This is a genomic window from Vibrio sp. 10N.222.55.B11, from assembly GCF_041473705.1.
Lineage (GTDB): Bacteria > Pseudomonadota > Gammaproteobacteria > Enterobacterales > Vibrionaceae > Vibrio > Vibrio crassostreae_C.
Genome location: NZ_JBFRST010000037.1, coordinates 173,015 through 230,685 on the forward strand (window position 1 = coordinate 173,015; position 57,671 = coordinate 230,685).

At 44.4% G+C, this 57,671-nt stretch carries 51 protein-coding genes and 5 pseudogenes (2 of these 56 running past the window's edge); 23 read left to right on the forward strand and 33 right to left on the reverse strand.

The genetic code is table 11. From position 1 onward, the window contains the following. From cyoA to AB4503_RS13540, 3 genes are all read right to left on the reverse strand, one after another. On the reverse strand, positions 1-264 hold the start of the coding sequence (gene cyoA / locus AB4503_RS13530; protein ID WP_372115059.1) for a ubiquinol oxidase subunit II. The gene continues 633 nt to the left of window position 1, outside the view; only the first 264 of its 897 coding nucleotides appear in the window; the start codon lies at positions 262-264; its stop codon lies beyond the left edge, outside the window. A gap of 749 nt (positions 265-1,013) precedes the next feature. Then, the gene (locus AB4503_RS13535; protein WP_372115062.1) at positions 1,014-4,112 is read right to left on the reverse strand and encodes an efflux RND transporter permease subunit; all 3,099 of its coding nucleotides are present in this window, start codon (positions 4,110-4,112) and stop codon (positions 1,014-1,016) included. An 8-nt stretch (positions 4,113-4,120) separates the two neighbouring features. Further along, a complete protein-coding gene (locus tag AB4503_RS13540) occupies positions 4,121-5,242 on the reverse strand; it encodes an efflux RND transporter periplasmic adaptor subunit (RefSeq protein ID WP_372099794.1) in 1,122 nt (373 codons plus the stop codon). Positions 5,243-5,478: 236 nt separating this feature from the next. On the opposite strand from AB4503_RS13540, the gene AB4503_RS13545 reads away from it, so the two are divergent. Then, complete coding sequence (locus tag AB4503_RS13545) at positions 5,479-6,093, forward strand: TetR/AcrR family transcriptional regulator (protein ID WP_372115065.1); 615 nt, start codon at positions 5,479-5,481, stop codon at positions 6,091-6,093. A 94-nt stretch (positions 6,094-6,187) separates the two neighbouring features. On the opposite strand, the gene AB4503_RS13550 is transcribed toward AB4503_RS13545, so the two are convergent. Further along, positions 6,188-6,706 (reverse strand): lipocalin family protein, encoded by a 519-nt coding sequence (locus tag AB4503_RS13550; protein ID WP_017060193.1) that lies wholly within the window; start codon positions 6,704-6,706, stop codon positions 6,188-6,190. 320 nt (positions 6,707-7,026) lie between these two features. Here AB4503_RS13550 and AB4503_RS13555 point away from each other — a divergent pair, with 320 nt between their 5' ends. Next, positions 7,027-8,775: an amidohydrolase gene (locus AB4503_RS13555; protein ID WP_372115068.1), complete on the forward strand. Its 1,749-nt coding sequence runs from the start codon at positions 7,027-7,029 to the stop codon at positions 8,773-8,775. A gap of 99 nt (positions 8,776-8,874) precedes the next feature. On the opposite strand, the gene AB4503_RS13560 is transcribed toward AB4503_RS13555, so the two are convergent. Then, a complete protein-coding gene (locus tag AB4503_RS13560) occupies positions 8,875-9,363 on the reverse strand; it encodes a hypothetical protein (RefSeq protein ID WP_372115071.1) in 489 nt (162 codons plus the stop codon). Positions 9,364-9,630: 267 nt separating this feature from the next. Between AB4503_RS13560 and AB4503_RS13565 the strand changes: the two are divergent. Further along, a pseudogene (locus AB4503_RS13565) lies at positions 9,631-10,894 on the forward strand (amidohydrolase family protein). A 157-nt stretch (positions 10,895-11,051) separates the two neighbouring features. Continuing rightward, positions 11,052-12,301, forward strand: a pseudogene (locus tag AB4503_RS13570) (lipase family alpha/beta hydrolase). A gap of 516 nt (positions 12,302-12,817) precedes the next feature. Here AB4503_RS13570 and AB4503_RS13575 read toward each other — a convergent pair. The 3 genes from AB4503_RS13575 to AB4503_RS13585 all read right to left on the reverse strand — a co-directional run bounded on the left by AB4503_RS13575 (position 12,818) and on the right by AB4503_RS13585 (position 14,581). Further along, on the reverse strand, positions 12,818-13,384 hold the full coding sequence (locus AB4503_RS13575; RefSeq protein ID WP_005495314.1) for a hypothetical protein: 567 nt from the start codon (positions 13,382-13,384) through the stop codon (positions 12,818-12,820). 356 nt (positions 13,385-13,740) lie between these two features. After that, on the reverse strand, positions 13,741-13,956 hold the full coding sequence (locus AB4503_RS13580) for a hypothetical protein (protein WP_372115075.1): 216 nt from the start codon (positions 13,954-13,956) through the stop codon (positions 13,741-13,743). Positions 13,957-14,029: 73 nt separating this feature from the next. Beyond that, on the reverse strand, positions 14,030-14,581 hold the full coding sequence (locus AB4503_RS13585; protein WP_372115078.1) for an outer membrane protein: 552 nt from the start codon (positions 14,579-14,581) through the stop codon (positions 14,030-14,032). Positions 14,582-15,127: 546 nt separating this feature from the next. On the opposite strand from AB4503_RS13585, the gene AB4503_RS13590 reads away from it, so the two are divergent. From AB4503_RS13590 to AB4503_RS13610, 5 genes are all read left to right on the forward strand, one after another. After that, positions 15,128-15,937 (forward strand): winged helix-turn-helix domain-containing protein, encoded by an 810-nt coding sequence (locus AB4503_RS13590; RefSeq protein WP_005495319.1) that lies wholly within the window; start codon positions 15,128-15,130, stop codon positions 15,935-15,937. After that, positions 15,934-16,422, forward strand: a complete 489-nt coding sequence (locus AB4503_RS13595) for a hypothetical protein (protein WP_372115081.1) — start codon at positions 15,934-15,936, stop codon at positions 16,420-16,422. The genes AB4503_RS13590 and AB4503_RS13595 overlap by 4 nt, the downstream gene beginning before the upstream one ends. A 356-nt stretch (positions 16,423-16,778) precedes the next feature. Next, positions 16,779-17,030, forward strand: a complete 252-nt coding sequence (locus tag AB4503_RS13600) for a hypothetical protein (RefSeq protein WP_372115084.1) — start codon at positions 16,779-16,781, stop codon at positions 17,028-17,030. Between the two features lie 790 nt (positions 17,031-17,820). Then, complete coding sequence (locus AB4503_RS13605) at positions 17,821-20,472, forward strand: DUF2235 domain-containing protein (protein WP_372115087.1); 2,652 nt, start codon at positions 17,821-17,823, stop codon at positions 20,470-20,472. Continuing rightward, positions 20,465-21,043 carry a hypothetical protein gene (locus AB4503_RS13610; protein WP_372115088.1) on the forward strand — a complete coding sequence of 193 codons (579 nt, stop codon included), beginning with the start codon at positions 20,465-20,467 and terminating at the stop codon, positions 21,041-21,043. Before AB4503_RS13605 ends, AB4503_RS13610 begins: the two co-directional genes overlap by 8 nt. A 210-nt stretch (positions 21,044-21,253) precedes the next feature. On the opposite strand, the gene AB4503_RS13615 is transcribed toward AB4503_RS13610, so the two are convergent. From AB4503_RS13615 to AB4503_RS13630, 4 genes are all read right to left on the reverse strand, one after another. Further along, on the reverse strand, positions 21,254-22,267 hold the full coding sequence (locus AB4503_RS13615) for a manganese-dependent inorganic pyrophosphatase (RefSeq protein WP_372115090.1): 1,014 nt from the start codon (positions 22,265-22,267) through the stop codon (positions 21,254-21,256). Between the two features lie 478 nt (positions 22,268-22,745). Continuing rightward, on the reverse strand, positions 22,746-23,198 hold the full coding sequence (locus AB4503_RS13620) for a septal ring lytic transglycosylase RlpA family protein (RefSeq protein ID WP_372115092.1): 453 nt from the start codon (positions 23,196-23,198) through the stop codon (positions 22,746-22,748). A 337-nt stretch (positions 23,199-23,535) separates the two neighbouring features. Continuing rightward, a complete protein-coding gene (locus AB4503_RS13625) occupies positions 23,536-24,912 on the reverse strand; it encodes a uracil-xanthine permease family protein (RefSeq protein ID WP_372115094.1) in 1,377 nt (458 codons plus the stop codon). Between the two features lie 303 nt (positions 24,913-25,215). Beyond that, positions 25,216-25,707, reverse strand: coding sequence for a VOC family protein (locus AB4503_RS13630; protein WP_010439712.1), 492 nt, complete (start codon positions 25,705-25,707; stop codon positions 25,216-25,218). Positions 25,708-26,185: 478 nt separating this feature from the next. Here AB4503_RS13630 and ahpC point away from each other — a divergent pair, with 478 nt between their 5' ends. Together ahpC and ahpF are read left to right on the forward strand one after the other, a co-directional pair. After that, entirely contained in the window at positions 26,186-26,743 is a 558-nt protein-coding gene (gene ahpC, locus AB4503_RS13635) for an alkyl hydroperoxide reductase subunit C (protein ID WP_016798107.1), read from the forward strand. A 198-nt stretch (positions 26,744-26,941) separates the two neighbouring features. Then, on the forward strand, positions 26,942-28,534 hold the full coding sequence (ahpF, locus tag AB4503_RS13640) for an alkyl hydroperoxide reductase subunit F (protein WP_102320539.1): 1,593 nt from the start codon (positions 26,942-26,944) through the stop codon (positions 28,532-28,534). A 136-nt stretch (positions 28,535-28,670) separates the two neighbouring features. Here ahpF and AB4503_RS13645 read toward each other — a convergent pair whose 3' ends face one another. Next, entirely contained in the window at positions 28,671-29,270 is a 600-nt protein-coding gene (locus tag AB4503_RS13645) for a LysE family translocator (protein WP_372115096.1), read from the reverse strand. Positions 29,271-29,392: 122 nt separating this feature from the next. Here AB4503_RS13645 and AB4503_RS13650 point away from each other — a divergent pair, with 122 nt between their 5' ends. Then, entirely contained in the window at positions 29,393-29,878 is a 486-nt protein-coding gene (locus AB4503_RS13650; protein WP_017065258.1) for an Lrp/AsnC family transcriptional regulator, read from the forward strand. A 99-nt stretch (positions 29,879-29,977) separates the two neighbouring features. On the opposite strand, the gene AB4503_RS13655 is transcribed toward AB4503_RS13650, so the two are convergent. Together AB4503_RS13655 and AB4503_RS13660 are read right to left on the reverse strand one after the other, a co-directional pair. After that, on the reverse strand, positions 29,978-31,348 hold the full coding sequence (locus AB4503_RS13655) for an L-serine ammonia-lyase (protein ID WP_017104142.1): 1,371 nt from the start codon (positions 31,346-31,348) through the stop codon (positions 29,978-29,980). 26 nt (positions 31,349-31,374) lie between these two features. Beyond that, complete coding sequence (locus AB4503_RS13660) at positions 31,375-32,916, reverse strand: sodium:solute symporter family transporter (RefSeq protein WP_017065256.1); 1,542 nt, start codon at positions 32,914-32,916, stop codon at positions 31,375-31,377. Positions 32,917-33,264: 348 nt separating this feature from the next. Between AB4503_RS13660 and AB4503_RS13665 the strand changes: the two genes are divergently transcribed. The 4 genes from AB4503_RS13665 (at position 33,265) to AB4503_RS13680 (ending at position 38,280) form a co-directional block, all read left to right on the forward strand. Continuing rightward, positions 33,265-34,569, forward strand: a complete 1,305-nt coding sequence (locus AB4503_RS13665) for an MFS transporter (RefSeq protein WP_372115098.1) — start codon at positions 33,265-33,267, stop codon at positions 34,567-34,569. Positions 34,570-34,694: 125 nt separating this feature from the next. Continuing rightward, positions 34,695-35,711 (forward strand): nuclear transport factor 2 family protein, encoded by a 1,017-nt coding sequence (locus tag AB4503_RS13670; protein ID WP_017065254.1) that lies wholly within the window; start codon positions 34,695-34,697, stop codon positions 35,709-35,711. 248 nt (positions 35,712-35,959) lie between these two features. Then, on the forward strand, positions 35,960-37,045 hold the full coding sequence (locus AB4503_RS13675; protein ID WP_017065839.1) for a porin: 1,086 nt from the start codon (positions 35,960-35,962) through the stop codon (positions 37,043-37,045). A 197-nt stretch (positions 37,046-37,242) separates the two neighbouring features. Continuing rightward, positions 37,243-38,280, forward strand: coding sequence for a LacI family DNA-binding transcriptional regulator (locus AB4503_RS13680; RefSeq protein ID WP_017065252.1), 1,038 nt, complete (start codon positions 37,243-37,245; stop codon positions 38,278-38,280). Between the two features lie 56 nt (positions 38,281-38,336). On the opposite strand, the pseudogene AB4503_RS13685 reads toward AB4503_RS13680, so the two are convergent. Beyond that, positions 38,337-39,146, reverse strand: a pseudogene (locus tag AB4503_RS13685) (sulfatase-like hydrolase/transferase); the annotation flags it as partial. Here AB4503_RS13685 and AB4503_RS13690 point away from each other — a divergent pair. After that, positions 39,142-39,393 (forward strand): annotated as a pseudogene (locus AB4503_RS13690) (DUF481 domain-containing protein); the annotation flags it as partial. The pseudogenes AB4503_RS13685 and AB4503_RS13690 overlap by 5 nt on opposite strands. A gap of 111 nt (positions 39,394-39,504) precedes the next feature. Here AB4503_RS13690 and AB4503_RS13695 read toward each other — a convergent pair. The 6 genes and pseudogenes from AB4503_RS13695 to AB4503_RS13720 all read right to left on the reverse strand — a co-directional run bounded on the left by AB4503_RS13695 (position 39,505) and on the right by AB4503_RS13720 (position 44,315). After that, positions 39,505-39,924 carry a globin gene (locus AB4503_RS13695; RefSeq protein ID WP_017071826.1) on the reverse strand — a complete coding sequence of 140 codons (420 nt, stop codon included), beginning with the start codon at positions 39,922-39,924 and terminating at the stop codon, positions 39,505-39,507. A gap of 136 nt (positions 39,925-40,060) precedes the next feature. Beyond that, the gene (locus AB4503_RS13700; protein ID WP_017062185.1) at positions 40,061-40,441 is read right to left on the reverse strand and encodes a VOC family protein; all 381 of its coding nucleotides are present in this window, start codon (positions 40,439-40,441) and stop codon (positions 40,061-40,063) included. A gap of 146 nt (positions 40,442-40,587) precedes the next feature. Then, positions 40,588-41,037 (reverse strand): redox-sensitive transcriptional activator SoxR, encoded by a 450-nt coding sequence (gene soxR / locus AB4503_RS13705; RefSeq protein WP_372115100.1) that lies wholly within the window; start codon positions 41,035-41,037, stop codon positions 40,588-40,590. A gap of 164 nt (positions 41,038-41,201) precedes the next feature. Beyond that, positions 41,202-41,723: an NADPH-dependent FMN reductase gene (locus AB4503_RS13710; protein WP_372115101.1), complete on the reverse strand. Its 522-nt coding sequence runs from the start codon at positions 41,721-41,723 to the stop codon at positions 41,202-41,204. A 248-nt stretch (positions 41,724-41,971) separates the two neighbouring features. Next, positions 41,972-43,533 (reverse strand): annotated as a pseudogene (locus AB4503_RS13715) (glutamate synthase-related protein). Between the two features lie 224 nt (positions 43,534-43,757). Then, on the reverse strand, positions 43,758-44,315 hold the full coding sequence (locus AB4503_RS13720) for a DUF1439 domain-containing protein (RefSeq protein WP_017065247.1): 558 nt from the start codon (positions 44,313-44,315) through the stop codon (positions 43,758-43,760). A gap of 162 nt (positions 44,316-44,477) precedes the next feature. Here AB4503_RS13720 and AB4503_RS13725 point away from each other — a divergent pair, with 162 nt between their 5' ends. The 4 genes from AB4503_RS13725 (at position 44,478) to AB4503_RS13740 (ending at position 47,699) form a co-directional block, all read left to right on the forward strand. After that, complete coding sequence (locus tag AB4503_RS13725) at positions 44,478-44,864, forward strand: thiol-disulfide oxidoreductase DCC family protein (RefSeq protein ID WP_017062190.1); 387 nt, start codon at positions 44,478-44,480, stop codon at positions 44,862-44,864. 397 nt (positions 44,865-45,261) lie between these two features. Continuing rightward, positions 45,262-46,605, forward strand: a complete 1,344-nt coding sequence (locus tag AB4503_RS13730; protein WP_065584895.1) for an AarF/ABC1/UbiB kinase family protein — start codon at positions 45,262-45,264, stop codon at positions 46,603-46,605. A gap of 84 nt (positions 46,606-46,689) precedes the next feature. Next, entirely contained in the window at positions 46,690-47,235 is a 546-nt protein-coding gene (locus tag AB4503_RS13735; RefSeq protein WP_017062212.1) for a glutathione peroxidase, read from the forward strand. Continuing rightward, a complete protein-coding gene (locus tag AB4503_RS13740; RefSeq protein ID WP_372115103.1) occupies positions 47,232-47,699 on the forward strand; it encodes a DUF3429 domain-containing protein in 468 nt (155 codons plus the stop codon). The genes AB4503_RS13735 and AB4503_RS13740 overlap by 4 nt, the downstream gene beginning before the upstream one ends. Positions 47,700-47,773: 74 nt before the next feature. Here AB4503_RS13740 and AB4503_RS13745 read toward each other — a convergent pair whose 3' ends face one another. From AB4503_RS13745 to AB4503_RS13765, 5 genes are all read right to left on the reverse strand, one after another. Continuing rightward, positions 47,774-48,208, reverse strand: coding sequence for an N-acetyltransferase (locus AB4503_RS13745; RefSeq protein ID WP_017062214.1), 435 nt, complete (start codon positions 48,206-48,208; stop codon positions 47,774-47,776). Between the two features lie 151 nt (positions 48,209-48,359). Further along, entirely contained in the window at positions 48,360-48,974 is a 615-nt protein-coding gene (locus tag AB4503_RS13750) for a LysE family translocator (protein WP_372115105.1), read from the reverse strand. A 130-nt stretch (positions 48,975-49,104) separates the two neighbouring features. Continuing rightward, a complete protein-coding gene (locus AB4503_RS13755) occupies positions 49,105-49,422 on the reverse strand; it encodes a hypothetical protein (RefSeq protein WP_017070274.1) in 318 nt (105 codons plus the stop codon). 75 nt (positions 49,423-49,497) lie between these two features. After that, entirely contained in the window at positions 49,498-50,934 is a 1,437-nt protein-coding gene (locus AB4503_RS13760; RefSeq protein ID WP_017067059.1) for a lipopolysaccharide biosynthesis protein, read from the reverse strand. 16 nt (positions 50,935-50,950) lie between these two features. Next, positions 50,951-51,877, reverse strand: coding sequence for a glycosyltransferase (locus tag AB4503_RS13765; RefSeq protein WP_017062218.1), 927 nt, complete (start codon positions 51,875-51,877; stop codon positions 50,951-50,953). Positions 51,878-52,193: 316 nt separating this feature from the next. On the opposite strand from AB4503_RS13765, the gene AB4503_RS13770 reads away from it, so the two are divergent. Continuing rightward, positions 52,194-53,342: a glycosyltransferase family 4 protein gene (locus tag AB4503_RS13770; protein ID WP_371724694.1), complete on the forward strand. Its 1,149-nt coding sequence runs from the start codon at positions 52,194-52,196 to the stop codon at positions 53,340-53,342. Positions 53,343-53,526: 184 nt separating this feature from the next. Here AB4503_RS13770 and AB4503_RS13775 read toward each other — a convergent pair whose 3' ends face one another. The 5 genes from AB4503_RS13775 to AB4503_RS13795 all read right to left on the reverse strand — a co-directional run bounded on the left by AB4503_RS13775 (position 53,527) and on the right by AB4503_RS13795 (position 56,748). Continuing rightward, entirely contained in the window at positions 53,527-54,300 is a 774-nt protein-coding gene (locus AB4503_RS13775) for a viroplasmin family protein (protein ID WP_372115107.1), read from the reverse strand. A gap of 81 nt (positions 54,301-54,381) precedes the next feature. Next, positions 54,382-54,687 (reverse strand): NIPSNAP family protein, encoded by a 306-nt coding sequence (locus tag AB4503_RS13780; protein WP_017070270.1) that lies wholly within the window; start codon positions 54,685-54,687, stop codon positions 54,382-54,384. 62 nt (positions 54,688-54,749) lie between these two features. Continuing rightward, a complete protein-coding gene (locus AB4503_RS13785) occupies positions 54,750-55,079 on the reverse strand; it encodes an AzlD domain-containing protein (protein WP_029235401.1) in 330 nt (109 codons plus the stop codon). A 2-nt stretch (positions 55,080-55,081) separates the two neighbouring features. Next, positions 55,082-55,810 carry an AzlC family ABC transporter permease gene (locus tag AB4503_RS13790; protein ID WP_372115109.1) on the reverse strand — a complete coding sequence of 243 codons (729 nt, stop codon included), beginning with the start codon at positions 55,808-55,810 and terminating at the stop codon, positions 55,082-55,084. Between the two features lie 104 nt (positions 55,811-55,914). Then, positions 55,915-56,748: an AraC family transcriptional regulator gene (locus AB4503_RS13795; protein ID WP_017067054.1), complete on the reverse strand. Its 834-nt coding sequence runs from the start codon at positions 56,746-56,748 to the stop codon at positions 55,915-55,917. 247 nt (positions 56,749-56,995) lie between these two features. Here AB4503_RS13795 and AB4503_RS13800 point away from each other — a divergent pair, with 247 nt between their 5' ends. Next, complete coding sequence (locus AB4503_RS13800) at positions 56,996-57,334, forward strand: hypothetical protein (RefSeq protein WP_372115118.1); 339 nt, start codon at positions 56,996-56,998, stop codon at positions 57,332-57,334. A 42-nt stretch (positions 57,335-57,376) separates the two neighbouring features. Here AB4503_RS13800 and AB4503_RS13805 read toward each other — a convergent pair whose 3' ends face one another. Then, positions 57,377-57,671, reverse strand: partial view of a LysR family transcriptional regulator gene (locus AB4503_RS13805; RefSeq protein ID WP_372115111.1) — the 3' portion only. 614 nt of this gene lie beyond the right edge of the window; 295 of the gene's 909 nt are visible here — the last part of the coding sequence; the start codon falls outside the window, past its right edge — the gene reads right to left on this strand; the stop codon is at positions 57,377-57,379.

The following is a 57,671-nucleotide window of genomic DNA, read 5'->3' on the forward strand; positions in this document are numbered from 1 at the left end:
TGCCCAGTCAGGTGCATACTCTTCCGTGGTATTGCTCTCGCGGTATCGGTAAGCAAAGTAGATGGTCATCAGAATCACTGGGATGACGACAATCAACATCAGCAACAGAGCCGTGATAATCAGCTCTTTTTCCTGAACGCCAACGCTACCTTTTGGGTCGAGCAATGCGGAGTTACATCCTTCGAGCATCAGAACGGTTCCCAGCAAACCAATCTTCGACAAATTTGTCCTCGATAAAATGCGTTTATATCTTGAAGCTTCCATTAACTTTCTCGATGGTTATCCAGCCTCAGAACGAACGTCTGAGTACTGGTTGTCATGATCATTAGAATATTTATGTGTTGAGCATGTGAAACGCCGCATCTCAAAAAGCAATGCAATAAGGTTCGTTACTGCTGGGTTAAAACCACACAGAAAACATGACTTAATTGTTACACTTTGAAATACATTGTTACATTCGGCGCATTATGAAGAGTTGAAATTGAAAGCTCACCAAACAAACTTGGAAACTAACCTTCCATTTATGAAGACGAAAACTAAGAAGCAGTAAGCGATTAAGACACACATCAATAGCGTGCTACACAGATGGAGCCAGTACTGACAAGGGATTTAGAAAAAGTAGATAAACACTCGCTCACCACCAAAGCTCGGGGCAAGTTCAAGGTACATTAGAAAGAGCGAATAAATAGAAGTGTGACGCCCGTCAAAATTGTGAATTCACATACCATTTACAAGGTATTCACTGGTTAGATTATTCAAAACACCCACTCATTCACCAACAAGATAATCAAGCATTCATCTATGCACTAATGTGACGAATTGAAAGAATATAATGACTAACAGAAAGGATAATTTGACTAATTGAGGGCGTAATAGCGGTGAAAAGCACAACAAAAAGGTAGGAATTGGGATGAATTTATCGAGAATAACCACACCATAATCGAGCCAGATACGGCTCGATTATGGGCAATTAAAGAGTAGCCAAATTGAAGAGACGTTAAATTGAAAAACAGTTATGCCGCTTGAGTAGTCATGGATTTTCGCTGATTTCGAGTCATCAAATGATAAACCACAGGTACAAAGTAGAACGAGATAAGCGTGGTTAATACCGTTCCGCCAACAATCGCGACCGCAAACGGAGGCCAGAAACCACCGCCAGCAATGATCAATGGCATAAAGCCGCCAACAGTCGTTATCGTGGTTGAGCTGATATGGCGAGTACACGACATCACAGCTTCAACGACTGCATCTACATTCCCGGAGGAAGCCTCTTTATCGAGTTTCAATTCTGTCAAAATCACAATGGCCGCGTTAATCGCTAAGCCCGCAATCCCAAGCATCGCGATAATCACCGTAAAGCCGAACGGATAACCGAAGATCCATACCGACAACAACCCTAGCCCACCCGCCAATCCTGCTACCATGAAGATGATGCTACTCATTCGGAACGAGTTGAACGACATCACCACCACCAACACCATCAATACCACCACGACTGCGACATTCGAGATCAGGCTGTTGACTGAATTGTCTCGTTCAGCGGATTCACCACCAAAACCAATCGTGTAGCCTGATGGCATCTGATAGCTTGCTAAGCGTTTCTGGAATTCATTAAGGACGGTTTGAGGTAAAACACCCGCTTCAATGTAACCTTCAATGGTGTTCACTCGTTGCCCGTTACGACGAGTAATCGCGCCGCGGCTAGTAGTTAATTCAAGTTCAGCCAGAGTCGAAACATTAATTCCCGTTGAGTACACCTCAGAGCTAATTGGCAAACGAATATTGCTTAAATGCGCTAGGTTTTCACGCGCTTCATCCGCGACACGAACACGGATTGGTACCGACTCACTGCCTTCAATCACAGAGCCACTTTCACGACCTGTCAGCGTAGTTTGCAGCATACCTGCGAACTGGTTCAATGAAATACCGTTCAGCTTTGCGGTGTCTTCATCGACCTTCAACCACACCTTAGGTGTACCCGGTTGCAGCGTTTCCCTTGTGTGCGTCACATGAGGAACACCCGCCAAAATCAATCGCACATCCTCACCAATCGCTTTCAACGTATCGAGGTTTTCACCATACACTCGCAGTTCAACGGGCGCGGTAAATGGAGGCCCTTGGTTAAGCTTACGTACCAAGATTTGTGCTTCCGGAACCTCTTCATCCAACACCTTTTGCAACTGTGGAATTAGCGCATTGGCTTGGTCAAAGTTCTCTGTTTTCACCATGGCTTGCGAGAAGTATGGCGCATTATTTTGCCTTGCTTGCAGGTTGTAATAGAAGGATGGGAAGTTTGCACCCACGAGCCAATCGATACGCTCCACTTCAGGGTAACGATGAATGATATCGTCGATTTTTTCAGAGGTGTTTTTAGTGGCATAAATGCTCGCTTGCGGCGGCATGTACACCTGGATCTCAAACATGTCTCGGTCTGATGGCGGGAAGAATTGCTCAGTCAGCTGAGACATACTCCAGTAACCGGTAAACGGAACCAACAACACCAAAGCAATCGTGATGATTGGATGCGTGACACCAAAGCGGACAGAAGATGAGAACCAGCGCGTCAAAGCCGGGATTCTCAAACCCGTCATGTACCAATGGTGCTGCCCTTTCTTATCGACATCACTGAGTTGTTTCGGCAATAGCTTGGTCGCTAAGCCTGCGATTAAGGTGTGCGAGATGATGTAAGAGCCGATCAATGAGAAAGAAACGGTAATCGCAATACCACCGACAAATTCACCCGATGCACCCGGCATCAAGATAATCGGGGCAAACGCCAACACGGTAGTTAAGGTTGAGCCTAATAACGGCACCCATAAATGCTTCAATGCATTCATGGTCGCTTCAGAGCGCTGTTGCCCTTTCAAGCGATAAGCTTGAATGGTATCGACCATCACCACCGCGTTATCCACCATGATCCCGAGCGCCACAATTAGGCCTGTCACCGACATTTGGTTAATCGGCACACCGGTCATTTTCATGATCGACAAGGTCAATAATGAGGTTAACGGCAGAGAAATGGCGACTAAGATCGCGGCACGCACGCCTAAAGTGACAAACAGAACAATCAAGATCAGACCGAAACCGATCATCAAGCTTTTGCCTAAATCGTCTAAGCGAGTTTCGGTATAACCTTGCTGATTAAAGAGCACGGTCACCTTAACGTTACTTGGTAACTCTTGCTCAAATTTACCAATCAGAGCATTAGCTCGCGACGTCCAGTTATCAACTCGCAGATCAGGGTGCATTCTTGCCGCGACAATCACACCCGGCTCACCATCAACAATAGCAATCTGGTCTTGTGGGGTTTTCTCACCACGTTTCACCGAAGCAATGTCTTCCATACGGATGATGTGACCTTTGCTATCAGTGGCTATTGGCACTTGCTTAATGCGTTCTATGGAATCCAGTTCAGATTTAATTTCTAAGCCAAAGCGAGAATAAGTACTGACCAGTTCACCCGCCGAGTTCTTGGCGTCTGCCCCTTCGAGCGATTCAGCGATATTGGCGCTTGAACGCCCTAGAGCAGCGGCATCGGCCGTACGTAAACTGATTTGAATCTCTTCTTGCGGCATCCCGTATTCATCAACGAATTCAGTACCCGACAAAGTTCTTAGTCGCTTGGCGAGCTCTTTGGCATAACGGCCCAGCGTTAACCTATCAGGCTCGCCTGCACCAGACCAAGTTAGAGATGCGATGGTCGTGAAAGCATAGGTATGGTCGCTATCGAGATCAGGCGATTGAGCACCCGCAGGCAAAATGGATTCGATATCAGATAACTTGTCGCGAGCTTGGGACCAGACGGGTTCTGGCTCGGTGATGGTGTCATTCAATTCTAGCGTGACAATCGATACGCTCGGCCTAGAGGTTGAACTCACCAATTTAACTTCACTCAGCTCACGCAGCTTGTTCTCGATTACCTCAGTAACCAAGGTTTCAACACGCTCGGCACTGGCGCCGGGGAAGCTGGTTGTGATGTTCGCGTAACGGTTGATGATTACTGGGTCTTCTGCACGTGGCAACGTCATGAACGCCGAAATACCACTCACCATCAGCAGCGCGGTCATCAAGATAAGCAGTCGAGTGTTGGAAATAGTCTCTATTATTTTCATACTATTACCTACTCAGCCGCACTGACTGGTTTCACGATTTGGCCCGGAACTAAGCGATGTAAACCACTGGCGATGACCTGTTCACCGTCTTCAATCGCCCCACTCACATACGCTTGTTGATTGTTGGCAAACAACACCTGAACACTTCTACGTTCAACCTTATTGTCTTCACCAATCACAAAGATGTTCCACACACCGCGCAATCCATCAATCAAACCCGTTAATGGCACCCAGTAACCTGAGTCATCAATCTGCTCATCAAATTTAAGGTAGGCAAGTTGCCCTTCCAATACCGATGATTGTTCAGGGAATAGGTAACGCAAACCAACACTGCGAGATTGGGTGTCGACCATTGCGCCGGGATTCAATAGCTCCACGGCATAATCTGTTCTCCCAACTCGGATGTTAGGCGAAGAAAGTGAGGTGACTTTTTGCATTTGGTGAGCAGGAATACCGATGAAGGCCTCTTTGCCCTCAGAAGCGAGCAGTGTAAGAGTTGGATTACCCACATTCACCACATCTCCGAGCGAAACAAAGCGCGTCGCGATGGTTCCAGAATAAGGCGCAAGCACTGTCGACTTCACCAATTTCAGTTCATTGCCTTTTACCGATGCATCGATGCGCAACAAGTTCGCCTGCAATACGCGTTGCTCACTGGTGAGAGAATCAATCTCCGCTTCGGCACTGAAGCCTTTCGCTTTCAATGAACGTTGACGTTTAAGGTTCGCTGCCACCAAACTCAATTGAGCTTTGACTTCTTCAGCCTGCGCTTTCAGTTGGCTAGACTCGGTTTCCAAAAGTTGAGTATCCAATCGGATCAATGGCTGACCCGTTGTGACTGTGTCACCGACATCCACCAGAATCTCATTGACCTTACCCGCCAATTCAAAACCCAAATTCGCCTGCTGCCCGGCCTTTACCACACCGACATATTCACGCTGTACCGCATACGATGGAGAGCGTTCCAAAGCGACAGTTTCTACTGTTAAGACTGTCGACGCTGCACTATTCGATTCCACTGCAGCATTATCTGCATCGGATGCTGTCTCGGCTTGTGTATTTTCACCACACCCGACAAGAAGAGTCGACAACGCCACTGCTACTGCGCTTCCCTTCATCAATTTATACATACTTCCTGTTCCTATGCGGTACTCAATTATGTTCTTTTTTTAGACTAACCAAACCAAACTAGACTGTCTAGTTTGATTATGTTAAAAATAAGTTTCATGGTTAGTGTTTGATAAAACCATCACAAAAAGCATAATGCTTAGCGCCAAATGAGACACCTATAGCGGAGTATCAATAGGCACTAAGCAAAGAGACAAGCTAGGTAACGACCCAACACCAAGTAACGAGAAGCAAGCACGTGACTAAAATCATCAAGAGTGAACAGAAGAGATCGCAGATCTTAACCGCAGCCAGCCAACTTTTCTCTGAACATGGCTTCAAGATCAATATGGATCAGATAGCTAAAGCAGCGAACGTTTCTAAGCAAACGGTCTACTCTCACTTTAAAAACAAAGACGAACTTTTCAAAACCTGCATGCAAACCAAGTGTGCGGAGCGAGAACTCAGTCCTTCTGCCTTTGATATGGATGCAGAGGTGGGTGATGAGTTGGTGAAATTTGGTGTGAAATTTCAGGATTTGTTACTTGATGAGCAGTCCAGACAGACCTTTCAAAATGCTGTGAGCCAATCCAACACGCACCCAGAGATCGCCTCTATCTATTTAGAAACTGGGCCTCAGAAAACCACCAAATTACTTGCTGATTATTTGCAGTCGAAAATAGACTCTGGTGATCTCACACTGTCGACATCAAGCTCGCCAGTCATTGCAGCACGCCAACTGTTGCTGATGTTTCACGGCAAATCGGCGTATTGGGGATTCTTCGGACACGACAGCGGAGAATCTGAAGAAGAAAGACTTCACTACACTCGCGAATGTGTCGCGCTATTCTTGAACGGCAACCAGCCTCGTTAATTGTAGCTCTATCTTTGAATAAAAAAGGCACAGAGAAATTCATCCTCTGTGCCTTATCAATCATCAGTCACTCTCAGCAATAACAGCGATCGGTTTATTGGGTATGTTCCACAACGATCAGCTCATCGGTATTGAAGCCACGCTCTTTCGACATGGCTTTAAACTTCTCCATCACTTCTGGTGCGACTTCAGGCGTTCTTGCGAGTAGCCATAAGTAATCAGTGTCGGGCCCAGAAACAAACGCGTATTGGTAGCCCTCTTTGTCTAATTCAAACACGACATAAGCGCCGTAGAAAGGGCCAAAGAAAGACACTTTCAAATAGCCTTGTTCAGAGCCCTCAACGAAGTACGCTTTTCCTTCCGCTTCGTTCCACTCACCTTCTTCCGCCGAATAACCACGGTTAATCACCTTCACGCCGCCATCATCACGAAGGCTGTATTCAGCGCTGATGTTGTCTAAGCCACGCTCAAACGAGTGATCCAAACGAGCCACTTCGTACCATTTCCCTAGGTATCGTTCCAACTCAAACTGTTGAACAGGCTTTACCGTTTCGGGCATGCCAACACAACCACCCAATAAGATCACGCTAAGCAGCAATAATATTTTTTTCATCCTAACCTCGACTTGTTTTTATTAGTAATGCGAGTAAGTCTCTTGAAAACATAAACTTACATCCTTGGTAATACGTTAAATCCATTTTTATAGCTCACTTAACTGTAATTTATTCAGAACCTTATGTGAATTGTTTAGTCTGCGAATGGATTCGCAATCCTTTATTGACGAGCTGTATTCCCACAACCACCTCAAAAGGCACTGGAATTACATTCAAACAAGAGAGCAACCAAGGACACTTTATTATTAAAAATTCACGATATGATTCTCGCCACTCGCTTTCTATACTTACTAAACCGTGGAACATGGAAGACATAATAATGAATAACAAGCTCACTCTGCCACATACTGCATGGATAGCATTACTCACAAGCTTATCGGCCGTAGCGCCGGTGCTTGCACAAGCCAACACTATTGTTCAAACACAAACACCAGTTCAAGCGCAAACATCTGTTCATAACCAAAGTGCTGACCAGATCTTTATCAATGCTGATATATACGGGCATCGTGAGTCGGACTCGATCGTTACCCACAAAGGCAAGATCATCTTCATTGGTAACCAATCACAGGCGCAAACTTTTCAAGGGCAAAGCACTGATGTCATTGATTTAGACAATGCCTTTGTCCTTCCGGGATTTATTGATAACCATAACCATGTGTTTGAAGCCGCCTCAGAGCTGGGTGGCAATTGTGAACTCGACTCTGAAGCAACGTTAGAAGAGCAAATCCCCTACTTAGAAGCGTGTAAGATCAATGCTGATACCGATGGCAGAGGTTGGCTTATGGGCTATGGTTTTTCTTTGGAAGCGACGCTCGATAGCGACTCTGACTACACGCCACTAGAGATCATCGACAGTGTCTTCCCTAATCGCCCCGTGGTGCTTATGGAGCAGACTTCACACTCGATGTGGGTCAACTCAAAAGCACTAAAAATCGCTCGAATCAGCCAACAATCTCCAGACCCACAAGGCGGTGTTTATTTAAAAGACCAAGACAGCAGCAAGCTCAATGGCATCTTGCTAGACAATGCTGGCGATCAAGTGATGGAGATGGCTTGGAATAGCCAAAGTGAACTGTTTGAGCAAAGCTACCAAGGCTTAATGTTCGGGCTTGAGGAAGCGGCAACCCACGGCATCACCACCATTGGCGACGGTCGCATGTATTGGAAACGAGGTTGGTATGACGTTTGGCTAGAGGCCGAGCAAAATCAAGACTTAACGGCGCGAGTATCGCTACGCCCTTGGGTGTACCCATCGATGGTGATGTCTTCTCAATTAGAAGTCTTTGAGAAAATGCATTCCGACGATAAAAGCCATCTGTTACTTGTCGATCAGGTGAAAATGTACAGTGATGGCATCTTTATCAATGGCACCGCCAAAACACTCGCGCCCTACTTAGATACTTATCTACCCCAGTCTCCTAATGGCTTGAACTATATTCCGCCAGAACAAATGAAAGAATGGTTAACTGCGCTCGAGAAAATCGGCTTTAGCGCCCACATTCATGCGATTGGTGATGGAGCGGTTCGTGAATCTCTTGATGCGATAGAAAGTATTCGCAAACAAGGTTCAACCAAACCCTACACCCTAACCCATGTCGAATTAATCAATGATGAAGATGTGCCACGCTTTCGCCAGTTAGATGTAACTGCAGATTTCCAAGTTGGCTCTGATTACGTTGCAAGGCATCAACACCAATGGGCTGAAGCTTTCCTAGGTGCTCGCCGTGCTAAAGCCATGATGAACCTCGATGCAATACTCAAGACCGACGCGAATATCACCTTAAGCAGTGACTGGAACGTACACGACATCAACCCTTTAGTCGGCATCGCGAACAGCTTAATCATGGGCCAAACCGGCCTAACCGATATCTACACAGCCATCGACGCTTACACGCTCAATGCCGCCAAAAGTCTTGGAATTGAAGATGTAACAGGTTCTATTGAGGTAGGCAAATCCGCTGACTTCGCCATTCTCGACCGCGACATCACCACAGTATCAGCAAGACAAATCGCTAAGACTCAAGTGTTGATGACGGTGTTACGCGGGGATGTGGTTTACGAAAAATAAAGCCAATTCGCGTATCGAATTGGTTATCGCAACTCAAACGAAAACGAGCCAGCTTATTCAACTGGCTCGTCTGTTATTCACATCTGTATTTTAGTTCTGTTACGCGTTGGTCTCTTTAAGCGCTTTCACATGTGAATCTTGTTTGTCATCCAGAGCAAAGTAGATCTTCGATACAATCACTTCAGCAGCCAGAATCGTAAATACCACAGCGAAGAAAGCAACCACGCCGCCCCAAGGTCCTGTAAAACTCACCTTATCTCCGAACAAGAGGTTAATTGCTTCTAGCATCACAAACTTAGAACCCACCAAGATAATGTAAGTGGTGATTGCTCGGTACACCTTAGGTGCAGTGCCCGGCTTGCTTTTGAAGTGTTCAGCAATCTTGTGCTCTAAACCAATAGAGAGCTTCAATAATAGCTGCAACAACAACGCCGCAATCAAAGATATAGTGAAAGACTCAATGTTGACGAAGTCCCAGTACTCATCGAAGAAGTTAAGCACTACTAAGTCCACCAGCACGGCTAACGTGTAACCTACGAATAGACGTTGTGGTGTGTTGAACCCGTAAACTTTGTCTGATTTAGTCATTCTGTCTCTCTCTAATCTAATTTGATAAGTCGCCTTGATTTGAAATACATCTTAGCGTTCGAATCGAAGCAAAACTTACCATTTCATGACATCGCCAACATTCATTCCTCAAATTAATGATTCGACAAAAATCCCCTTTGCCTCTCTTATAGCAATAGCAAAAACACGCCCAATTCATCACTGTCACCAAATGGCCATTCTTCAAATGCTGCGCCCCATAAGATGACTCCATCAGCGACACACACTCATTTCCAAAAGGTGCAGATTATGAAAAAACTAATCACTAACGCGAACGTATTTAACGGTGTTGATAACAACTTAATCGAGAACGTATCAATCCTCATCGAAGATAACTTGATCACTCAGATTGGAGAGATTGACCCAACGATTGCCGATGAAACGATTGATGCTCAAGGTGGCACGGTCATGTCAGGCCTGATTGATGCGCACGTTCATATCACTTTATCTGCACCATTCAATGTGATTGATACCATGACGCGTGAAGAAGTGGCGATTCGCTCAGCAAAGATTTCTGAAGAGATGTTAATGCGTGGCTTTACCACCATTCGTGATGTAGCAGGTAACACGCTTGGCCTTAAAAACCAGTATCGACAACGGCTATGCCACTGGCCCACGTATTCTGCCTTCAATGGCAGCTATCTCACAAACCTGTGGTCACTCCGATTACCGTCAAAACCAAGCACAAGAGCGTTTAGCAAACGGCCATGAAGACTCACCTATGAGGAAGCTTGGCGCAATGAAAGTGGCAGATGGTCGTTCAGAAGTCTTAAAAGCGGTTCGCGAACAGCTATTTATGGGCGCATCCCAAATCAAGATCATGGCGGGTGGTGGCGCATCTTCAACGTTTGATCCGCTAGACACATTGCAGTTCACATCTGAAGAGATGAAAGCTGCGGTTGATGCCGCTTCAGATTACGGCACTTATGTCGCTGCGCACATCCACACCTCTGATGCGATGCGCCGAGCAGCTGAAGCGGGCGTGATGTCTTTCGAACACGCGACCATCATGGACGACGACATTGCCGAGATCATTAAAGAGAAAGGCATTTGGGTGATTCCTTCTTACTTTACCTCTTCATTGATTGCAGAGCGTAAGATCCCACTACCAAACGAAGAGACATACCGCAAAACAGAACGCGTAGGTAAAGCCATGTTCAAGTCGGCAGAACTGATTAAGAAATACGATATCCAAAACATCGCCTTTGGTACCGACTGTGTGGGTGAAACCAACGTTCATGCGACACAATTGAATGAACTTGGTGCGATTGAGCAAGTATTCGATACCATCACCGCGCTTCGCATGGCGACATAAAACTGTGGTCGCTTGTTCGAAATGTCGACCTACCAACACCCATACCAAGAAGGCAAGTTAGGTCAGATCGTTGAAGGCGTGTATGCCGACTTATTGATCATCGATGGCAACCCACTGGAAAGTGTTGCTTGTGTGGCAAACACAGAGACACAAAAACTGATCATGAAAGACGGCAAGGTATATAAAAACACGCTTTAGTGTTCAATATACTCACTAAGTAATGAAACCTCTCAGGCAAGCAAGCGAACTTTATAGTCGTTTGCTTGCCTTTTTATTAAGCGCTGTTTTATTGCTACTATTAAACTCAGGTTATTGATTTATGGATAAATCGGGGTGGGATAAGGATGAAATTAGAATGAAGCTATTACTTACTGCACGCTTAATCAGCACAGTGCTATTACTCAGTTCACTGCTGTCAGGGTGCGGTAACTTTAGAAATCTATCTAATGAGATACAAGCCATCGACTCCATAACCAATCAATACATGGTTACCTTGAATCAACATGCCTCCGGTTCTGCCGTGGTGATTGAACAAATCAAAGACATTAACAAAGGCGAGGTTGATGGCTACGATGGCATCATAGACAGTGACAGTATTCACTTACATGTATCGAATAACATCCACTACCTACTTATCTTTGAAGATAAGAATCAAGACCTTACCCTACAAGCCGATGAAGCTTTCAGTGTAATCAACCTACGTGATCACCAAGACAGATCAACAATAGAAGTCTCACTAACGGTTAATGAGAGTGAAGCCCCAAGAGCGTTTGTTGATCGTTCACTATCTTCACTGTTAAAAATCGAATTGGATTTGATCGACATAGGCACAGTCGTGAGCTTGGAAGCTCCACCTTTTGACAGAAAAAATGGCAAACTCGGCATGTAGCAGCCGCTGACCTTTTTGCTCGAAGATAACGCTGGGCTCTACTTTCTGTCAGAGTTCGACCCAAACAAAATCCCGATCTTGTTTGTGCATGGCATCAACGCCACTGCGTTAGATTTTGCCCCACTGATTGAAAAAGTCGACCAATCTAAATATCAGATCTGGGTCTTTAACTATCCTTCAGGCTTGTCTCGGCTTTGAACTCCAAAGGCCTGAATAACCTCATGCACACGGTGTTAACGGAATACAAAATCCAACAATTACATGTTGTGGCACATAGTATGGGCGGGCTTGTCGCCACCAACAGTCTTCGCCAGTGCCGTATTGGGCAGCTATGCGATTTTGTAAGCAGCGTAGCCACCATATCTTCGCCGTTTGGTGGTGTCGAGTCTGCTAAACAAGGGGTCGAGTACTCTCCCGTAGTAATGCCGGCATGGGTTGATTTAAATCCAGACGGGAAATTTATCGCTGACTTATTAATTGACAGCAGTAAGATTCACATTCCCCACTTTTTAGCCTTTGGTTATAACTCGGGCGACCTATTTAATACCAACAGCAACGATGGTGTGATCAATTTATCAAGCCAATTGTCGCGCCCAGCCCAACTCCACGCGTCACAAATCCTCGGCTACAACGAAACCCATTTGAGCATCTTAGATAACGATGACCTTTTTGAAGACCTGTCCGAGTTTTGGTTAAGAGCTGAAGAAGCACATTGATTTATGATTCGGTGCACTAGGCGGCGTAGGTAAATCAGATATTAAAATTGGAACGCTTAGGCATTCCAATCTTTTGGGTGAAGCGTAATGTTTTTCTGAATTGAGAGCATTGATATCCTGTGCGTTCGGGCTGATTTCGAACACCCACCCCCTCTAACTCCCCCTCCAATTAAGTTTATCCCCCCTCTAGATTGACGACCGAGGGGGAGAACCTTCTTTAGCGCTGAATGTGTAACTGCACATGTAACGATCTGTATTCAGTTCCTCCCCTTTCTACGAACCACAATGGATTGTAGATACTGATTAAGGGGAGGCTAGGAGGGGATTTTTAGTAGGACTAACACGGATTTGCCCCAAAATGGGTTGATAATGAGTAAACAATATTTACCAGATGCTTTACAACTCATTAGAATTACTTAGTCATGGTGTTATCTACTTCGGATTGTAGAGAGAGTGTGGGTAGGGATATAAATAAGTTTTAGGGAGGTTAATCGTAACCTCCCGTGCAAAAATTACCTAACAGTCGTTATCCGAGCAAGTAAAGTCATCTTTAGACACGCTGATTTTCCCACTAAGTTGATTTGTACCATTAAAGTCATAATCTAACGTTTCTGCTGAAGAGCCAAAATTGCCATCATCATTAATATTGTGAGCGTCGAAGTCCACTTTAATCGAAGGATAATTACTAATATCTATTTTAAGGTAGTGATCTAAGTCACCCTCACTTGAATATGAAATACGCAACTTTTCTAAAAATGGCGAATATTCAAAATACTTACCTGAATCATTTGAGGTTAACATTATGACACTGTTGCTAGTCGTGATTTCTAAGCCTGCTTCATTACCATCAAAGTCATCGAGTGCATCAGGATCATAGCTTTGACTACATGTGTCTGTACTTGCTGTAATGTTACATTTAGCTAAAATATCTTTAACCAGTAAACTGGTTGCCTCTAAAATGTCCTCTGCGGCATTTCTAGCTTCGAAACTAGATAATTCTGTGGAAAGAGCTTTCTCTACATCATCTGAACCGCAACCTACCAATACACCTGAAACTGCCGCTGCGAGAATTAATTTTTTCATATTATTTATACCTTTGTCAATTAGTTAGACTTAAGAAAATAACCTATTAAAATAAGATTAATATGCCGGATTTAAGTCAATGTTTACCAAGTCTTAATAACCTTTAGAAGAATAACTTGATAGTGTCAAACTATTTGAAAATTAAATAATAAATGCTTGTGATATTTTCCTGATAAAAATACCTCTTCCAGTCTAGAGTAATGATTTAATCGCGACTAAACTGGGCGTTAACTTAACTAATTTTCATAATGGTTCATGAGTACGTTTTTAGCTTTTTTTTCCGGTTGATCTTGTTATTATCAATCCTGTTCATGTCGTAAAAGAGATACCTACTCTGAGGGCTGCAAGATTATCGATTAATTACAGGTTAGGTCTCTTTTCTTTACTTCGACTTTGTTTGCTTCCATATAGTAAATATTGGTGTCTTCCTTAAAGTGTTCACACAGTTCCTCATTCGAGAACTTAGCGGCACGCTCCGTGCTAGCATTAGCGGCTTTTTCTTTTAGCGCGGAGCACCCTGTAAGACTAACAAATAAGATTGAAAGCATAATTGTAAACAGGCTTTTGTTCATTATTAATTTCCTATTGGAGTTTAGTTAACAGTATTCTTAAATGACACACAGTAGAACGACATTTAGTATGGTGTTAGAAGTTGTAGCCAAGTCCAAATGACAAGCTACCTGATGTTGCATCGAATGAGTCTGCATCATCAAAGTCAATGGTGCTCTTGCCAACCAAAAAGCCAGCGTTGACAGATAAACGTTCGTCGATAGCATAATCAGCACGCATACCTGCTACGAAACCGTCGAGCTCATAACTGTCGTAATCCAACTTCCCGTTTCCGAGTTGGTAACCGATCACAGGGGTGACTTTGAACGTGTCTTGGAAGAACTTAAAATCATAACCTATAGTAGCTTTGAACGTACGAAGGTCACCGTCACCAGTATCATCCCATTGATCAGATTCGACATCACCTTGCATTGAGATGAAAGTCTCTACGCCGATTACGAAGTTTGTGTCACCTAGGCTTGCATCACCATGAACTACAACGCCAGATGTAGAAACACTAACATATCCAGCATTAGGCTGATCATAAGAGAAGCCTTCTCCAGCCAGTCCGATGCTAAGTTCACCTGCGTAAGCTCCACCAAGGCTCATTGCGCTGAGAGCAGCACCAATCACTAAATGTTTTTTCATTATCATTACCTTTAATAACTCATAATTATTTTTAGCAGGTTCTCCCCAGCCACAATCAAAAATCATTTTTAAACAAGCTGATTGATCACCTTCAATGGAGTGAATGCTAAATAGGTATCTCGATAATGTATCTTTATTAAAATTAATAATATTAAAACCAAATAAAAACAGATAGTTAAGTTAAGTCGTTTTTATTGATAAATGGAGTACGTTGTTGTTGAAATCTTGCGACAAAAACACTACTGGAGCCTGTACAATGCGATTGTGGTTCACACACACTTTTGATTGATGAAGATGTGGTGCCTCAGTGGAAGCAAGCCAAACGTGGTAGAACACAACATTTAAATAATCTTGCTATTACGGCAGCCCTCATGGTCAAGCGTATCTTCTCTTGACTCTTGATGGCGTTGCAAAGCTGGAACGACTCGATGTTATCGATTGATCTAATTTAGTTAGTGCTTAATGATAGGCTATGGTATAGGTCTGTAGAGGCTATTCGAGTTTCAGCTAAATCACTATATCAAATGGAAGAAAGAAGAGAGAGAAATGGAAGTTAACGATATCAAAGTCAGTTGTGGTGAAGAAGGAGGAAGCTACTTTATTACCGTTGATGAGACCCGGTATAAGTGTTCTTATGCTGAGTCGGTCATATTAAGCCATTTTTTGAACAATAAAGGCAAGTTCTTCTCTAGAGATGAGTTGGCGTCAATTGGATGGCCGGGGAAGCTGGTCTCAAAAAACTCAGTTCCGGTTTCTATCGCTAATCTAAGAAAAATATTTAAGAACCATACCAAAATCGACGTTATATCCAATGAGAAAAACAAAGGCTATGTTGTTCAAGTTGATAAAATTAAATTTATTGACATTAACACTAATCAAGAAAAGTCTACTGACACGATCACGAAAGATAGTTCACCAGAGTTACTGGATGCTTTCAGTGAGTCCAAGATTAATAGAACCAAATTGTTTGTATCTAAAATTGCATTATACCCACTTCTTTTTGTAAACATTGCTCTTCTTCTAATCGTACTCTTCTTCAATCATACCAGATTAGAACCTCCCAAGGTAAATGTAATAAATAACGATGATTATATTGCGGTTTTTACTGGTGATAGCCAAGTATTGGCTCAGCTGGAAAGTGTGAAGAGTAGTCAAGAATCAATGCTTCTTAGATTTCAAGATATAGAAGAAGACCTCAAGTTAGCGAAACATGAAAATAAGAATATTTTGTTTATCAACTCGTCAGGAGATCGGGTAGTAATAGATTGTTTGGTAAATGATCAATTGGTTTCTTTCTCAGGTGACGATATTGAGAAGATTGTTAGCGAGTTGAATGAGAAGGGGTGTAAATTATGAATTATTTAAAATGGCTAAACGTGATTTTTTTTATAGCTACTATCACCTATACCTTATTCCCTTTAGACAAAAAAGCTTCGCCTATTGACGGTTACTTCAAAAGAAGTGAGGTGATTATCACTAAAGGAGAAGATCGAATTGAACTGAATACCAATGCTGATTTTCTTGCGAAAGAAATGAAATACACTTCTATTATTACCATAACGGATGTCGATAAAGAAAATCAATACAGTACGTTTTCTATCGATGGTGAAATGTACTTGAAAAATGGACTTATCGTATCAAAAACAAATCAAGTTGAAGATACCGACCATATTAATAAAAAAGTTGTCTTCACAGCATCCACGTCTCCTATTGTCAGCCAGATTCAAAAGTCATTTTTGGGTATTGATGTCTACAAACCGCGTCGGTATCAATATATACTAATCGATAACTTCTTCTGCTATTACGATATAGAGAAGCTCATTGTGCGTTGTATGGAGTAGAGTATTATTTATGCGGCCTAAAGTAATTGATAGGAGCCAGCGTTCCTGTCATTCCTTGATTTAGCTCATTTCGTACTGTACTGATCCGTAGAGGTATATTCGATGATATTTAAACAAAACCCGTCAGCGTTAAAGTTGCACCATCTATACTAAAGCTAAGCGACTTTTCATGCCTTTAATTATCAATCCCTTGCTAATTTAGCAAATGCTCGGCACATTTTTGTCCAAAGGTGTGCCGACGGGGCATGAAACACGAAAATGCCCTATTGCGTGTTTCGAACAAGGTTCTACATTACGGCTAGTAGCCCATTTTGCTATAAACTATCTAATGTCATTTTTTAATCGAGAAACGACTTATGAGCAAGAAAAGGTTGTCAGAAAAAGAACTACTTGATGGTATCACACTCGATACTGCCCATGCAGATGAGCTTGCAACGGTATCATGGGATGAACTAGGGCTAGAATTCTCAGAAAGCGAATATAAAGCCGTTATGAAGAGAATTGAATCCCTGTTTGATGTGGCTGAACCAGGCACACCCGAAGGTGACGAACTTGAAAAGTTGGTGACTTGGGTTGAAGCGTATGAAGAAGAGCACTTCCCATTTTGAGTTAGCTAGCCCACAACTGAGCAACATTTAGCCCAAAACGTTTCAGAAAACATAATTTCAGCAACAGAGCTAGCTAATGTGCAAAGCATGTACATTACTTATTAATCAACTGTAGAGGTGTTTCCTCGGTCGTTGAACTATTGCAATTTTTTCTCGAGTAGAGAAACAACTCATACCTGCACTTTTTCGAGTTAGACGCTCATTTCGCAGTGTGCGAATCGCAACCTGCGAAATGAACTTATCTTTCCCCTAAATCTTACGTGTCAAATCTAAAGGGAGCTAGCTTAGCTAAAGCACAGACACGACCATAACCACAAAAAGTAGCTCTATTATGCGCTACCTGCGGTCAATAGTGTCAGATATTGAGCCCCTTCAGTTCGGAATGCTTTTTCTAAAAAAATGGTAATTTTTGCAACCAAAATTAATCATTATAAAACATACAGTTAACCTACTTTTTGATGTCGGATTTCACGGTGAAATTGACAGGTAGACCAGAAGGTTTGAAAGCTTTATTAAGCGGCTTTCCGACAGCAAACGTTATTCTCACTTTGCTATTTTACGTGATAACTCTAGGAAGGTTTTGCCCCATTCCTTCTTTCTGCAAATAACCAATCACCCAATTAGCACATTATTTAACGGATTTCCTCTAACAGGTTTATTAGTTGATACTGACTATCTGGTAATTCAGTCATAATGACAGGGAAGAACGGCACACACTCACCATATTATTCAGTAAGATACGATTATTTATTCGCCAGTAATTAGTCGGACTTGTATAGGAATAAGAGCCATGAGTATATCGGATATAAAAGTAGTAGAGTTTCATCAAAAGCAAGGTGGTCAGTCTATCGCTGCCGATGAGCTAACAAGCTACTTGATTGACAGCGGTTCAATATCTAAATTTCATGATGCGCTACCTGATGAGTTGCAACGAATACTTGCTCCTTTTGTGGAAAAAAGCCCGAATGCTTACCTCAACGCATTAAAATCTCAATTAAAATCAGAAAGGTGGGTGGCAGTCAACGCGGCATCCTCCGTGCCTGCCTCTTCTTATAAAAGTGCGTACTACCCACCGGTACAACAAGAGCCTAAACTCGTAAGCACCCAAACCACCGTCAGTAATACAGAAGAAGACCAAAGACAGGATCTTGAATACACTTTTGAGCTCTCGTGCTCTCAGTCGTCTTTTAGTTCACATGTTGGATGGGATGTGGCGTTAGCTAAAACGAGTACGTCACCGATGCATTCTCGTTGGAGTGAACAAGAAAACGAGCACAGCACGCAATTGGTGGCCAACATAAAAGAGGATGCGCCAAGGACGCTTGCATTCTCATCGAGAGGCTCTTCAGTACCCCTATCAATCCCTGACGTCTTAGCCAAGCCTAAAGGGACGAACGCACTCAGTGAAGCCTTCCTCGCAGTGATGCCTACTGTACAATTTGGTGAACGACTAGGGCTTGCCACTCAAGGGTATTATTACCACTTTAATGAAGGCAAGCTCGTTCAAGAGTACAAAATCATCAGTAATGGTAATTGTCGGTTCTGCCTGACCTATTCGGATGAACTCACTCTTAGCGATGAGCTTCGTCCTACCGCTTGGCAAAGTGCGATACCGATTCAATGGCGTATCGATAATCAGGTATTGGACAACCAGCACTTACTCTATCTACCTCGTAAGTTGACACAAGATGAATTTTCTACGGTGAACCCAGCGTGGCTCAATGAGCAAGGACTTGCGTTGAATATTTCAGAACTTGTGGATACAGGACAAGGTAAGGAAACCCCGAACGAACGATATCATGCCCCACTGGATTGCCATTACCCACATCCTGGCCGTTTACTGCATGGGACAGAGATTGTCGCCATCAATAGCCCCAGTCTCGTTTCCAAAGGTATTCCGGTCGTCAATCTTCGCCCTGAAAAACTCTTTCGTATCGGCGTGTTTTTTGATGGGACGGGGGCTAACGATAAGAATGACGCTTACAAAGAGCAACGTGGCAATAAGTCTCGCAGTAATGTGGCGCGTTTGTTTGCGGCTTATCCGCAAATTCAAGGGGAATCAACAGCAATCTATGTATCTGGTGTGGGCACCGTCGACATTGAAGATGACAGTCAGCGCCCCTCCACCATCGATGCAGAAGAAGATGAAACAGGACCAGAGCAGGCGTTTGGGGTGAGTGCACAACAGGCGTTTGATGGAAACCTTGCTGATGCTATCGCGGGTATTAGTGGCAAAGTCTTGCTTAACTATGTCGATGGTGAGAATGGTGCGTTTTACAAATGGCAGAGTTTGCTTAGTCAGTTGCAGCGCACTATCGATGAATTGGAGCAATCCGACTATTATAATGACATCACCCATATCGTTTTTGATGTTATCGGTTTTAGCCGAGGTGCGGCATTATCTCGTCACTTTGTCAATGCACTGTACCAAGGATTACCGGATTACCATCGACCAGTTGCGGGCAAGCAGGCGGATGTTAAGGTTTACCCTCATCTATTGGGTAATGAAACCAACAAAAAGTTTTCAGAGGAAGGTGGTTATGAGCGCGATGATACGAAAGGCGTCAGTGTAAGGTTCTTAGGGTTATTTGATACCGTAGGGTCGTTTTACTTAGCGGGCAATAACGATGAAGGTAATTTTCATTTGGGCCTAGAGCCGACCATGGCCAACACGGTCTTGCAGTTGGTTGCTGAACATGAGTATCGGAAAAACTTCCCATTAACGTCACTGAGTCGTGATAATTGGTTACCCGATAATTTTCACCAAGAACACTTCCCTGGATGCCATACCGATGTGGGTGGAGGTTACCCTTCGATTGAGCAATATGAGAAAAAGGGACTCCCTGACTATGTGGGCTTTCCGGTGAGGAGTACCTATAACCGTAACGAAATAAAATCAGAAACCCTTGATATCGTGCACGCTAATTTTGCATATCCAGGAGGAAGTCTAGATAAGGCTGCGATGATAGAGCGCACTCGCCAAGTAAAAGACGCCGAATGGAAAAAGGTATGCCGACAAAGGTTTGGCCATTACGGAGAGGTAAAAGAGAAAGATAGCACGCTCTATTTTTATCACTTTAAACCAGTGAGTAATGCGATAGCAGGGCTAGCCCTCGAGCGCATGAAGCAACAAGCTCAAAACGCAGGAGTAAAATGGATCGATCGTGCGTATGTTGAAAATCTAACTCCTGACTACGTGAACGATGAGCTCTGCCAATCTTTGTGGGCAAAATTATCAACCAAGCCATTGGGGGAGTTAACCAGTGAAGACTGGAAGACAACGCTTCAACCAACGCTTATTTTTGACAACTATATCCACCGATCCCATGATACGGTGATAAACCTCCCATATAAGACGGTCAAGGAAACGCTTGTAAACAGCATTACAACCGATAAACAAACAGAGAAAATACCAGAGCGGAGAATTTGGGACAATGCCTAAGTACGTAATAGCGACAATCCTCATTACAATGGTCGCCTTGAGTGGCTGTCAAGAAGAGCAGCCGTTAATAAAAGCGACCATTGGTAACGCAGGAAGCCTTAGTGATTTCTATATTATGAGTGACGTATCTATTCAAACTACAGGAGGCGGTTGGACCGGCTTTAGTTACGGGGCAGTCAATGGTTATCCTGGAAAGAGTGCCGACATCGGAAAAATGGGCGTCCCCGCACATATCAAAGGGGTGTGGAGTAAAGGCTGGAGTTATGATGATGAACTGGTCTACTACCGTATTGATGCGCCGATTGACGCTGAATTAGCTGAGAAGAAAATACGTACTTTGCAGAATTATTATAAAGACTACCAGCCTACTCGAGCTTCAATGCAGGTCATCGTTGATGAAGAGCGTATCCAAGTTATGTTTACTGTTGGCTGTTATTCTTACCGGATGGATTGTTCACCAAGTGAAGATGCGGATCCAAATGGATGGGTAGTGATGAACCCATCGAGTACAACTGAAGTGGTTGTTTTGTTTGATGGTAAAGGTGAATCTTCGCCTGTACAGTTTGAATGATGATTCTAATACTTAACGGCTACGCACTGGCGAGATAGTGCTCTAAGTTTAGTGGTTTGAGATACTTGTAATTATTAATGGTTTTTTAATTTAGAAGAATCGCTAACAAGCTTTTGTCCAAATCCAATTCAGCACACCCAAAAACAAAAAGGGATTGGTATCTCTACCAATCCCTTCACTACTTATTTATAAAGTAACGGCTCTTACTCTCTACAAACTCTCAATTGCCTTTTGAACCGCAGGGCCAATCTGACGCTTACGCGAAGTGACGCCTTCTAACGTCAGCATGTCGCTTGTTGGTTCAGCGTTGAAAGCCGACTTGATGACTTGATAGTCGCTTTCATCCACCCACAATAGGTTAGCTTCTTTGTTCTTGGTATCTGTGATTGAAAAGAACAGATGGTCTAGCCCGTTCTCTTTTTTGTAAGTCTTCATTGCTGCTAGAAGATCGTCTTTACGGTCAATCAGTTGTTGAGCCATTAGTGTTTCAGCAACACCGATACCCACCTGTTTGCCACCGTACTTAAAGTTTTTGTAATCCAGCGTCAGAATGGTTTCAGATGAAAGGTGGCTAAGATCTGACTTAGCAACCAACATCTGTTGACCGAAGTCTTCGATATCTGAAATGCCTGCAACCTTCGCCAGCTTCTCTGCGTATTCACGATCATGATCTGTTGTAGTTGTTGATTGGAATACCACTGTGTCAGAAAGAATCGCACCCAAGCCAACACAAGCGAGGTGTTTAGGTAATGTCACATCGAGCTTTTCAGCATTGTCAGCCAGTATAGTTGCAGCTGAACCCCAACCTCGGATATCCATCTCGACAATCTGCGGGGTGTTAATTGGAGAGCCACCAATCGCATGATGATCGACCACTGCCATAATGGATGCTTGATCAATAGTTGGTGCTAATTGAGTCACTTGGTTGAAGTCCACCAGCCCCACTCGGTATGAAGAGTAATCTGTCTCTACGCGTGGTGATTCAGCATTACAGTAGTTCAAGATGAAGGTGGATTCTGGATTGATAGGCTCTGGTACTGTCGCTGTACCGCCATAGATATGAGCCGCGAGCATCGCAGACATTACCGTGTCGCTGTCTGGGCTTAGGTGCCCTGTCCATACGAGATCTTCACTGTTTTCATTGGCAGATTGTTGAAGACTGAAAGCATAGCTTGCTGAGCTAAAAGACATAATTAGGGCTGCAACGACAGGGGTTAGCTTCACGGGTATTTCCTTATTTGAATGCGATATAGAAGCCCATAAGCTAAACACCAAAAATTTCAGAACCGTGTCACTAATATTTCAGATTTACTTCAGTGAGTAACGAAATGTAATTTCCCTCACTTCGAGAGTCTTCTTCTCCCATCAATTGTACCTCCCCCTTTCTATTACACGCCCGCCACAACCAATTTTGGATTAGTTCAGCTTTTCATTATTTCACAATGAATTTCAATGAACCCTAATAACAAGAAAGCTAAGACACTGATTTATTGACCACATAACATCATCAAACCACATATTAGAAATAAGATAATCTTATTAAAAATGGATTATCGAAAGGCACAAAAAAGGCTACAAAGCAGCCTTATTGAGTAAGCATAAATGAGCTATTGATTCACCGATATCGAGGTTCTGTTCCTCCCCTTTCCCACTACTGGTAAGGGATCGGAGATGTAAACCAAGGGGAGGTTAGGAGGGGATTCTAGTGTTTGTATCGAAAGGTGTTGCTGTCATCAATAATCTCAATTTTGACTTTTACTACGCCTTTCTTAACGTCACCAATTTGAGAAAATGCTTTGTGGGAAAGGTCAATCACTCGGCCTTTTACGTAAGGGCCTCTATCGTTAATTTTGACATCGACTGACTTGTTATTGGCTGTATTGGTCACTCTCACGATAGTCCCAAATGGCAAGGTTTTGTGAGCGGCTGTATAGGCGTTTTTATTATACGTTTCACCACTTGCCGTCAGTTTTCCATGGAATTTATCGCCATACCAAGAAGCTTTACCAGCAAGAGCATGTGACTTGGCATATTCCTTTGTTTTAGAACTGCCGACAGCCGACGTTGAGGTGCATCCGGCTAATATCATAAGGATAAGAGCGGTAAAGATAATATGTAATTTTTTCATGTGGTTTGTGTGCGCTAATCTCTGCATGTTTCTCTATTTTCGTTGTTGTTGGTTAGCAATATAATGCTGAGTATAGTCACTGCTCAGCCAAGGCTACCATTCGGTATGATGACGGAATGTTTTCATGAACGACACTTTCTTCCGTCATATTCATGAAAGGTTTTATCGTCAAAACGTCAACTTTAACAACGTCTTAAATCTGTATATTTCTTAATCGCTTCATGTAGATAAGTCACTCAGCCAAACATCCAAATACAAAAGCGGATTGGTATCTCTACCAATCCTCTTTAGGGGTAATTCGTTTTTCTGCCTTAAGCGCAATTGTCCGTAATCAGTCACCTACGCTTCTTCTCGGCTGTATAAGTTACGCTTTACTGGTTTGTACCGAACTTGCCACAGGCTTAGCTTTAGTTTCAGGCACCAAAGACATCAACCCGGTAATAACAAGAGCAGCAACACCCGACATCGTGACTGGTGAGCCAAATATGCTTTGCACTAGCTTGGGCGCTTCTTTCAATAAATCCGGCACTAGCATCACCCCAAGCCCTAAGCCTAGTGAGATGGCTATCGTCATGATTCTGCGGCGATCCAGTTTCTCATTAGCGATGATTTTGATGCCCGCAGCAGCAACCGTGCCGAACATCACTAATGTCGCCCCGCCCAAGACTGGCTTTGGAATCGTCATTAATACCGCACCTAAGATGGGAAATAGCCCTAACAGAAAAAGAATCGCGGCAATAAAATAGCCGATGTAGCGACTCGCGATCCCCGTAAAATGGATCACACCGTTGTTCTGGCTGAAAGTCGTGTTCGGAAAAGTATTGAATACCGCGGCGATAAGTGAGTTCACGCCGTCACCCAGCACGCCAGCCTTGAGTCGATTGAGGTATTTAGGCCCTTTAACCGGCTGCCCTGAAAACATGCTGTTGGCGGTAAGGTCACCCGTGGTTTCAATAACGGTAATCAAGTAGATAAAAGCGATAGGCAGGAAGGCTTGCCAATCAAAAGCGAAGCCATATTTAAATGGGACAGGAATACTCAATAGCGGTTGAGAAGCAAAAGAAACCATAGACGCTTTACCCATCAAAATGGCAACGCCCCAGCCAACTACCAACCCAACTAAAATCGACGACAGCCTAACCATATTATTGTTACTCAGGTTAAGCACGACTATGGTTCCGAGGACGATGGCACCCAACATCAGATTGCTTCCAGAGCCAAAATCTTCGGCACCAACGCCACCAGCAATATCTGTGACGCCAACTTTAATCAAAGAGATGCCAATTGTGGTGATAACGATTCCGGTTACAACTGGGGTGATCACCACTTTCAACTTTTCGATAAAACGCGATAGGACAATTTCTACAAACGCACCGAAGAAACAAACGCCAAAAATGGTGGCGAGCATTTCATCCGGCCCACCGCCATTCGCTTTAACAAGGAAGCCCGCACCTAATACAGATCCCAAGAACGCAAAGCTGGTTCCTTGGACACAGATCATCCCTGCGCCAACTGGCCCTATTTTTCTCGCTTGAATAAAGGTACCGACCCCAGACACCATGAGTGCCATGCTGATCAGATAAGGAATGTGCTCACCCAACCCAAGCACACCGCCAATAATGAGTGTGGGCGTGATAATACCAACGAAACTGGCTAATACATGCTGCAACGCTGCGTAACTGGCAGCTCTGACTGATGGTCGATCGTCTAATCCGTAGATCAATTCACTGTTCTGTTCCATGTGACTTCCTTTATGTATTTTTTATTGTATACAATTTACATAAAGACAATAGAGCAACATATATGCCAATGGTTTAACATCATACTTATCAATCAGTTAAGTTTCATCTTTAGCCAGTGCTGCACTATAGAGCAACACTGTCGGCTTGTTTTAGTGCAACAAAGAGCACAAAGCACTCCTTTGACCAGGTTTATCCGTAACCTTCCACTCAATATCGCAGACACAAAAAGAGGATTGGTATCTCTACCAATCCTCTTTAGGGGGTGTTTCGGTTTTCTACCTTATGACAGGTAGATAACACTATTACTCGTAGTCAGTCGCGTAAGTGTCTTCGTATGTGTGCGAGTAGAATTCGAACAGGTTGCCAAACGGGTCTTCTAGGTAAACCATTTGTGCTTGTTTTAGTTCGTCTTCTGGGTGGTAACGCATGATGTCCATACGGACCTTACCGCCAAACTCTTCAACACGTTTAATCGCTGAATGAAACTGCTCTTTTGGAAGCTGTAGACAGAAGTGGAAAATACCTAGACGTGAGAAATCAACTTCGTGACGCTCTTGACGATCTTTCATTTCGAACAGCTCAACACCGATACCATCAGATGTTACTAGGTGTGCAATGTTGAAGCCTTTGAAGCCTTCGCCAAATACTGCGATACACATACGTCCGATTGCTGATTCACGCTCTTCCATAACCTTAGTGTTGTTCATTACGATTCTTAGACCCAGAGCCTTAGTGTAAAACTCGACTGCTTTATCCATGTCGCCCACCATGATGCCTACGTGATTCATTTTCATAACTTGCTCCAAATTCGTTTTTAATTCTGTGCTTTCCGAAGAGTAGCTTCGGTGTTTCGTTTCGATGGAGAGAGTATATGGAGATAATAAGATTAACTGAAATTATCATAATTTATATTAATGATAATTTTTTGTTATTTATAGATAACCATGAGATCTCAGAACACTTAAAGAAGCAGTATCTACATAGATGTTCACGCTATACATAGATGCTCACACTATAAATAGATGCTCACGCTAATAGAGATAAGCCTTATGTAGAGAACAACCTAAAAAGCGTAGCTACCCAAATAGAGCAGTGCCCGCTTTGATGGCTTTTGTTGATAACTTTTATCGATAGCCTTCTTCTATCAAAGATAGGATTTGCCTATTGAATCTATAGAAATGTCCGATTTCACTAATTTTCGGTGGCAATGCAATATATCTACATCGACGCGGGATAGCGTTAAACACTATAAATTAGAAAGAGAGTCAAATCATGATCAACACAGAAATCAAACCATTCAACGCAACAGCATTCAAAAACGGCGAATTCGTAGAAATCACTGAGCAAGACGTTAAAGGCAAGTGGGCTGTATTCTTCTTCTACCCAGCAGACTTCACGTTTGTATGTCCAACTGAGCTAGTTGACCTACAAGACAAATACGCAGAGCTTCAATCTCGCGGCGTAGAAGTTTACTCAGTATCAACTGACACTCACTTCTCTCACAAAGCATGGCACGATACTTCTGACAAAATCGGCACTATCGAATACTTCATGGTAGGCGACCAAACTGGCAACATCACAAATAACTTCAACGTTATGCGTGAAGGTCAAGGCCTTGCAGACCGTGCAACGTTCCTAATCGACCCTGAAGGCGTTATCCAAGCAATGGAAATCACAGCTGAAGGCATCGGCCGTGACGCAGAAGACCTACTACGCAAGGTTAAAGCAGCACAATACGTAGCCGCTAACCCAGGTGAAGTTTGCCCAGCTAAATGGAAAGAAGGCGAAGAGACTCTAGCTCCATCTCTAGACCTAGTAGGCAAGATTTAATCTAAGCCTAGCTAACAAGAATAGCTAAACGGTTCTACAGGCGCGCTTCGGCCCCCCTCCTAAAGGGCAGTCGCGCGCCACCCTTTCAAAACATCAACACCACAATATTTGCCGACTTGCGCCCCCTTTTTATTTTCCTTTTTCAGCAAGAAGGTATTGGTCAATACCAAGACACAGAATTTAAGAGCAGGCACGATTATGTTAGATCAAGCAATGAAGCAGCAGCTAAAAGCATACCTAGAAAACCTAAAAACCAATGTTCAGTTAGTGCTTAGCCTGGATGGCAGCGACACCGCGAACAAACTTCAAGATCTGGCGAATGACATCTCGTCTTTAACCGATAAAATTGAAGTGACTCGCGATGACAGCGCAAGCACTCGCAGCCCTATCATGCAGGTCGTGAACCAAGAGAAAGGCACCGCGATCGGTTTTGCCGGTTTGCCAATGGGTCACGAATTTACGTCACTGGTTCTAGCACTGCTTCATAGTGGTGGTCACCCTATCAAGCTTGAAGCGGACGTAATCGAGCAAATTAAAGAACTCGATCAAGAGCTTAATGTAGAGATTTTTATCTCGCTCTCATGCCAAAACTGTCCAGAAGTGGTTCAAGCCTTCAATATGATGTCGGCGATTAATCCTCTGGTTAAGACAACGATGATCGACGGCGCAGCATTCCAAGATGAAGTGAAGTCTCGCGACATCATGGCAGTACCAAGTGTATTCGTTAATGGTGAGCTATTTGGTCAAGGCCGTATGTCACTGGCTGAAATCCTTAACAAGGTTGATTCAGGCGCAGCGGAAAAGAAAGCAGCAAACCTAAACCAACAAGCACCGTTTGATGTATTGGTTGTCGGCGGCGGCCCTGCAGGTTCTTCAGCGGCAATTTATGCTGCACGTAAAGGCATTCGTACTGGTGTGGTTGCTGACCGATTCGGCGGCCAAGTGATGGACACCATGGCGATTGAGAACTTTATCTCAGTAAAAGCGACAACTGGCCCTAAATTAGTGGCAAGCCTTGAAGAGCACGTAAAAGAGTACGGTGTTGAAGTGATGACTGAGCAGCGCGCTGCAAACATCATTGCAGCAGAAGACACTGAAGACGGCTACATCCACGTTGAGCTAGAGAGCGGCGCAACACTACGAGCTCGCACGGTTATCACAAGTACAGGTGCTCGCTGGCGTGAAATGAACGTTCCGGGCGAGCAAGAGTACCGCAACAAAGGTGTTGCTTACTGCCCACACTGTGACGGTCCATTGTTCAAAGGCAAAAAAACAGCGGTTATCGGTGGCGGTAACTCAGGTATTGAAGCGGCTATCGACCTAGCAGGTATCGTGGAACACGTAACTGTGCTTGAGTTTGCGAACACACTGCGTGCCGACCAAGTGCTTATCGACAAAGCGAACGCAACACCAAACATCGAAATCATCAAGATGGCACAAACAACGCAAGTGATTGGTGATGGCAACCGTGTAACCGGTCTGGAATACAAAGACCGCAACACCGATGAACTTAAACAGATTGAACTCGCAGGTATCTTTGTTCAAATCGGCCTAATGCCAAACAGCGAATGGTTGAAGGGTTCGAAAGTTGAGCTCTCACCACGCGGTGAAATTGAAATTAACGCTCATGGCGCAACATCAATGAAAGGTGTGTTCGCAGCGGGTGACGTAACAACCGTACCTTACAAACAGATCATCATTGCGATGGGTGAAGGTGCGAAAGCAAGCTTAGGTGCATTTGACCACCTAATCCGTAACTCAGCTCCAGTTAAAGAGGCTGAAACCGCTTAACCTTTACACTGAAAAGCTTAAAGCTTTTAACTCAAGCTCCTTAAATATTTGTTAACTTAATTCTTTACTGTTAACGACTTAGTCGACATTTAGACGCCACTCCTATGGATTTAGGAGTGGTTTTTTTCTTTGTGATTTACGCCGGTTGATAAAGCATAAAGGCAACCACCATCGCTAAGCTTCCGCCCAAGCAACGGTTCACAAACATCATCTGTTTTGGTGATTGCAGTAGCTTTTTAAGCATGGTGCCGCAATACGCCCACACCAACATGCACGGTACACCGGTAATCACCATACCCGCGATAATGGTCACGACTTGAATCAAGTAATCTGCATTCGGAGTGATGAACTGCGAAAACACGGTTAATGACGCTATCCAACCTTTAGGATTTAACACCTGCACCAACACACCCGACACAAAGCCTGAACGATTGTCGGTGGTGCTTTCTTCGATTTGCATATTCGCAATCGACCACGCCATGAACAGCAAATAAGCCGCACCCGCGTATTTCAAAATGCTGTATAGCTCTGGGTAAAGGGTAAATAGGCTCACCAAACCGACACTAGAACCCGCCAGTACGATGATGATGCCAACAGCGTTCCCAGAGATAAAAGGTAAAGTCGCAGCAAATCCATAACGACTTGAAATCCCAAGTAATGCGATATTGCCTGCCCCAGGGGTAATTGCAATTGATGTTGAAAATAGCAAGAACGCCATCATTAATTGAGAGCTCATTTCCTCTCACTCCTAATAAGTAAAGTATTTATAGGGAGAGAGTTTACAGATTCGACTAGGAATTAAATTGCTATATAGGCTAATATTAATCCAAATTTGAGCAAGAATTTTCCAAAATAGCCATGAAACAGAAAGAATCCACCAAAGAAGTATTGGATGACACAGATATCGCCATCTTAGAGCATATCCAGCAAGACGGACGCATGAGCAACAGCAAGCTCGCAGAGAAGGTCAACCTCAGCGAAACCCCATGCTGGCGTCGTTGGAAACGCATGGAGGAAACTGGCTATATCGATGGTTACGCCGCTAAGCTGAATCGTAAGAAATTAGGCTTTCATGTGGCTGGTTTTACTCTTGTGACCTTGGGTAACCATGAAGTTGAAAACACAGAACCATTCGAAGAATTTGTCGCGGTAACCGATTGGATTCCTATGTGTCACTGCATTGCAGGCGGCGCCGATTACATGGTGCAAGTGTTGGCCAAAGATTTGGAAGAGTACTTTGAGCGTATTAGCTCGATCAGACGAGTCAAAGGCGTGAGTGCGATTCAGTCGAACATCTCAGTAAAAGAGTTGAAAAACAGCTATCGATTACCGCTTTCAGATTAGCTCCCTAAAACACATAAAACAAAAAGCCCAGCCGCGATAGATTTCTAAAGTCTAAGGCTCTGGGCTTAACGTTATTATTTACTAGGTTAACTGGCTTAGCTATTCACAAGGATGAGCTAGATGGATCAAGGCTAAACCACCGAGTGATGTTTCACGATATTTCTTGTTCATGTCTTTACCGGTTTGGTACATGGTTGCGATGACCTTATCGAGTGAGATCAAAGACTTGCTGTTTCGCTTCAATGCCATGCGAGATGCATTAATTGCCTTCATCGCACCCATCGCATTTCGCTCGATACACGGCACTTGAACCAAGCCGCCAATTGGGTCACAAGTCATACCCAATGAGTGTTCCATCGCGATTTCCGCCGCAATACAGATCTGCTCATTGCTGCCACCGCGTAGTGCCGTTAATCCCGCAGCCGCCATAGAGGATGATACGCCTACCTCACCTTGGCATCCTACTTCCGCACCAGAGATCGAAGCGTTAGTTTTGTACAGAATACCAATCGCGCCCGATACCGCTAAGAAATCTTTTAACTGCTTAGTATCCAACTCTTTAATGAAGCGATGGTAGTACATCAACACAGCAGGAATAACGCCCGCCGCACCATTGGTTGGTGATGTTACCACTTGGCCACCAGCCGCATTTTCTTCGCTAACCGCAAACGCAAACAAGTTAATCCAATCCATGATTTCCATTGGGTCGTTTTCAACCGCCGCATTCGCTTCTAACTTTTTCAGTAGGTTAGGCGCACGACGAGTTACGTTCAAACCACCATCAAGAATGCCTTCGGTTTCAAAGCCACGCTCCATACAACGACTCATCACTCGCCAGATTTGATCCGCTTTCTCTGAAATAATGTCAGCGCCTTCGAACTCCGCTTCATTTTTTAGAATCATACCACCGAGGCTCATCCCACTATTGTCAGCTTGTTGAAGCATTTCATCGGCGTTTTTGAACGGGAAAGGAACTTCTACCGCTTGGGTTTGAGTACCATTTTGCAGTTCATCAGCAGTTGCGATAAAACCGCCGCCAATCGAATAATAAGTTTCATCGACAATCACGTTGCCACTCTGGTCAAACGCAGTAATCATCATGCCATTTTCATGCAGAGGCAGATTGTCTTTGTGGAACAACATGTCGGTTTCGTAGTTGAAGGCAATGTGCTTGGTGCCCGCTAAATCCATCTCACCACTGTCTACGGCATGACGCATTGCTTGGTTTGCGCTGGTGATTTTGATGGTGTCTGGTTTATTGCCGAGTAGCCCCAATATTGTAGCTCTGTCGGTATGGTGACCTATGCCAGTCAATGACAAAGAACCGTATAAATCCACCTGAACACGCGTCACTTCAGCGATTTTATCAGCGATTAATTGTGTGAAATGGAAACCCGCAATCATTGGGCCGTTGGTGTGAGAGCTCGATGGCCCCACACCAATTTTGTAGATGTCAAAGATCGATAACATAGATATACCAGTAAAAAATCGGTCAATTAAGAAAGAGCAGCATAAAGCCAATCAGGGATAACAGTACAAGCAGCAATAGTCACAACAGCGAACACCAACAAGCCATAATGACTCGCGGTAGGCTTTGCAAACAAATGCTTTTGCTTTTCTATAAATTCATTTTGTTGCTCGGTTACCTCTCCCCAGAAGCGGCTCACAACAACACCTAACACTAAGAAAACCACAGTGCCAATCAAGGCAAACCAAGGCCAAGCTATTCCGCTGTATTTGGCGATGAATACGACGGCCACACTGCCAATACTGCCCGCAATTACGCCTTTCTCGTTTGCTTGTTTGAAGAACAAACCCAAGATGAAAGAGCCAAGGCGAATACCAACAAAAATAGAGGTTAAGCTCGCAATCGTTTTAAGCACTGATTCATTAGAAACAGCCAGTAACGCAGGCACAACAACCGACGCTGCAGCAACCAGGCTCATTTTTCTAGCCACTGATTCATAGTGCGCGTCAGAGGCTTGCTTACGGAAGAAGCGCTTATAGAAATCGAACGTTGCGACCGTCGCCATTGAGTTATAGGTGGAATCCAATGTCGACATTGCCGCAGCCGAAAGTGCTGAGATCACCAAACCAACAATGATTGGGTTGGTATGGTTAAACACAAAATCGAGAATCACTTCGTTGCTGTTTTCAAAACTGCTGTCTTGATAAAAGACACTTAACAGCACCCCCATCACAGCAAAGAACAGATAAACAAAAAATGCGCCGTAGCCACAAAGCAACATCGATTTTTGCGCTGTTTTAACACACTTAGTCGCCAATGTTCTTTGAATAATCAGTTGGTTAGTGCCATACACACTCAGGTGCAAGAAGCTCACAGCCACTACGCCGGCCCACAATGTGGTATCGACGCCTAAGTCAAAATCGAGATTGATGATATTCAAATGTTCAGGAGACAACATCTCGCCCGCATCGATTTTCATCAGCAATAAAACAAAGATCGCAATGCTGCCGATAATCAACACTGCTGACTGAAGCATGTCAGTCCAGATTACAGTCGAGATACCACCCGCATAGGTATACAACGCAGTAAATACGCTGATGTAGATGATCGCCTCAGAGATACTCACTGGCAGCACTTGCACTAAGATCAGGGCTACCGCATACAGAATAACCCCTGCCGAAATACACTGAACCACAATGAACACGATGGAATTGATCGTGCGAGCAACAACGCCAAAGCGGTGCTCTAGGTATTCGTAAATCGAGGTTAGGCCGAGCTTGTAAAACACCGGAACAAAGAAAAGCACAGTGAAAAAGATCACTATTGGATAGTTCAAATGTACGCTCATCGCTTCCATGCCTGAGCTATAAACCCAGCCCGGCATGCCAACGAACGTCATTGCGCTGATGTAGGTTGCAAGAATCGACACACCTGCCGTAAACCAACCAAACTGTTTTCCACCAGTCGAAAAGTCGCCACCGACGCTATAGCGCCTATTAACTAAGTAGCTGATAAACAAAGTAGTTAGCACATAAAGAGCAATAACCACAAAACTTGAGTACGTAACCATTTTTAGATTCCGTTTATTGTATGTCGCAATTAATTCGCTGCCAATAGTACTCAAAAATGGATGTTTTCCCTCAAAAACCCACAATAAGTGTGACTATTATCACTAAGATAGACGATTAAACACTCAAACCACCCCACAAAGCACAAAAACCCAGTTAAATGAGATCAAGATCACTAAAATGCACAAAATGGGTACGCACTCATTTTAAAATTGACTTTGATCACGGATCTAATAACCACAAAAATTCTATTATCTCTCCCGAAATGAAGACGGTGTGATGAAGATAAAGAATCAACACACAATAATTAAAACCAAAACCACCCTATATAAAATAAAGGTTTATCGGTCATGACCATTAAAAAACACATGAGCGAAGTTCCTATGATTCAAAGGGTAGCCGCATATCTAGCAATTCTAGTAGGTTACTTTTTTTATTGTTATAACTTTGTAATTATTGACTACGTACGCCCATACATTGTGGAAGAATATGCTGGTATTAGCCTTTCTGATACCGCTCAGTTCTACACTTGGCAGTCGGTTGGTGCTCTGATTGGTGCTCTGAGCTGTGCATGGTTCGCAACCAAGTTCGGCAAGAAGTCCACACTAATAGCAATTACGGCATTAAACGGTGGTGCAACCATCATCAACATGATGTTTACCGACTACGCCACTTGGGCTGCAATGCGTTTCATCATTGGACTATCTTTAGGTGGTTACTTCACTGTAGCTGTATCTTTGATGATTGGCCTATTTACACCAACGGTTCGCGGTAAGTTGACTGCTTTTGCTTCTTCAATGTTCTCTGTTGCTTTAGTGGCAATGGGCGCTTACGCAGCCTTCATTACAAGTGTTGATGCACCTTGGCAGAGCCTAATGTGGGTAGGTGGTATTCCACCGCTTGTAGCAGCTGCGTTAATGATCTTTGTATTACCAAGCGACAAAATTGTGATCGCCTACGGTGAAGAAGATCAACAAACAACAACCAATACAGCTGGGGAAGTAACCGAAGCTAAAAAAGGTTCTTGGGGTGAGATGTTAAGCAAGCCTTACCGCAAAATTACGATTACTTGTTTACTTCTTTCTGGTCTTAACTTCTACGGATTCCAATTCTTCGGTGGCTTTGTAACTACCTACCTGAAAGATGTTCGTATGTTTGATGGTGCAACCATCGGTTTGATCTTCTCTATCTCAGCATTTGGTTCACTCTTCGGTGCTTGGTTCTGGGGATGGGCAGCCGATAAGTACGGTCGTAAGATCAACGCGTTCGGCTTCATCCTCGCAGGTATCATGGTTTCTATCTTCTTTGTCGCACCTGGCGACATGATGATTGGCGGCCTAAACATGCTGGCTCTTCTGGGTCTTATCTACAACTTCGGCCTGTCTGCTTCTGCAGTATGGGGCGGTTACTTCTCTGAATTGTTCCCAGCACGCTTGCGTAGCTATGGTGCAGCTTTATTCCATGGCGGTCGTATTATCGGCATGTGGGCACCAATGGTTCTTATCTTCATCCAAGAGCGTACCGACCTACAAACAGCAATGTGGGGCTCACCAATCGTATGGATTATCGCCGGCCTACTATGGCTAACACTGCCTGAAACTCTAAAAGGTGGCGTCTTCGACAAGAGCAAAAAAGCTGAAGCAGCAAAAGCTTAATTCGACATTCATACGCTGAAGTTCAAATACGAAAAGTTTAAAGCCGGCTGATAAATCAGCCGGTAACAAAATCCAAATCGAGTCCTGTTCCGAATGTTGACTCGACAACACAAAGAGAAATTATTATGTCTAAATATCAAGAAGCGAAACGCATTGTTCGTGAATACTTCGATGCAATGGAAAACGCAACTCACGAGAACGTTGCTGAAGTTTTAAAAGCACACACTTCTGAAGATTACTTGTGGCGCGGTGTTTACCCATTCCGTGAGCAAGAAGGCGCACAAGCAGCAGCTGACGTATTCTGGGCACCAATGATGAAGTCAATGACTCGCATGCAGCGTCGTCAAGACATCTTCATCGGTGGTAACAACGAAGTTAACCCAGATGAGATTTGGGTAATGAGCATGGGTCACTTCATGGGTCTATTCGACGCTGAATACCTAGGTATGCGCCCAACTGGCAAGATCATGAACGTTCGCTACGCAGAATTTAACTGTGTTGTTGATGGCAAAATCACTAAGACAGGCCTGTTTCTAGACCTACTAGGCATGATGGATCAAGCGGGTTGCTACCCACTTCCACCATCAACTGGTAAGCACTTCGTATACCCTGGCCCACGTAACCACGACGGTCTGCTATTCGAAGACGCGGCTCCAGAAGAAGGTGTTGCGACACTTGCTCTAGTAAACAAAATGGTTGATGACCTGTCTGCTCTTAACGACAGCGGCGCGATGGGTTGCCCACCAGAAGTACTAGCGAAGAGCTGGTCAAAAGACATGATTTGGTACGGCCCATGTGGTATCGGCGCGTCTTACACAATTCCTCGCTACCAACAACAGCACCAACTTCCTTTCCGTAACAACCTGAAAGACAAGAAGTTCAACGGCCACGTTTGTCGTTTCGCTGAAGGTAACTTCTCTTGTTTCTTCGGTTGGCCAAACCTATCAAACACACCAACAGGTGGCTTCCTAGGTATGACTGGCGGTGAAGTACGTGCAAACATGCAAGTAGTTGACGTTTACTACCGTGACGGTGACAAACTGTCTGAGAACTGGGTTCTTATCGACCTTCCTTACTGGCTACAACAGCAAGGTCTAGATGTGTTCGAACGCACTTCAAGCATCATGAACCCAACGCTGTAATCGATACGCTTTAATCCAAAAGATTGAAACGAAATAGTGGCAACCTAAATAGACATCTGATTTAGGTTGCCACGCTTACTGGGGGACCCTTCTCGCTCCTAGTAAGTGCTCCAACCAATTCATTATTGCTCCACTAATAACTGAATCTACTAGTGCCTCATGGATGGGGTACACCCTGCCAAACCATTACCAATATAACGGGCTTGAAAGCACGGTGGCTTTCTACGGCCTGAATAAAGAGAATTACAATGAAAAAGTCGATTCTTTCAGCAGTGATCCTGACAGCACTTACCTCAGGTTCTGCTTTTGCTGCACACACTTTTACCAATGACGCGGGCGATAGCCTTACTTTAGACGGTCGTTTCGACGTTCGTTACCAAGATAAGGGCGGCGACCACAACGGTGAGTGGAACAGCGGTAGCTCTCGTTTCGGCCTTAAAGGTCAAATGGGACTCGATAACGGCTGGACTGGCTTTGGCCATGCTGAATGGGGTTACAACTCAGGTGCTAACGGCGACAATATTTACGACCGACTTCTATACGCAGGCGTAGAGCACGACAAATACGGCAAGATCGCAGCAGGTACTAAGCAGTGGTCTACTTTTTATGACGTCGCATGGTACACCGACTTAGGTCGTGTCTTCGGTACTCGCGGCTCAGGTGTTTACAACCTTTCTGACTGGGGTATTGCATCTGGTACAGGTCGAGCAGAAAACTCCATTACTTACCGTAACTCAATCAACGACCAAGTAAGCTACGGCTTCACTTACCAAACGACACGTGAAGAAGTGGCACTAGCGAGTAATGCGACAGCTTCATTGAAAAACGGAATGGGTGCGTCAATCACTTACAAACCGGTTGATGGCGTAACACTAGGTGCAGCTTACCACCAAAATGAAATTGCAGACCTAGACTCAGGTGTGGTTGGCGTAGAAAATGGCGACAACATGCGCATCATGCTATTGGGTGCGAACTACAGCAACGGCGGCTTCTACGCAGGTGCCACTTTCCATGTTGGCGAAAACTGGGAAGCTGTAAGCCAAGGCGGTACGGATGTAATGTTCGATACCCTAGGTGGTGAAATCTACACGTACTACCACTTCGACAATGGCCTACGCCCTACGTTGAACTACAACTACATGGAAGATCGTGATGACCAAACAGATGGCTATGAGCGTAACCTGCTTATCCCTGGTGTTGAATACCACTTCCAGAAGAACAAATTCCTAGTTTGGACTGAATACCAATTCGACCTAGGTAAAGATCAGCTCGTTGGCAATAAATTCGAAAACAGAGATGACCAATTCGCTGCAGGTATTCGTTACTACTTCTAACGCCCAGTTAGTCGATTCATAAATTCTTTAAACAAAGCTCTGCTCTTACGCAGAGCTTTTTTGGGTCATACCCAGAATAATATTCAACACTCTCTATTAACCCTTATTTTTCATCCAATCATGGCATATTGTATTTTTGAGTACGTACCTAATTATGTTACTCTATGCACAATCAATTTGGTTCAAAAGTATGGTCTATGAGCTCTCCAAAACACTCCACGGCGTCAAAGCCAACCGTCACCTCTAAAGATGTCGCTAAACTTGCTGGCGTTTCTCAATCAACTGTATCTCGTGTATTTGTCCCGGGCAGTTCAGTGTCTGAAAAGACCAAGCAAAAAGTGTTCGATGCAGCAAAATCGTTGAACTATCGTCCCAATGCCTTTGCCCGCAGTCTGACGACAAATGAGTCCAAATTGATTGGCTTAGTTTTCCCAGATGCCGACTACCCTATCCACATGAAAACTCTGCAGCTTATCTCTACTGAGCTACAAAAGCAGGGTTACTCTGCGGTATTGATTCCTTGGCAAGTGGATGGAAACGACAACCACTCGATTCCTAATATCTTCCAATACCGAGTTGATGGCGTAATTGCTGCTTCGGCGACCTTTAATAAGTCGCTTTATGAAGAGTGTGAAGAGTTCAACATCCCCATTGTTCAGTATGCTCGTGTAGTTGAGGGGACTAAGAGTAGCCATGTAATAAGTGACAACTACGCTGCAGGCCAAGTCGCCGCTCAACATTTACATAGCGTAGGAACAAAGTCAGCGGTTTACCTGACAGGTAACGTGCCAACCTACACCAACGGCGAGCGTGAATCGGGCTTTTGCTCAGAATTCGAAGATCTAACAGGCAAGCAAGCTCGTGTTATTGAAGCTGACTATGACTACCTTGATGCTCTAGATACCATTCGGACTCTGTTTTCAGAACCCACACATCCTCAAGCGATTTTCTGTGCGACAGATAACCTCGCGATGGCAGTAATGGATGTGGCGCGCTTAGAATTTAACCTGCGTATTCCAGAAGATCTTCAAGTGATTGGTTTTGACGATATCCCACAGACTCAATGGTTGAACTACCAACTCACTACCTTCAAGCAAGATTTCAGACGCCTTGCACGTGAATCAGTGAAAATTGTCGTTAGCCAGATTCAAGAGCAAGACACAAGCTTGGTTAAGCTGATGGTGCCAGTGAAATTCATTGAACGAAACACGACGCTAAAACAGAACCAACGTTAAGACGCTTTCAAACAAAAATCCCGCTCAGTGTGAGCGGGATTTTTTATGATATTTAACTAGTTACCTACACCACCGGTCTTCTCTGCCGGAGAGTCAGGCGTCACTGGAGGCCACTCTTGGAAGGTTGCTAGATGTTGTTGGACAGCCACTTGTGCCGGGCCAAATGCCCACATTTTTTGTCCCATCCATTTTAGGTACATGCCCGACTCTTCCGCCGCTCGCTCGTATGGGTCACGACGTAAATTAAACAGCAATGGTGCGTTTAGCTCTTCTTTAGGGCCACTCCAACCGTGGTTTTGCACGATGAAATGCGCCTTCCAATCACCAACACGAACCGCTTGCAGCTTGTCTCGTTCGTAGTAGTAGATCTCTTTACGGTTTGACTCGCCTTTCTCGGTCAGCATATCCACTTGGTTGTAACCATCAAGGTGCGCTTTAAAGCCATCGTGACCTTTCAGCAGTTTTTCTTTTAGATCCGTTGGACCACCAGCCGCAGCGACCAGAGTGGGTAACCAATCCATACCATCAAAGATGCCATTGCCTACAGTACCCGCTGGGATTTTACCCGGCCAGCTAACCAATGCAGGGGCTCTTACGCCACCTTCCCAAGTTGTGCCTTTCTCACCGTGATAAGGTGTCATACCGCCATCTGGCCAAGTCATGATCTCTGGGCCGTTATCGGCAGTGAAAATGATGATGGTGTTGTCAGCAATACCGAGTTCTTCCATCTTCGCCATCATCTCACCGACGTGATCATCAAGATCTTTCATGACCACTTCTTGGAGTCCCCAACCGTTTTGACCGAGCATCGCTTCGTATTCAGGTGACAGGTGCGTCCAAACGTGACCGCGTGATGGACAGTACCAAATAGGTGTGAGATGGATAACGCAGATCAATAAGGATTGGAAGTTTCACGCAACCATTGATGCAGGGCTTGGTAGTGACACCAACTTTACCTCATCTCTGTTAACTGGCGTGCGATACCAGATAAACAGTTGGTCTGACTTAAATGTTGCCTACAAATCGACCTGGGTTGATTACGAAAACAAGGGGACCTTTGAATACGATACCGCATCGCAAGGGTTCCTGATTGGTTGGGCTGCTCATTTCTAGTCAAACAATAAGAGGTAAGCCTGATATCGTTAGGCTTACCTGACAATGTCAATCTTTCAAGAGTTAATGCCGGTTTTAACTAACGAACAAGCAAAACTACCCATCAACGACCTAGTTATTCACAGTGTTTGGAACTACGCACTCTTTCTTCATGATAGTTAAGCCGGCCTCGAGAGTTTCTGTCCAAGCTTGTTCGACGCTTTCATCGTAGTGAGGGTCATATTTTTTAACTGTATTGAGTAACGAATTGAACCACTCGTTGAGCTCAATCTCGGAAATATCCAGCCCTAGGTCTTTATGCCTTTTACCCAATTTCTTTACTGAGTTACGCACGCTCGGCAGACCCGCAGAGTTATAGATAAGAATGATCGAGGCTTTAAGCATCTTGGTTTGTTGCTCTAACCCTATATTTTCAAAACGTTCTGAAAACCTTGGGTTATGCTCGCAAAAATCAGCCAAAAACGTTTCGAGAAATTCTTGGTCAATCCGGCAGCGCTCAAAACTTTCATAAAACAGTTCGTTCGGTTTCATCTAGCCAGTCCTTTGCAAAATTTTGAGTTATCGGGAAGCTAACAAGTCCAGAGCCGCAACTTAGCCAACTCCGAACCATCAATATGATCTAAGTATACGCCACTGTGGCATAAAATGAACGATGGCATAACGTAAACTACGGCATAAAGTGCGTTGCACAAATCTTGTTTCCATCAGGATCTCGCAAATAAGCCATGTACAAACGACGCTCGTCAGAACCTCTCGCTCCGGGGCCATTTTCAATGCTGGTACCGCCATTTTCGACGCCAACTCGATGCCACTCATCTACAACTTCAGGAGAAGACGCAAGAAAACCCACCGTCATACCGTTGCCGTGAGTCGCAGGCTGACCATCAATCGGCTTCGTTAAGCCCAACACACCCGTTTGGCTAACGTAAACACAGCGCCCTTTGGGATCAACAGAGCCTTCGCTATAACCAAGCACTTTCATGATTGGGTCATAAAAAGCCTTCGCGCGTTCAATATCATCGGTACCGAGAAAAACATGGCTGAACATAACTAACCTCTTCTTTTATTGAAAGAACCATCTAAACTAGACCTATAATTCGTGTTTGTCTAGGCACGCTATTCGGTCACAACTGTTGCTTAACCCATTGAGCAAACACCTGAAACTTAGTTCGCTGTTCCATGCCTTTCGGGAACTCAGTAAGTCTGTTCAACAATTCGTTGTGCGCCCTGCCCTTGGTCATGCAAGATATCATCAGGATTTAGCAAGTTGCACTTTTGCATACTCAAGCATCCGCAACCGATACAGCCGGTTAAGTTCTCTTGTAGCGATTTAATCTGCGCCATTTTACTGTCGAGTTGCCCCTGCCACTTCTTAGCAACGCGCTCCCAATCTCGCTTAGTCGCGGTATGGTTCATCGGCAGTGTCGATAATTCTTCGGTGATCTCTTCCAGCGTGAAGCCTATCGACTGCGCGACTTGGATCAACGCAATTCGTCTCAACATCGCCGACTGATAACGGCGCTGATTTCCGTTAGTACGAATCGAAGCAATCAACCCCTTGGTTTCGTAAAAACGTAACGCCGAAGGAGCCACGCCACTGCGCTCAGCCAACTGGCCTATGGTGAGGTATACGATGTTTCTCATTACGACACTATCCTTGAGATCATAAATATTTAAAGCTTACTTTAACTTTAGAGTAGCGACCTATTGTTACCTTAACCAATTAATGTCCTTAAACTTTGACAACGGGCGCAATGAAAAGCAATCGTGAACATGGCTGCTTTGTTTTATTGTGGTGTTCTCGCTCTCTAAATCTGACTCATGATCGATTTCAGGCTCTCGGCCATTTCGGCATTGATGATCTCACCCGTTTCTACATTAAAGTTGTCGTAGAAACTTGGCACCGACATCGACCCCTTCACATCTGCATCAAAGTAAGGTGCAGAATGTACCGCAGACGACAACACAGAGCTTGCGCCACCTGAGCCTGGTGATGTGGAGAGCATCACAACAGGTTTGCCTTGGTACACTTTCATGTCGATTCGTGATGTCCAATCAAACACATTCTTAAAGGCTGCGGTGTATGAACCGTTGTACTCTGCAAAAGAGATGACAATAGCATCTGCTTCGCCAATCTTGCTAAAAAAGCGCTGCGCGTGTTGATGAACGCCGGACTCTTTTTCTCTATCTTCACTATAAATAGGCATCTCGAAATCATTAAGATCGAGCACCTCTACTTGTGCGCCCTCAACTAAGCTTGCGGTGTACGCTGCCAATTGTTGGTTAATCGATGCTTTACTGTTGGTCGCGCCAATCGCTAATACTTTCATTGTTGATCCTTGTTCATTTTTCTCACCTTTATGCACTAGGTGACAAGGTGATTGTTTATGTTTTTAGATTGGGGATGATAATAAAACCTCAAGTTAACTTGAGGTAAAGTGATATTTTCAAGAAATAGGAAATAATTTAAAAGCACTTATAAAGCAGTTAATTACGAAAGGTTAAACATAGATTGGCATTACACAGGAAAAAGTCAGCACACCCAAAATACAGTGAGTGTGCTTTATCGAAGTATTATTTACTTAAGTTGATTTAATGGACTGACACCAGAGTAAGCGACACCGGATAGCTCGGCCATTTCGCGATTCCAGGTAGCCAAATCGTGAGGATTAAACTGATTCAAATGGTCATGACCGCACGCTCTCGCCATCACTTGCATCAATTCAGTCGAGGCTTCGAAGAAGTTCTTCAATTGGTTCGATGCCTTCTCGACATTTAACCGTTGGCGTAAATCGGCTTTTTGAGTCGCGATGCCCGCCGGGCAATTATTGGTGTTGCACATTCGGGCGGCAACACACCCTATCGACTGCATGGCACTGTTTGAGATGGCGACTCCATCAGCGCCAAGCGCCATCGCTTTTACAAAGTCCATTGGAACACGAAGCCCACCAGTAATGATTAAGGTGACTCTGTCACTGACCCCTTGTTTATCGAGATACGCTCTAGCGCGAGCGAGTGCTGGAATAGTGGGAACACTGATATGGTCACGGAACATTTCTGGCGCCGCCCCTGTACCGCCACCACGCCCATCTAAGATGATGTAATCGGCACTGGCATCAAGCGCGAACTGAATGTCTTCTTCGATGTGATTGGCACTTAACTTAAAGCCAATCGGGATACCGCCTGTCACCTCTCGAACACGGTCGGCGAACTTTTTAAAATCCTCGACCGTGTTAAGGTCGACAAAGGTGGGTGGAGAAATCGCTGCCGTGCCCGCTTCAATGCCACGCACCTCCGCGATCTTGCCTATGTTCTTCGCGCCCGGTAAGTGCCCGCCCGTTCCGGTTTTGGCACCCTGCCCGCCTTTAAAGTGGAAGGCTTGAACGTTTTTGAGCTTAGCTTCATCGTAACCAAACTGAGCACTGGCTAATTCATAAAAGTAGCGAGAGTTCGCCGCTTGCTCTTCGGGTAACATACCGCCCTCACCGGAGCAGATACCCGTCCCTGCGAGTTCGGCACCTTTCGCCAATGAGACTTTTGCTTCTTCAGATAGCGAGCCAAAACTCATATCAGACACAAACAAAGAGATGTCCAATTTGAGTGGCTTCTTCGCTTTGGGGCCAATAATCAGTTCAGTCCCAACGGGCATATTCTCCAGCAAAGGCTTGGTGGCCATTTGCGCGACCATCACTTGAATATCGTCCCAGTGAGGCAATAGATGTCTTGGAACGCCCATGGAGGTCATTGGCCCATGATGTCCAACCTTGGATAAACCATCACGCGCCAGTTGATGAATAAACTCGACGGTAGGTTCTTCTTTGGTTGCGCTCGCAGCTGGCGACAAATCTGGCGCAGCCGCTGAATGTGAACCTCCGGGCCTTCTTGCCCAACTTGTTCCGCTGTGAACTGTTTATGAGTGCCATCGCAGAAAGGAAGGTTGTTGGAATACTTACAGCGACAAAGGTAGGCGTCTCCGCTCTCTTCGGCGACAAAGCTTTTCGGTTTGAACCCCGTACCGGCATGAGAACCGTCACAAAACGGTTGGTTTTTCGACTTCCCGCAGGTACAGAAGTAATACTCTTCTCCCTCTGTCAGCTCGATTTTGACGGGTTTGTTATCCGCAATTACTGGACTCTTCATAGTTCGCTCACCTTTTCTTTCTTATGATTTGATGACTGAAGCGATGACTTGCTCACAAGAGTAAAGTAAAGGTGAGATACCCAGCGAATTCAATAAATGAGACTGATAGACAAGGTGAGTAAACCGACTAAAAACAGTCATGACCGACTGAGCTCAAACAAAAATGGCTACCTAGTAGGCAGCCATTATGGGTGAGAGCTTAGTCAAAACTAATGCACTGAGGGTTAATCAAACAATTCGATAACCAATTTATTGTCTTTAATCACTAGATTGGGTTCCGATGACTTAATCAACGACTCTTGAACCTTGTTGCTGTCGAGTTTGTAAACCGGAGACTGGGACAAAGCAAAACCTATCATCGATACAGCTGGTTTGAGTAGTGTCTCTATTTCAGGCGAAAGCTGTTTGCCTTTTTCTTCAAAGCGCTCTAGTCGCAGCGACTTTAGATACACCTCGCCACTCTCCTTGTCGTATTCGGGAATCGCGCTGAACTCTAAGTCTAAATCCAACCCCATATTAGGCATATTGAACACTTGAACTTTTGCATTGGTATTCGCCAACACGGACACGCGTTGTGCATCGGCTCGACCAATTTGCACTTCTAGATCATCCACAGCCACTTGTGCGTACATCACACTTTGTACACCAACCTCTTGTTCTAGCATCACTGAGTCTTCAAGGTACTTCGTCATTTCTTGCTCGGTAATACTGTAGCTAACACAACCACTGAGCATCAGGGCTGTCACAGCTATAATCAAACGGTTCATTAACTTTGTTGTCATTGGAGATAGGCTCTTATTTTTTAAATGCATGGAACGGATGTTACCTCGAGATGATACTGTAAATTGGTTGTCACAATAACAGTGTCGGATAACTGGGCAGAATGATCCACCTAAATGGTGATGTCGTATCAATGAGAATTGACGAAAATAGTAAGGAAAACAATGACTGCATTAACGATATTTTACGATGGAACCTGTCCACTTTGTGCAAAAGAGATGGCAGCACTGACTAAGTCTGATTCCAAAGATCAGATCCAGACCGTCGATATCTACAGTGAAGCGTTTTCAAACTACCCGCAAATAGATGCCGAGGCAGCCAATACAATCTTGCATGCACTGGACGAAAACGGAAAGCTGCTGCTCGGTTTAGACGTGACTTACCAAGCGTGGAAGCTAGTAGGAAAGGGTTGGCTGTATGCCCCGTTACGTTGGGCGATTTTTAAGCCAATGGCAGATTGGTGTTATCTACGGTTTGCCAAAAATCGATATAAGATTTCGTTTTGGCTAACCGGAAAATCACGTTGCAACGGTAACAGCTGCACAAAATAGTGTTGAGTTAAGACATGCCGCTGGCGACTTTGTAGTAAACGATGCCAAATAGGGCTGCGAACACCAATACCGTAACGGCCACTTTCAACCAAATAAATTTCATGCTTTGTCCTTTTAATTCTGTTTACTGTTCCACGCGACAAGTTAGCACAACAAAACATACGGTTGTGTAATGATTGATAGAACTTTGTAGTCATACCAATCACAGTAGGTAAGTGTCAAGAAATAGCGCAGGAAAAAAGCTTGAGAACAAGGCGGCTCTTTTCGACAAGAAGTTTCGATAAGTAGTTATTCTACAATCAAAAAATCTAACGACTTTATCGAGATTTTTAACAAGCTAGGGTGAACAGTTATTTACTACGATTGGTATCAACCCTGATTCCCAGAGAGAACCTTTATGTCGGCAAAAGAGAGAAACCTTCCCACACATCGAATTTCTAGATTCAGTAAGTTCGCTTCGTTGGCGACAAGAGTCGCGGGTAACGTGCTAACGGAAGGCACCAAACAAATTGCACAAGGCAACAGGCCCAAAGCAAAAGACTTACTGTTAACGCCACAAAACATTGCTCGCCTGACCGATCAACTCGCACACCTGCGCGGTGCGGCTATGAAGTTAGGACAGATGCTATCAATGGATGCGGGTGATGTCTTAGAACCAGAGTTAGCCGACATTCTCTCTCGCCTGCGCTCCGATGCCGATCCACTGCCAACAAAACAGCTCAATCAAGTGTTAGAAAGCTCGCTCGGGAACCATTGGAAAACCGAATTCCTGTCCTTCAATTTTAAACCGATCGCCAGTGCATCTATCGGACAAGTTCACCAAGCCTATAGTGATGCTGGGGACAAACTCGCAGTCAAAGTCCAATACCCCGGCATTAGAAAAAGTATCGACAGTGATGTAGATAACGTGGGCACGCTGCTCAATATTGTTGGCTTGATACCAAAGTCGGTCGACTACAAAGGCTTGTTAGAAGAGGCAAAGAAACAGCTCCACGATGAAGCAGACTATGCTCGCGAAGCTGATTACGCAACTCGTTACCATGATGCATTGAAAGAATACTCTCACTTCGTCGTACCTAAGATTCATCCGCAAGTCTCTTCAGAATCGGTGCTCGCCATGGACTTCATCGAAGGCGTCTCGATAGAGCAAATCGAAAGTTACGACCAAAGCACACGTGACTTTGTAATGCACAGCTTACTGGAGCTTCTGTTCAGAGAGTTGTTCGATTTTAAGATGGTGCAAACCGATCCCAATTTCGCCAACTACCTTTATGTTGAAAACACCCGACAAATTGGCTTATTAGATTTCGGAGCAACCCGTGAGTACAGTGACCGCTTCAGCGAGGGTTATCGCTTGGCCTTTTCCTCTGTCATTAACAACGATGAGCAAGTGCTCAACCGAGCTTTAGAGCAAATAGGATTCTTTAGCGAGACAATTCTTCCCGAACAACGCCAAGCGATTCTAAATCTAGTGAAGATGGCCTGTGAGCCGATGTTAGTTGACGAAGAGTACGACTTCAAAGCCAGTGGATTGGCACAAAGGCTTCGTGAAGCAGGCACCATTTTGAGCATGGAACAAGAGTATTGGCATACGCCGCCCGCCGATGCGCTGTTCCTGCACCGAAAAATTGGTGGCATGTATCTATTAGCGGCTCGCCTTGGTGCAAAAGTGAATATCAGTCGCTTGGTCGCTCCATATCTTATCTCAGAGAGCAAAAGCACAACTAAAAGCGCGAGTTAATGAGACAGTAAATAATACGCAAAGTGATCATTTCATCGTGCTCAAGAGTAATAACCATTACGCCAACTAAAATGAGCCAACCCTATGAAATGTTCACTACTTTGCTCAACCGCACTGATTACAAGCCTCACGAGTTCCATCGCCTTTGCAGCGAGCTGTCCCGAAATACTTAATGGCAAACAGCGCTTGTTAAACTCAACCGAAGAAATCGCCTTGTGCGATGAGTTTCAAGGCAAAACTCTATTGGTGGTAAATACAGCGAGCCAATGTGGCTTCACTCCGCAGTTTGAGCAACTCGAGCAACTTCATCAAACCTACAAAGACCAAGGCTTCACGGTTATCGGTTTCCCAAGTAATGATTTTCGCCAAGACAAGGGAAGCGAAGAGAAGACGGCAAAGGTTTGTTACCTAGACTATGGCGTGACCTTCCCAATGATGGCGCGAGCTTCACTGTCTGGTAGCAACGCCAACCCCGTGTTTACAGAGATACAACAGCAAGCGGGCGTAACGCCTAAATGGAACTTTTACAAATTCTTGATCAGTAAAGAAGGTAAAGTCGTCGCCACCTTCCCTAGCTCCACATCTCCAGTGAGTGCCACGCTCAAAAACGCGATTGAGCAGCAGTTATGAAGGCGGATTACATGGCAACAACTCAAACCCGTAACACCATGGCCAAACTGGGGTACATGGGGTTAATTCCGTTTTTATTCGGTCTTCTCCTTTCGCTCACCGACAGCGAATTTATGGGGATAAGCGGTGAAACGCTGTTCATCACCTACAGCGTGGCAATTTTGAGTTTTCTTTCAGGGATCTTGTGGGCAAATGGCATCGAAAACTTTGAAAGCCAATCAAGTAACAAAGCACTGCTAATAAGCAACGCGATTGTGCTCATCGCTTGGCTGGCAGTATTGCTTGGCGAACAAAAAGAGCTAGTGACAACTCTGATTCTCATCTTTGGTTATATTGCGGTTTGGCGAGCTGAAAGGACGATGAGAGAAGAGAACCAGAGCCAAGGTCCTGATGGCTACTTTGATATGAGGACTCGGCTGACCTCTAGTGTCGTGTTAATGCACGGTATCGTGATGCTAACCTAGAGCTACGAGATTGTCTTTGAAGTGTGAGCCTTTGATTGAGTTAAGCGCCTTTGTTAAAAACCGTTAGCAACAATCTAGATGATGAGCTTCATCACTAACCTCGGCTCATCATCACCAAAGTAGTTGTCTTCTTGCTTGATGGTAACGAACCCCATCGATGCATAAAGCGCACGAGCCGATGTGTTATTTGGGTCTACAGTGAGCAAAAGCCTAGCATCTCGAGGCAACTGCTCAACCGCCTGTTGCATCAGTTTCCGGCCAACTCCCATGCCACGATAATTCTGGTCTACAGCCAATGATAGGACCCAAAACTCATTCTGCTTGTCTGTGGTTGTCGTTAAGGCATAGCCAGCAATCTTTGAGTCTTGCTTAGCAACCAATAAACCTTTTCCCCAGCAATCAAAGGCCTGACGAAAGAAAAACAGCGGATAGGCGTGAGCGCCAAACAAAGCATGTTCAAGCTGGTAGATATCAGCCAGTTCTTGTTTTTCCGCACAAACAACATTCATAGATAGACCTCATTTAAACCGAACCTCAAGTTTAAACATGCAAACTCAAAGGTGCTATTAATAATATATCAACAGCCTAAAGGCTTACGAACTACCTTAACGAAGATGCCACTTAACTAACGCCTGAGGAGTAGATTAGGTTACTTATGTTTTACTGTCGAATAACCAACAAATTTGCGCCAGATAACGCAAGAAAAACCGAGCACGCTTTGTTGAAACGCTTAGCCATTTGCGGCTTGGAGAACCAGTTTCTGAGGTATAAGCCAAATGCCGCGTAGATAGATATCGCGAGCATTTCTAACACTAGGAATGTGCCACCTAGAATGAAGAACTGTGTGTTTACATTGGCTGAAACATCAACGAATTGAGGCAGAAATGCGGTAAAGATGAGTATCGCTTTAGGGTTACCAGCTGCAAGGGTGAACTCTTGTTTAACTAGACCAAACCAATTCTTATTTCGTTCGATATCCACGACCGGACTGGCGTGTGAGCGCCATAGGTTGAACGCGATCCACAACAGATACATCGCGCCAAATAGTTTGATCAGGAAAAACAGCGTTTCAGAAGTATAAAGCACAACCGCTAAGCCAGATGCAGCCAAAGCAATCATGCCAGAAAAAGCGAGGATTCTTCCTAGGCCTGCGACAAAGGCGGCCTGAAATCCGTAACAACGGGCGTTGTTCATTGATAACAAATTGTTTGGGCCCGGAGTCATGTTGAGCGCAAAACAAGCGGGGATAAACAGCAGTAACTTCCAGATTTCCATTGGTGCTTCCTAATTGCCAAATGCCGTGATTATAAAATCCTTAAACAAGGTCTTATCGTTTATAACAGCATTTCATATCTTTTGTAACTGCATAAAAAATAAGCACCAAATCTATACAGTAAATTTTCAATCAGTTCTCAAAAAACTGTTCGTACTCGGGTGTCGCTAGATTTTCGGCGACACCAATCTCACCGACGAAATAGATAGCGCTCGCAATTGTATCTATCGTTGGGTTTGATTCTCGCTCTGGGAAGTCGCCAACAGCAGGAACAGATTTTGGCGCAGACACCGAACTACAAACAAGGCTATTACATACCCTGTTTTGATTTTCTAAGGAGATAGCTTCAGGAACGTCAAAGTGCTGAGTGAGTACGTCGTGGTTAGACAATTCAGACGAAGCGTACGATAAGGTTGAGAATAGAGCTGAGAGCACAATCCACTTGTTCATGTATCTTTCCATTGATGGCATTCATTGAATTTATAAATACTATCGAATCTCACACATTATGAACAGTGTTTTATTTTAATTTGCGTGAGACTGCTTACCCAGCATCAACTTGTCGAGCAGAGCTTGCGGGACAACGATCACTGAGTATTTAACAAAGGCCACCAGCGCGATTACACCAACAGCCGATCCAAGAATAAAGTCATGGACATCAACCAACACCAATCCCAGAAGTTGATCACTTGCTATCGCTACTAATGCGATGCTAACTGCGGTTACCCACTTGCTGTGTTCATAAGGTAATTGTTCCATCGCTTGGCTTACAACATACAGAAGCATGAGCCGCACAACATAAGTTGCACAAAGAACCGCGACAACACCCCACACGCCATAAATAGGCGTCACTGTGAAATAACCAATGGCCGCCAAGACCGCACATCCACCTTGAATCCACATTTGAGATTGACTCGAATCGCCACTGAAACAACCAAGGTTAAGATAATCACCTGCATTTTTGATAACGCTAATCGCAAGCAGCGCAACAACAATGGCCCCCGCGTAATGATAACTGCTCGGTAAAATGAGAGAAATAAATCCGGGTACCGTTAGAATCATCAACGAACCTAAAACAATGGCGAGGTTCACTCCGACTAACGCCCTATCGGCACACATCTTACTGCCACCCGGCTGTTGAAGCATCGCCACACGGTTTGGAAACCACCAAAGCGCGTAAGGCTGCAACAACAGACCAAGAATCAACGCGAACTTTCCGCTAACCGCATAAATCGCGAGTTCTTCGACACCGACGAAGCTTGCCATTACCCAGCGGTCGAGCCCCATGATCATATACATTGATGCACCGCCAACCAGAACGGGCAGTCCGAATTTTAAGATCTTCGCCGAGTATTTGAAGCAACCAAAAGATCCCATCTCTTGCCATTGATAACGCACTAAACAAACCATTAGCAACACACTGGATACCGCAGCTGAAATCAACACGCCATCTATACCGTATCCAGCCTCAAGCAAAACAAAAGTCATGATGGCTTGAACACCGGCTTTCAACACATTGAGCATGCAAAAACGTTTCGCCATCGCGTTCATACGCATCAGCGTTAGCGGGATAGAAATCGCCCCATCGAGCATGGTAGGAATAAGCAGAAGCAGTATCTGGTAAGGCTGGAATTCAACTGGCAACATTAAGATTAACAACGGCATACTGAGGGCAATCAAGGCGCCCCCAAGCACGCACACCAGCACGCTCAATGTGAAGCAGTTCGAGACGAGCTTTTGCTTTTCATCACCTTCGGCGACACCCACATAACGATACATGGCATCGACAATACCGAAGCTGAACAATATCGTCCCAATGTCTGCCAGCAAGACAATGGCTTCTAAGGAACCATACTCTGCCAACGTCATATTGTGCGTAATGTACGGGATCATCACCAATGAAATCCCTTTCATCATTAATATACCGATGGCGTAGTAAGCCGACTGCTTTAAAGAACCCATAGTCGTCACCTTTTCCTTACCAAGCTGGCTTTAGGAAACTTTTACAGTCTCCAATTAGGTGTCGCAATGTGCGTTTTTGAGGTGACATGACCAAAGAACGGAAACTGTAGGCAATAGCCTGTCTATTCTGTTGTAAACCTCGATAATAGTCAGCATAACCTTCCAGTATTCTCGCCTTTGCGATTTTGAAGCTAGAAGTGGGTAGATTCCATCGTTGACTGTCATTTTGGTAATGTTGAAGAATAGTCTCTATAGACTGCAAATTTCTCAATTTAAGACTTTCAGTTTGGGTAACAGAGCTCGCTCTCATCAAGTAGCCAACCTGCACCGAGTTCAACACACCGATCTGATGGTTTTCACTCATTCGAAGCCACAGTTCCCAATCTTCCCCATACTTGATGTCAGCATTGAAACTGTCTGTTTGAGAAAACACATCCGCTTTCACCATGACCGTTGATGTTCCAATCACGTTATTTTCTATGATGAACTCCAACGGGTTCTCGATATTGATGAACAGCTCATCTTGATCTTGAAACTGCGACCAGTAACTAAAGCAGTCGACTATTACTTGGTAATCTTCAGTAAGATGCTCGTAGTTAGTAAAGCTCATCGCGAGATCAGGGTAACGTTGATGAAATTCGAGTTGGCGCTCAATTTTTTCAGGAAACCAGAAATCGTCTGCGTCTAAAAAAGCGATGTATTCACCGGTCGCCTTTTCAATCCCTAGGTTTCTCGCTTGAGGCGCACCAACACCCAATGTGGACAACGTAATAATGCGTTCATCGTCTATAGAAGCAAGATACGTCGACGTTCCATCGTTACTGTTATCGTCAATGACAATCAGCTCAACATCTTGATGAGTCTGCTTTAGTACACTACCAATCGCTTTCGGCAGGTAATCCAAACAATTGTAGGTAGGAATAACAACACTTACTTTAGCCATAATGACGCCCTCAGATTTATACGTTATATGGCTGACGTTGCATGTTCTATGCCGAGAGTGTCTTACTACAAAATCACCTCTATATCAGTCACCTACGCGTCCATTTTCAAAATGACGACCAAACACAGATGTTCAAAAAAACTGCAACTCCAATTTGATTATCAATTTGAGAAAACGAGCCACCTCTTAAGGGGTAACCTTCGAAAAGCAATCAGAAAGCCCTCCAAAGCTACGATTCGATCTTGGTTCGTATCTTGCTTTATTGGTTATTACCTTGGCTTGATAGCTTTAGTCATATGGATTTGAGGAGTAAGGAATGAAGAAAGTAGCATTTGTGGCGCCAACCTACCCAGTACTCAGTGAGACCTTCATTCAAACAGAAGTCGACTCTGTGAAAGCGTGTGGGCACGATGTGTGTGTAATGACGTTCAAAATTGAAAACAGTGAAAAACAGTTCGACTACGACATTGTCGAAATAGGTAAAAATGTTCGGAAGGGTAAAGTCGCCAGCATTAACTGGATAGGTTTCATCAAGGCTGTCTCATTTATTTCTAAGCAAACCAGCATGCCCAAAAAGTCACTGTTCGCTTATGGGTTTAAATTAGCGCTGCAACTCGCGGAAAACGACGTCGAACACGTTCACGCGCATTTCTGTCAGCACACCACTGCTCACGCCATCGTCGCGGCAAAGCTGCTGAATATCACCTGTTCGTTCGTTGCTCATGGTCATGATGTTTACGAGTTCGCTTATGACATTGAACATAAAATCTCATCGAGTGATTTTGTGGTTGCAGTTTGTAAAGACATGCTCGCTGACTTCAATACCATGGCGAAAGGAAACATTAAGCTCCTGCACTGCGGAGTGAATACTAAACAATTCCAACTCAACCCAAAAACCGAAACGAAACAACTTCGCTTTGTTTTCCTTGGCCGATTAGTGGAGCAAAAAGGCATCCACCATCTTATTGATGCATTGGCGCCGATTGCCGAACCTCTCGACATTCATCTCGATATCATCGGTACTGGCGATTTAGAGCAACAGTTAAAATTGCAGGTCAAAGAAAAAGGACTTGCTCGAAACGTGACCTTTCTTGGAGCGAAACCTCACGAATGGGTAAAAGAAAAACTATCGAACTATGACAGCCTAATCGCGCCCTTCTGTTTTTCCGAAACCGGATGTGTGGATACAGGGCCTCTGGTTTTAAAAGAAGCGATGGCTGTGGGAACACCAGTCATTACCACCAACATCATGGGATGCAAAGAGATCGTCTCACCAGAGACAGGCTTTGTGGTTAGCGAAAAAAACGTGGAAGAATTAAGAGAAGCTATTGAGCGTTTCGCGCAGCTAAGCAGCAACGATAAAGCATCGATGGGTTTAAAGGCACGTGAGAGAGTGAAAGACAGTTTTAATTCGATCAAACAAGCTCAGCAATTATCTCGTTGGATAGAGAACCCAGCTCAATAAGGATTAACTCAGGCAGTAAGCATCGCAAGGGCTGCTACGTCTCACAAGAACGACTAAGCACCATAAGAAAGCGGAGCACCACAAAACAAAAGAGCGCTACATCAATTTGAAATGTAACGCTCAACTTAGCACTGCCCAATGATCGCGACTTATGCTTTCAGTAGCTTTTCATTAAGAAGCCTAACTAGCCTGCTCGCAGTGCCAAAATAGACTCAATATCTTCGATGTCACGATATTGAGCGAGTTGTTGCTCTTTCGATGAAATAGCCACAATCGACATTCTATCGGCCAGTTCGTTACCTTCAATACCAACGTGACCGTTCACATGGTAGATGGTAATTTTTGAAGCCAGTTCTTGGTAGAGCGCATACGCAGGCTTAATAATATCGAGGTTTTTGATCTCACCGCCAGACTTGGTCCAGCCCTTTTTCTCCCAACCCGTTGCCCACTTAGTAATACAATCAATTGAGTACTTAGAATCACAATAGATCGCAACAGAGAGGCCCGCGTTTAGCTTCTCTTTTGCGAGAATAAACGCTTGCTTAAGCCCATGTAATTCGGCGGTATTGTTGGTACCAACAGGTTGATACAAGCCATACCACAATTCTGTTAATTGGTTGTTTCGGTATACCGCTAAACCCGTCCCCGCTTCACCGGGGTTTGGCTCACAAGCACCGTCAGTAAAGATCTTGATATCAAAAGGCATATCAGTGATTTGCTGCTCCGAAAGAGGCGGCACCTTAGCTTTCGTCGCCTTACCCGCAGAGTTTGGCTTTGTCGCTGTAGAACCTGACGCAGACGACGTTTTACCACCGAAAGCAGACTCAGCCTCGCCTAGTGTTGGGAACGATTTATATCTCGCACCAGCAAAGCCATCGACTTGAGACTTACAGTCATTCCAAGTGGTAAAAATACCCGGTGTACGACCTTTCCAAACCACATAATATTTCTTAGCCAAACTAACTCCTTACCAAAACCTAAACACACAAACAGTGAATCAGTACATTAGATGCCACCACGCTATACGTTGCAAGGTCTATCACTCTAAAACAGGTCTAAAAAAGCTGCGTTCATAACTCACGATGCAATCAACTTCGTCTGCAAATTCAAACGCTTTAATACACTCAGCATCGTTCAACGATTTAATCCGATACTCTTCATAGGCAGCCAAACTTTCAAAGGTAAACAGCGCCAAGGCAATATTGTTCGCCCCTTCCGACGGTAAGAAATAACCATTGTGTTGGCCCCCGAATTTAGCGACCAGTGGAATCCACATTTTTGCGTATGCCTCAAACTCATTTACCTTTTTAGGATCAATCACATATCGAACATAACAAGTAATCATATTTATACAGCCCTTAAATAATAGGAGAAACACAAAGCCTAAGTTGACATTGAAGTTGAAGCTCACGAGAAAAGGTAATCAACCGCGACAAGGTTATAGAACAAAAACACCGCCATGCTAACGCCGATCGTTAGTAGCACATTGCCTGTTTTCCAAATCAATAAGCCAGTCACCACCGCGCCTATCAAGTATGGGTTTTCAAGGCTTGGCCAAAATGTTTGTTCAGGAGCAAATACAATTGGCCCCCAAATCGCAGTCAGCACCGCTGGGCTTGAATAGCGCAATAGGCGCCTTGCGGTTTGATTGAGTCGAAGCGGGATTGCAGGCTCAAGAAACAGATACCGACTAAAGAAAACAATCGCAGTCATGAGGAATATCGTTAACCAAATCATCTCTATTTCCCCTCCACGATTGTCTTGTTACCGTTGTTTCGCTCTTGGAACGATTCACTCAAAAAGCCCGCTAACATACCTGCAATCGCTGCAATCATTAGTCCGCCCTCAATATTGTTAACCGACATGGCAACCGAAGTGACCAGTGAAACCACCACACACACCACGACGGGTAGAGTTCGGATTAATGGGAACACCAAAGCGATAAAGGTTGCTGCGACCACGAAATCGAGCCCAATTTCATTGAGTGAAGGAATTTGGCTTCCCGCGACAATGCCAACGAAGCTCGCAATATTCCAAACGAGATAAAAACCGCCGCCTACACCCGCAGCATACCAGCGATTAAATTCATTCTGAGACTGCCCACTACAAATCGCGAACAGCTCGTCGGTGAGCCAAAAACCGAGTAATAGACGCCAACGCGCAGGAAGATGGCTGATTTTGTCACGCATCGATACGCTATACAGAAAGTGCCTTGAGGTGATGAACAGTGTGGTCAACAACATAGTGCCTAAACCAATACCCGCTTTAAACATACCTGCAGCAACAAGTTGTGCTGAGCCAGCAAACAAAATAGCCGACATCGCTTGCGCTTGAAGTTGATTCAATCCGGCATCTATCGCATATGAACCGGCTAGAATTCCCCAAGGGATTACCGCAATACTCAAAGGCATTCCCGCTAAAACGCCTTTCCATAACTGTGTTCGTCTATCCATTGTTTCACTGTCCATATCATTCTTTTCTCTCTTTACATTCGCTATTCAATGTAAGAAGAGTGGAGTCGGTTCGATTGCACAAACTTGCTCGATTTCGCGAACGAATTAAGGTGTCCGATTTAGAGCATTTTAATGTATTGCCCCGGCGTGTAGCCATTGGCCTTTTTGAAGTGTCGATGAAAATGGCTTTGGTCGTGAAAGCCACACTCTTGCGCGGTATCTGAAATGGTATGCCCTTGCTTCAATAGCTTACGAGAAAGCCTTAGCCGAGATTGGATCTGATACGCATGTGGCGGAAGACCAAACTCTTTTTGAAAAGAACGTACTAAGTGAAACGGACTCAATGCCGCTAACTTAGATAGCTCTTCTAGGGACACATCGGCTTGTGGAAAGTCATCTAAGAACTCTTTCACTAAGACAAGTTGGCGCTGAGTTTTCCCATCGAGTTGGGGGTTAAGCGGCGATTTTCCATGTCGGCTAATCAGCTTAACCAACATCCCATACATCAAGGTCTCTCTTAACAGGCGATTGTCGGATTCATCTATCGTGTTAAAGACCAACCTCAATTGATTAGCGAGTTCAGGATCTTCAACAACCGCTCTTGGGAAGTAAGGCGCGCCGTAATTGGGTAAGTTTAGCTCTTGAGTGATATTGGCAAGTTGCTCTGGAAGTGGATACATGGCTCGATACGCCCAACCGCCTTCAGTGGCAGAGTGACCGCTATGAACTTCGTCGGCATTGACCAGAATAATCGCATTTTGTGGCGCAATATGATGCCCGCCCGTTCGATAGAAACGCTGAGCGCCCTGCTCGATGACTCCCAGCGTGTAACCTTCGTGGCTGTGGCGCGAGAAGTTCTGCTTTTCGTATTCAGCATTAAGAATTTCAAGGCCACCGAGCTCTTCGGTTATCTTATATTCGGCCTTTTCTTTAGAGCGTTTCTTGTTCTCCATAACAATTCCCAAGCCTGTTAATTATCGAGCGACTTATCAGTCTACTCTATAGGCTCTTTCAGCTTTTGTACAAAATTGCGCATTTGGCGGTTAATACATTTTTTGACCTAGGAATTAAACGGCTCAATAACGTGCTCTAATTGCGAGCAAGATCGTGGTCTTTAAGCAGTTAGCGAAGAATTGACAAATCAACGACTTAATCATGCTCATAATCCCCGCCAATTATTAGTAACTGTTCAGAGATATGATGAAGAAAGCCTTAGCATTGATCTTTTTCTTGAGCCTTACGGGTTGCACGCATAATCAGTCCAAAGCACTAAGCATGAACTCATCGTCGGTTAATACATACCCACAATCGATGTCGAACCTTCAACTGTGCGACACCTTGTATTACGGGCGCTCAAGTAACCAGACACTCGCAGCAATTGGCAGTGAACTCAATCGAAGAGGGTTATCCAAGAGTTGGTGCGATACCGAAACCAATAAGCTTTATCTAACAAAGACGATTGATTGGGTTGCTGACCAAGTAGAAGACAAAGAAGATTCGGAGGAAGAAGCGTCTGCCGTTGTGTTGCCTGCGAATTAAATGAGGCAATGATAGATAAACGTCTGTTCGCACTTAATGGTCTCACTTGCTTAGGTAATTAAGTGACCTATTTTTACTCAAAAAATCCCAAGTTAACCTGGCTGCGTTCGAAGAAAAACAACCGCTTCTTTTCGCTACACAAATATTACGAGGGTACTCGGGCGCAAGAGGAATAACATTTACGCCGGGATGAGATTCTGGAACGGCAAGCTCTGCAACAATAGAAACACCTAAGCCCGCTCTAATCAAAGCAAGTATCGAGGTCAATTGAACAATGGTGTGTTTTTCTTTAAGGCGAGATTTTGATAGCTTAAACCATTCTCTAATGAGCGCCTCG

What these genes read in the sequence shown, in the direction of transcription:
- AB4503_RS13535 (WP_372115062.1), bottom strand. Translation starts at nt 4,112, where the DNA reads ATGAAAATAATAGAGACTATTTCCAACACTCGACTGCTTATCTTGATG.
- AB4503_RS13540 (WP_372099794.1), bottom strand. Translation starts at nt 5,242, where the DNA reads ATGTATAAATTGATGAAGGGAAGCGCAGTAGCAGTGGCGTTGTCGACT.
- AB4503_RS13550 (WP_017060193.1), bottom strand. Translation starts at nt 6,706, where the DNA reads ATGAAAAAAATATTATTGCTGCTTAGCGTGATCTTATTGGGTGGTTGT.
- AB4503_RS13555 (WP_372115068.1), top strand. Translation starts at nt 7,027, where the DNA reads ATGAATAACAAGCTCACTCTGCCACATACTGCATGGATAGCATTACTC.
- AB4503_RS13560 (WP_372115071.1), bottom strand. Translation starts at nt 9,363, where the DNA reads ATGACTAAATCAGACAAAGTTTACGGGTTCAACACACCACAACGTCTA.
- AB4503_RS13575 (WP_005495314.1), bottom strand. Translation starts at nt 13,384, where the DNA reads ATGAAAAAATTAATTCTCGCAGCGGCAGTTTCAGGTGTATTGGTAGGT.
- AB4503_RS13580 (WP_372115075.1), bottom strand. Translation starts at nt 13,956, where the DNA reads ATGAACAAAAGCCTGTTTACAATTATGCTTTCAATCTTATTTGTTAGT.
- AB4503_RS13585 (WP_372115078.1), bottom strand. Translation starts at nt 14,581, where the DNA reads ATGAAAAAACATTTAGTGATTGGTGCTGCTCTCAGCGCAATGAGCCTT.
- AB4503_RS13590 (WP_005495319.1), top strand. Translation starts at nt 15,128, where the DNA reads ATGGAAGTTAACGATATCAAAGTCAGTTGTGGTGAAGAAGGAGGAAGC.
- AB4503_RS13595 (WP_372115081.1), top strand. Translation starts at nt 15,934, where the DNA reads ATGAATTATTTAAAATGGCTAAACGTGATTTTTTTTATAGCTACTATC.
- AB4503_RS13600 (WP_372115084.1), top strand. Translation starts at nt 16,779, where the DNA reads ATGAGCAAGAAAAGGTTGTCAGAAAAAGAACTACTTGATGGTATCACA.
- AB4503_RS13605 (WP_372115087.1), top strand. Translation starts at nt 17,821, where the DNA reads ATGAGTATATCGGATATAAAAGTAGTAGAGTTTCATCAAAAGCAAGGT.
- AB4503_RS13610 (WP_372115088.1), top strand. Translation starts at nt 20,465, where the DNA reads ATGCCTAAGTACGTAATAGCGACAATCCTCATTACAATGGTCGCCTTG.
- AB4503_RS13620 (WP_372115092.1), bottom strand. Translation starts at nt 23,198, where the DNA reads ATGCAGAGATTAGCGCACACAAACCACATGAAAAAATTACATATTATC.
- AB4503_RS13625 (WP_372115094.1), bottom strand. Translation starts at nt 24,912, where the DNA reads ATGGAACAGAACAGTGAATTGATCTACGGATTAGACGATCGACCATCA.
- AB4503_RS13630 (WP_010439712.1), bottom strand. Translation starts at nt 25,707, where the DNA reads ATGAAAATGAATCACGTAGGCATCATGGTGGGCGACATGGATAAAGCA.
- ahpC (WP_016798107.1), top strand. Translation starts at nt 26,186, where the DNA reads ATGATCAACACAGAAATCAAACCATTCAACGCAACAGCATTCAAAAAC.
- ahpF (WP_102320539.1), top strand. Translation starts at nt 26,942, where the DNA reads ATGTTAGATCAAGCAATGAAGCAGCAGCTAAAAGCATACCTAGAAAAC.
- AB4503_RS13645 (WP_372115096.1), bottom strand. Translation starts at nt 29,270, where the DNA reads ATGAGCTCTCAATTAATGATGGCGTTCTTGCTATTTTCAACATCAATT.
- AB4503_RS13650 (WP_017065258.1), top strand. Translation starts at nt 29,393, where the DNA reads ATGAAACAGAAAGAATCCACCAAAGAAGTATTGGATGACACAGATATC.
- AB4503_RS13655 (WP_017104142.1), bottom strand. Translation starts at nt 31,348, where the DNA reads ATGTTATCGATCTTTGACATCTACAAAATTGGTGTGGGGCCATCGAGC.
- AB4503_RS13660 (WP_017065256.1), bottom strand. Translation starts at nt 32,916, where the DNA reads ATGGTTACGTACTCAAGTTTTGTGGTTATTGCTCTTTATGTGCTAACT.
- AB4503_RS13665 (WP_372115098.1), top strand. Translation starts at nt 33,265, where the DNA reads ATGACCATTAAAAAACACATGAGCGAAGTTCCTATGATTCAAAGGGTA.
- AB4503_RS13670 (WP_017065254.1), top strand. Translation starts at nt 34,695, where the DNA reads ATGTCTAAATATCAAGAAGCGAAACGCATTGTTCGTGAATACTTCGAT.
- AB4503_RS13675 (WP_017065839.1), top strand. Translation starts at nt 35,960, where the DNA reads ATGAAAAAGTCGATTCTTTCAGCAGTGATCCTGACAGCACTTACCTCA.
- AB4503_RS13680 (WP_017065252.1), top strand. Translation starts at nt 37,243, where the DNA reads ATGAGCTCTCCAAAACACTCCACGGCGTCAAAGCCAACCGTCACCTCT.
- AB4503_RS13695 (WP_017071826.1), bottom strand. Translation starts at nt 39,924, where the DNA reads ATGAAACCGAACGAACTGTTTTATGAAAGTTTTGAGCGCTGCCGGATT.
- AB4503_RS13700 (WP_017062185.1), bottom strand. Translation starts at nt 40,441, where the DNA reads ATGTTCAGCCATGTTTTTCTCGGTACCGATGATATTGAACGCGCGAAG.
- soxR (WP_372115100.1), bottom strand. Translation starts at nt 41,037, where the DNA reads ATGAGAAACATCGTATACCTCACCATAGGCCAGTTGGCTGAGCGCAGT.
- AB4503_RS13710 (WP_372115101.1), bottom strand. Translation starts at nt 41,723, where the DNA reads ATGAAAGTATTAGCGATTGGCGCGACCAACAGTAAAGCATCGATTAAC.
- AB4503_RS13720 (WP_017065247.1), bottom strand. Translation starts at nt 44,315, where the DNA reads ATGACAACAAAGTTAATGAACCGTTTGATTATAGCTGTGACAGCCCTG.
- AB4503_RS13725 (WP_017062190.1), top strand. Translation starts at nt 44,478, where the DNA reads ATGACTGCATTAACGATATTTTACGATGGAACCTGTCCACTTTGTGCA.
- AB4503_RS13730 (WP_065584895.1), top strand. Translation starts at nt 45,262, where the DNA reads ATGTCGGCAAAAGAGAGAAACCTTCCCACACATCGAATTTCTAGATTC.
- AB4503_RS13735 (WP_017062212.1), top strand. Translation starts at nt 46,690, where the DNA reads ATGAAATGTTCACTACTTTGCTCAACCGCACTGATTACAAGCCTCACG.
- AB4503_RS13740 (WP_372115103.1), top strand. Translation starts at nt 47,232, where the DNA reads ATGAAGGCGGATTACATGGCAACAACTCAAACCCGTAACACCATGGCC.
- AB4503_RS13745 (WP_017062214.1), bottom strand. Translation starts at nt 48,208, where the DNA reads ATGAATGTTGTTTGTGCGGAAAAACAAGAACTGGCTGATATCTACCAG.
- AB4503_RS13750 (WP_372115105.1), bottom strand. Translation starts at nt 48,974, where the DNA reads ATGGAAATCTGGAAGTTACTGCTGTTTATCCCCGCTTGTTTTGCGCTC.
- AB4503_RS13755 (WP_017070274.1), bottom strand. Translation starts at nt 49,422, where the DNA reads ATGAACAAGTGGATTGTGCTCTCAGCTCTATTCTCAACCTTATCGTAC.
- AB4503_RS13760 (WP_017067059.1), bottom strand. Translation starts at nt 50,934, where the DNA reads ATGGGTTCTTTAAAGCAGTCGGCTTACTACGCCATCGGTATATTAATG.
- AB4503_RS13765 (WP_017062218.1), bottom strand. Translation starts at nt 51,877, where the DNA reads ATGGCTAAAGTAAGTGTTGTTATTCCTACCTACAATTGTTTGGATTAC.
- AB4503_RS13770 (WP_371724694.1), top strand. Translation starts at nt 52,194, where the DNA reads ATGAAGAAAGTAGCATTTGTGGCGCCAACCTACCCAGTACTCAGTGAG.
- AB4503_RS13780 (WP_017070270.1), bottom strand. Translation starts at nt 54,687, where the DNA reads ATGATTACTTGTTATGTTCGATATGTGATTGATCCTAAAAAGGTAAAT.
- AB4503_RS13785 (WP_029235401.1), bottom strand. Translation starts at nt 55,079, where the DNA reads ATGATTTGGTTAACGATATTCCTCATGACTGCGATTGTTTTCTTTAGT.
- AB4503_RS13790 (WP_372115109.1), bottom strand. Translation starts at nt 55,810, where the DNA reads ATGGACAGTGAAACAATGGATAGACGAACACAGTTATGGAAAGGCGTT.
- AB4503_RS13795 (WP_017067054.1), bottom strand. Translation starts at nt 56,748, where the DNA reads ATGGAGAACAAGAAACGCTCTAAAGAAAAGGCCGAATATAAGATAACC.
- AB4503_RS13800 (WP_372115118.1), top strand. Translation starts at nt 56,996, where the DNA reads ATGAAGAAAGCCTTAGCATTGATCTTTTTCTTGAGCCTTACGGGTTGC.